Genomic DNA, 57,671 nt, shown 5'->3' with positions numbered 1-57,671 from the left:
GCCCCCATCTGCTCGACCTGGGGTGCGGCCCCGGCTCCCTGGCCGCCCGGCTCGCCGCCCGCTTTCCGGACGCCGAGATCGTCGCCGCCGACATGGACCCCCTGCTGCTGGAACTGGGGCGGACGCACCACGCCGACGCCGCTCGCTACGTCGACACCGTCATCGGTGAGGAGGGCTGGAACCGGGCCCTCGGACTGGAACGTCCCCTGGACGCCGCCGTCTCGACGACCGCGCTGCACTACCTGCCCGAGCCCGCGCTGCTGCGCACCTACCGCTCTCTGGCGTCCCTGCTGCGCCCCGGCGGTGTCCTCGTGAACGGGGACCACTTCCCGCCGGACGCGCCGGAGTGCTCGGCCCTCACCGCCCACGTGGGCCGTCGCCGGTCGGAGCGTACGGGCAGCCGCACGCGGGAGGACTGGCGGTCCTGGTGGGACGACGCGGCCCGGGACCCCGAACTGGCCGACCTGTTCGACGAACGCGGGCGGCGCCGGGCGGCCCGCACCGTGAGCGGGGGCGACGCGAGGGTGACGGCGCACCGTCACTCCGAACTGCTGCGCCGGGCGGGCTTCGCCCATGTCGTACCGGTCTGGCGGTTCGGTGACAGCGCCGTGCTGGTGGCGGTCATGGACGGCGCGCCCGGAGTCCGGGCTCCCGCCGGGACGTGAGCCCGCGGGGGAGGGAACCGCTCGTGCCGCGCCCGTGGTGCCGTCCGCGGCGCGCGAGGAGAAGCCCGTGCGCCCCCGTCCGGCCGCGCGGAGAACCGTACGAGCGGCTGATCTCCGGACGTGAGTACCTGCGCTGTCATGGATCGATGCCCGCATCATCCCGATAAGATCCGTTTTATGATCGGCTCAGGAAGGCTCCGGCGCCGCCATCGTCCGAAGGGTGGCCGGCGGGAGGTCGTGCTGCTGTCACCGGTGGTCGTCACCGTCCTCATCGCCGGCCTGGCGTTCTCCACTCCCAGGGAGATCGCCTTCAGCCGCCTGCTGCCCGCGGCACCCGCCCTCGCCGCCGCGCTGTGGCCCGTGCTCCCGACGGTCCTGCTGGGCACGTTCTGCCTGCTGATCATGATCGGCCTCAGCTTCGTCCACTCCGATCTGGGGACGCCGTACACGGCCGCCGCGATCGTGGCCGTCACCTTGACGGCCGCGTACGCGAGCCATCTGCGACTCCAGCGGGAGGAGACGCTCTTCCAGGTCCGGCTCGTCGCCGACGCGGCCCAGAAGGTGCTGCTGCGGCCGCTGCCGCACCGGGTCCAGGACGTCGAGATCGAGTCGCTGTACCTGGCGGCCCAGGAGCAGGCCCGGATCGGAGGCGACTTCTACGAGGCCGCCGACACGCCGTACGGGGTCCGGCTGCTCATCGGCGACGTGCGGGGCAAGGGCCTGTCGGCGGTGGGGGTCGCCTCCGCGGTGATCAACTGCTTCCGGGAGAACGCGTACGACCAGCCCGACCTCAAGGCCCTCATCCATCGGCTCCAGACCACCATGTCCCGCTACAGCGCCGCGGTCCCCGCCGACGACCAGGCGGAGCACTTCGCCACCGTCCTGATCGCCGAGATCCCGCACGGCGGCGGGCACGTCAGCATCCTCAACTGCGGGCATCCGCCCCCGGTGTTCGTGCGCGGCGGGGAGATCCACGTTCTCGAGCCCACCCTCGCCTCGACCCCCCTCAATCTCTCGGCACTCCTGGGAGACCACTACCATGTGGACACCGTCGCCTTCGTCCCCGGCGACCGACTGCTGCTCTACACCGACGGCGTGACGGAGACCCGCGACCGGGCCGGCGCGTTCTTCCCGCTGGCGGACTGGGCGCGGCGGTACAACCAGGCGCCGCCCCGCGAGCTGCTGGACCGGCTGCACGCGGACCTGCTCCACTACGCGGGCGGAAGGCTCGAGGACGACATCGCGGCCCTCGCTGTGCGCCGGCGGGCGGAGGCCTGACCGGGGACCAGGGCTGCCGCGGCGGCACATACGCGTTGCGAAGCCCCCTCGGGGCGTGAGCCGCCCACCACGCGGTACCCCGCCGAACACCCCGAGGACCGCGGGGTCTGCGCGGGGCGCCCGGCCGGCGAGCCGCGTGGAAGGATGTCGACCGTGACCGGATCGCCTTCCTGATCCTGTCGCCGAGGGCACGCCTCGGAACCACGGCCCGGGGCCGCGTGCCGCCGTGCTCGCGCACCTCGTCGCTCACGGTGATCCGGCCTTCGCACGTGCCGAAGCGGCCACGCGCCCGTCGACCAGCTCCTCCAGCCCTACGGTTCACAGGGCAGCCGATGACGAGCCGCACGGCACCACCGGACCGTCTCCCTTCAACATGCGGACCTTCAACGGGAGATGAGAACCGGGGGCCTCTGTTATGGTGCGCCGATGCCAACGATCAAACAGTTCCAAGTCACCTTCGACTGCGCGGAACCCGAGCGCGTCGCTCGTTTCTGGTGTGAGGTTCTGGGGTATGTCACGCCTCCGCCCCCGAAGGGGTTCGCCACGTGGGACGACTTCCATCGCTCGCGGCCGGCTGAGGAACGAGGCGCGTGGTTCGCGTGCAGTGATCCCTCGGGTGTGGGACCGCGACTGTACTTTCAGCGCGTTCCCGAAGGCAAGGTCGTCAAGAACAGGGTGCACCTCGACGTGCGGGTCGGCACCGGGCTCGTGGGCGAGGAGCGCCTCGCCACGCTCGAGGCCGAGTGCGCGCGACTGGTCGCGCTCGGCGCGGTACACGTGCAAACGCTGTACGCCGATGACGACAACGAGTCGTGCATCCTGATGCAGGACATCGAGGGCAACGAGTTCTGCCTCGACTGAGCGTCCTTCGGCCCCGGCTCCCGGACGGCCTTCCCGCCGCGCGTACGGGAACGGGGCCGGCGCACTCGCGCCGCCACGTCGGGGAAGCGGGGCGAGCACCCCTGCCGTCGGCATCCGGACACCCTCACCCACACCGACGAGGGCATCCGGGCAGCCACCGCCGTACGCTCCCGCACCCTCGGGACCGGCGCGCCGCTCCTCTCCCGGTACGTGGAGACCGGAGGCGCGGGCGCGCCGACGGACGAAGGCGTCCAGGACCACCGCGCGGTACACTCCGCCGTCAGTCGAAGACGTCCAGGAGGTCCGTCCAGGAACCCGCGTCGTCGGCGGGGCGGGACCGCATCGGGATCGGATGCGGGTAGGTCTCCGCCGCGGCTCTCGCGCGGACGACGTCGGGCCCGCCGCACGCCGCGACCGCGAAGGAACCGAAGACCTCGGCGAACGCGGCCGGGTCGCGGATCTCCATGCCGAACGCCCGGCCGTCCCGCAGCGGCACCCACACCACCCGTTCCGACCGCGGCCATTCCGGCACCGGCCGGTCGTCCGCGGTCGACCGCCCCTCCAGCCACAGCCGCGCCACGTGCAGCAGGTTCACCTCCTCCATCGGCAACCGCTTGCGCCGCACCCGCAGTTCACGCGTCGTCAGCTCCATGCGCTGGTTCTTCCGCGGGTACCAGACGGCACCGATCCCGCACGGCACCCACAGCAGGATCCCGATCAACGGCCAGGCCAGAGCGTCGCCCCAGGACCGGAGCAGCCCGCCGTCCAGCAGGTACAGGACCCCGAAGACCAGAACCCACTTCGCCGTCATCCGCCAGAACCCGCTGCCCTGCCGGTACAGGACCCGTCGCTTCCCCGCCATCACCATGCCCGTACGCTATCCGCCGCCCCGCGGCTCACCGTGGGCGCCCTTCGCCGCTCCCCGGCAGGCCTCGTCCCGGTCCGCCCGCCGCTCCGACGTCACCCGCCACGGCGGGCCGGGGAAGAGCACGCGCCCGCCGTCGTCCGGTACGACCATGGTCTCGACCGCGTTCCGCCTGCTCCTGCCGGACACGGACGAGCGGGGCGAGGAGCCGGTAGGTGAAGGCCGGTTCGTACTTCGGCCCCTCCCGTCGCCCACGGGCGACTCCGTGGCGCGGGCGGGTTCCGCGACCGACCCGCCCGGATGCCGGAGCGACAGCCCGCGGGAGGCAGGACGGGACACGGCCGCGCGGGCCTGTCCGGTCTTCACCCGGTCCCTCACCCACGACGCCGTTCCGCGCGGAGCACCACGAGGTGGGGGAGGCGTTCCGGCGGGCGGTTCCCCCTGCTCCGCCACGGCCGCGGGGCGGCGGTCGGCGCCGGTCGCACGGCCGCACCCCGTGAACACGGCCCGTGCACCGGGCGTGCGCGGGCCTTCAGGAACCTGCGTGGGCCTTCAGGAACCGGAGACGCGGTGGCGTCCGGAGTCGCCCCGCTCCGGTGTCCGCGGCCGTGCCTCGGGGGAGCGGACGTCGGCCAGGGTGGTGGCCAAGGCCTGCCAGATGTGGGTCGCCAGGTCGAGGTTCCCGGACTCCGTCGCCTGCCGCCCGAGCCGTTGCAGGGCGGCGACGCCCTCGTCGGCGCGGCCCGCCAGGATCATCAGCCGGCCGTCGAGGACCGACAGCCGTACCCGGTCACGGTAGGAGAGGCGCAGGTCCTCCTCGGCGAGCAGGGTCCCGCTGAGGGCCCGGGCGTCGTCCAGCCGGCCCTGATGAAAGGCGAGGTGGGCCTGGAGCGCCCGCAACTCCTGGAGCTGCAGAGGGGTGCCGATCAGGTGGAGGACGGAGGCGGCCTCGTCCAGCCAGCGCTCGGCGGCGGCCACGCCGGGCGGTGACATCTGCAGCGCGGCGGCGGTGGCGGCGGCCCGCAGCCGGGTCCACAGGGTCAGGTCGTCCTTGCCCTTCAGCAGGCCCAGGGCGGTGTCCAGCCTGGCCCGGGCGGTCGCGTCGTCCCCCTGGCGGTTGCTGACCACGGCGGCCGTCCACAACGCCTCGGCCGCCTGGGCGGAGGTGGCCACCGGCAGCAGGTCCCGCTCCAGTTCGGCGACGTGCCGGCCGGCCGTCTCCAGTCTGCCGAGTTCCGTCTCGATGCTGATCAGCACCATCAGGGCGGCCAGGGTGTCGGGCACGCCCAGTTCCGCGGCGCGGGCGACGGACAGCGCCTCCACGGCGGCCGGTTCGGCCGTGCACATGTCGCCCAGGGCGCGTGTGCAGCGGGCGTACCGGACGCGCGACCTGGCCCGGAGTTCCGGTGCCTCCAACAGGTCGCTCAGCTCGATGAGTTCCAGCAGCCGCGTGCGCTCCAGCTCGTAGTCGCCGTCGTGTCCGGCGGCGCGGCTCAGCAGCCACAGGGCCTGCCAGCGGGCGGCGGGATCCTCGCCCGCGTCCTCCTCGACCGCGCGGCTGAGGGCCGCCGTGTCGTCCGCTCCGGGCGGCGCCGAGGCCACGGCGGCCAGTACCCCGGTCAGGGACCTGCCGTCCGGAGGGCCGGCCAGGGCGGACGTGTCGACGCCGAGCCGGTGGGCGAGGTAGGACACGGCGCGCTCGGTGGGACGCCGGTCACCGGACTCCAGACGTGACAGGTATCCCGTCGACATGCCTTCGCCGACGAGGCCGGCCTGACTCAGGCCCCGTGCCAGCCGGAGCCGCTTCAACCGGCGGCCGAAATGCGGCTGTTCGAGCATCTCCCCCTCTTGTTCCGTGACGCGGCCAACAGGTGTCGTGGCCCCCGCCTGCCCGGTCGGGCGCGTGGGTCGTCGCCACTCTATGAAGCCCGACAAGGGGCTACAAGCCGTTAAGCGCAGGTCAACTGGCCCTTGCGGAGGGGCGATCGGCGCCGCGGGAAGTGTTTGGATCGAGCTTCGCACTGCCCGAAAGCGGCCCGATCGCAGGAGAGTTGCCAGGTTGCCGAGGTCGCCTGGCAAACCCTTGCCACACGGGTTGCCGACCCTTAACATCGAAGGCGCCCCCTCGATGCGATCCCGTCTTCGTCATGTGGAGGTCTTCGTGCCGCGCAGCTCCCGACCGGGTCCCCCGCGCAGGCCGGGCGTACGGCCCGCCGGCCCGCCCGGTGGCCCTCCGGCAGGATCGGACACCGAGATCGAGTGGCCGTGACAACGTTATCCACGGCAGTCGGGTGCCGGCCGCCCCGGCGCCGCCGCCTCTGCTCACCCTGACCGACCCGGGAGTCCGGCGCCCCTCCGCCGGCCGACCCGGGGCGACGCGGACACCGGCACCGGCCATCGACGAGGTGGCACGCGCCGTCACCGGACGCCCGTCGACACCCAGGCACGGCGCACCGGTCCGCTCCGCGTCCGCTCACCCTTCCCGGCCCCACGCGCAGGAAGAAGGACGGTACGTCCGTGGCGACCACGAGTTTCCCCGACGCCTCACCCCGCAAGAACAAGAAAGCCGCCGCTGCGGCCGCCCCCGCCCGCCGTGCCCCGACCGGAGACGGCGCGCCGGGCGGCGCGGCCCCGGCGGATTCTTGCAGAGCCCACGTGTCCCCCGGGGACCTGGTCGTCACGGCCGCGGACCCCGAATTCGCCCGCCCCTTCGGACTCGGCGCCGACGACATATGCGGGTACGGCCTGCTCGACCTTCTCCGCTCACCCGTTCCCGCACGGCTGAGAGAAAGGTTCACCGCGCTTTCCTCGGGGAGCGTCCGGCGATTTCGGGAAAGGGTGACGGGCAGGGACGGCACCGGCCGGGATTTCCAGGCGGAAATCACCGGAGTCGCCGTCAGGAAACCTTCGGGGGACACGGCCGGCTTCATCGTCTTTCTGCGCCGGTCCGAAGGCGCGGTTTCCGCCGGACCCGTGCTCGACGCCCTCGACGCGCAGGTCCTGGAAGGTGTGGCGGGTGGTGAGTCCACAATGCAGCTGGCCTCCCGTCTCTATCTGAGCCGTCAGGGAATCGAGTACCGCGTCGGGCAGATGCTGCGGCGCTTCGACGTGTCCAACCGCCCCGCCCTGGTGGCGCGGGCGCACGCGCTCGGCATGTTCGCCGCGGGCCAGTGGCCCCCGCGCGTCCTCCCGGAACGCGTGCGGTAGCACGGGAGAGGACTCCTCGGGCCCGCGCGGCGGTTGTGGCGGTGACGCACCGCCACAACCGCCCTCGCGCGGACCCGGCCCCGGGAACCGGTGCCGGCGTCACGCCGCGGAGGGCTGCCACGCCTCCTGGAACCGGCGGCGGGCCCGGAACAGACGGGAGCGGACGGTGCCCACGGGCAGGGCGAGCACCTCGGCCATCTCCTCCTCGTTGAGCCCGTAGGCGCGCAGGGTGAGGACCTGCCGGTGCGCCCGGGACAGACGCTCCAGCACGTCGCTGATGTGCACCGCGTCCAGGGGGTTCGCCTCCTGCCGCGACTCCACCTCGACACAGCGGCGTTCCTCGCCGTAGCGCTTGGCGGTGCGGACGGCCTCGCGGACCGTCACCGAGCGCACCCAGCCGTAGAACGCCGCCGGTTCGCGCAGGGAACCCAGGCCGCGGTAGACGGCGAGCAGCGCCTCCTGCGTGGCGTCGGCACCGTCGTCGTGGGTGATGGACCTGCAGATGCGCGCGACGTAGGGCGTGATGCCGGTCAGCAGGCGGTTCATCGCGTGCTCGTCGCCCGCCTGGGCTCGGGGGAGCAGTGCCAGGGGGGAGGGGAGTTCGCTGACGGTGGTCATGTCGGGCAGCGCTTCCTTACGGCAGCCGGGCGGGGACGGGAAGGGCACAGGGGCCGTGGTCAGCCGGTGGCGGCGAGGGCGTCCCCGGGCTCCGCCGCGGTCGTGAAGCCGAGGAGCCCGGTACGCACGTCGTCGCGGAACGCCCGCATGAAGGACGGGCTGTAACAGGCGGTGGAGTGCGGGAACTCGATGGAGAGCCGACCCTCGAAGGAGACCACGCACGCCATGACGGGGCTGCGCCCCGCCTGCGGGAAGTAGTGCTCGCGGGCCGGCACCAGACGCACGTCGACCGCCCGCAGTCCGCTCGGCAGCCGCGGGCCGGGGACGACGCCCATGTTGGTGGCGATCACCGTGGCCAGTTGCAGAGCGGGGTTGCGCGGGATCTCCGGCGTGATGCGCATCTCGTGGAAGTGGTCGCCGCGGGAGAGGAAGTCGCTCAGGCGGGCGTGCACGGCACGGGCCAGCTCCAGCGGCTCGGACGCCTCGGACACCTCCAGGGTCTGCAGGTGGGTGGTGACCGCGGGCACCGGGACGGAGGCGGGCAGCGGAGGGGACAGCCGGGAGCGCAGGTCGACGGGGGAGAGGCAGCCGAGGGTGCGGGATCCGCCGCCGTCCAGGCGCCGCCGGGCCGTGGCCAGCAGTACCGCGGCGACCAGGGCGTGCACGGAGACGCCCGAGCCGCGCGCCGCCCGGCGCAGCCGCGAGGTGAGGTCCGCGTCCAGGGTCAGCCTGCGAACCTCGATGTGCCCGTCCGCGCCGGCGCCTTCGCCGGTGACGGCGTCGTACGGCACCAGCTCGACCGGATGCCGCCGGAGCTGTTCGAGACGGCCGTCGAGGTACTTCGCCGTGTCGGCGGCGTCGGCCTCGGGCAGCAGCCGGCTGACGGGCTCGGGCCAGCGCGGGAGGCCCGGACCGGCGGCCCCGGCGGCGGGCTCCCCGTCGACCAGCGCCCGGTAGCGGTCCCACAGCGCGTTGTGCAGCGCGATGCTGCTGTGGCCGTCGGTGACGGTGTGGTCCACCACCAGCAGGAACAGGTGGTTCTCACCGTCCGGCGCGCTGACCAGGACGGCACGGCTCAGCGGGCCCCCGACCGGGAGGGGCCTGTTCAGCTCCGCCGCGTAGGCCTCCTCCGCGTCACCGGTCCGGGCGACCAGCCGCGGCCGCTCGTCCTCACCGAGGACGCGCAGCACGTGACCCGCCCCGTCCCGCTCGATGCGGGACCGCAGCGGCGGGTTCGCCTCCGTCAGGGCGTCGAACGCGGCCGACAGCGCCGCGACGTCCACGGCTCCGCGCAAGGAGCAGGACAGGAAGGCCCTGCTCCTCTGGCCCACGTAGAGCGTCTCGACCGGACACAGCGCACGGTGCATGCCGTCAGCCTTCTTTCCGTCGTCCATTTCGGGTCCACGGCCCGCAATCGGTTTGTCGCCGCGGCTTTCCGCGGGGCGGCAGGGGCTTTTCGAGAGTGCACGGCGGAACACCGCCGAATCCAGCGGAGCGCACACAGCGGCGCGAAGTCGCGTGTTTTCCCTAAAAGTTGAGCCGGGGCGCGCACTCCCCGGCCGTGCGTTCTCCAGGGAAACCCCTGAATCGGCGTCCCGGGAGCCCGGATTCCTTGACCCGGCCGGTTCCGGTGCACCACCGTGCTGTGCCGTGAAACCGGGACGGGCGGCGTGCTTCCCCGCCCCGGCGTGCGGCCTCCTTTCCGCCCCGTGGGCCGGCCCGGCGCGTACCCCCACGCGAGGGCGGCGCGGAGTGGTGGCCGCACCCGTCCGATCCGGCCGGGCCTTCGCCGTCCGGGACATTACGGCTTGCCACGTGAGGGTTGTGCTATGTCACTCCAGGAGGACGAACGTCGACCGCTGTCCGGAGCCCAGGAGGGCCTCTGGTACGCCGGGCGGCTCGCACCGGACGGTGCCGCGTACAACACGGCGGAGGCGGTGGAGATCCACGGCCCCCTCGACACCGCCCTGTTCGAGACCGCGCTGCGGCGCACCGTCGGCGAGGCCGACACCTTCGCCCTGCGTTTCGCCGACACCGGTGACGGACCGCGCTGCCACCTCGCCCCGGACGCGGACGACTGGCCCCTGCACCGGGTCGACGTCAGCGGCGCCGCCGATCCGGAAGCCGCCGCGTGGGCCCACGTCCGCGCCGATCTCGCGGTCCCCGTGGACCTGGACAAGGGCCCGCTGTTCGCCCACACCCTGCTGACCCTGGCCCCCGACCGGTTCCTCTGGCTGCTGAGGGCCCATCACCTCCTGCTCGACGGCTACAGCTACAAGCTCCTCGGGCGGCGCCTGGCCGAGACGTACAACGCCCTGGCCGAGGGGCGCGAGCCGGATTCCTGCGGCTTCGCGCCGGTGAGCCGGCTCCAGGCGGAGGAGGCGGCCTACCGTGCCTCCGAGCGGTACGCCCGCGACCGCGACCACTGGGCGCGCCGCCTGGCCGGCCTGCCGGAGCCCGCCCGCCTCACCTCCCGTACGGCCGCCCCCACCGCGCCCTTCCTGCGCCGCACCGCCGAACTGACGCCCGCCGAGACCGGTGCCCTCGACACCGCCGCGGCCCGCCTCGGCGTCCGCCGCACCGACCTGCTGACCGCCGCCACCGCCGCCTACCTGCACCGCATGACCGGCGCCGGGGACCTGGTGCTGGGCCTGGCCACCATGAGCCGGCTCGGCGGCGCCGCCCTGCGCACCCCCGGCACCGCCTCCGACGTCCTCCCGCTGCGCGTGACCGCCGCCCCCGACACACCCCTCGCCGAGCTGGCCCGGACCGTCGCCGGTGAACTGGAGGCCCTGCGCCGCCACCAGCGCTACCGGGGCGAGTTCCTCCGCCGCGACCTGGGCCTGCTGGGCACCGGACGCCGGCTGTACGGGCCGGTCCTCAACATCGTCCCGTTCGACGAGTCCCCGGTCTTCGGCGGGCACCCCACCACCTGGCACCACCTGTCCGGCGGAGCCGTCGACGACCTCCAGATCTCGGTGCGTCCCGGCACCCGCCCCGGCGGACTGTGGCTGGCCCTCGACGCCAACCCCGCCCTGTACGAGGAGGACGAACTCGCCCTGCACCGCGACCGGTTCCGCACACTGCTGCGCCGACTGGCCGAGACGGAGCCGACGACGCCGCTGGGCGATCTGGACCTCCTGCTGCCGGGCGAACACCCCCGCGACACCCCCGTCCACACCTGTCCGGTCGAGCGGACCCTCACGGAACTGTTCGAGGAGCGGGCGGCCGCCGGGCCCGAACGGACCGCCGTCACCTGCGGGGACGAACGGCTCACGTACGCCGAACTCAACGCCGAGGCCAACCGCCTGGCCCGGCTGCTGACCGAACACGGCGCCGGCCCCGGCCGGACGGTGGCGCTGGCCCTGGAGCGCGGCGTGCGGCTGCTGCCCACCCTGCTGGCCGTCCTCAAGACCGGCGCCGCCTACCTGCCCCTGGACCCCGGCCACCCGGCCGAGCGGCTGCGGCTGGTCGTCGAGGACGCGGCCCCCGTCGTCCTCGTCACCGAGCGCGCCCACGCCCACCTCGCCCCGGACACCCTCCCCGCCGTCCTGCTGGACGACCCGGAGGTCGCCGCGGACCTCGCCCGCCGCCCCGCCGCCGACCTGGGCGACGCCGACCGGAACGGGCCGGTGAGCCCGTCCGACACCGCGTACGTCATCCACACATCCGGCTCCACCGGCCGCCCCAAGGGCGTGCCCGTCCCGCACGCGAACGTCGTACGGCTCTTCGCCGCCGCGTCCGCGCACTTCGACTTCCGCGCCGACGACGTGTGGACGCTGTTCCACTCCTACGCCTTCGACTTCTCCGTGTGGGAGATCTGGGGCGCCCTGCTGCACGGCGGCCGGATCGTCGTCGTGCCGTACGCCGTCAGCCGCTCGCCGCGCGAGTTCCGGGAGCTGCTGCACCGCGAGGGCGTGACCGTCCTCAACCAGACGCCGTCCGCCTTCGAGCAGCTGATCGACGCCGACCTGGAACGGGGCGGGGACACCGGGGCGCTGCGCTACGTCGTCCTCGGCGGCGAGGCCCTGCGCCCCGCGCGGCTGCGCCCCTGGGCCGACCGGCACGGCCTGGACCGCCCGGCGCTGGTGAACATGTACGGCATCACCGAGACCACCGTGCACGTCACCCACCACCGCCTCACCCGCGCCGACCTGGACGACCCGCGCCGCGGCAGTGTCATCGGCACCCCGCTCGCCGACCTCCGCGTCCACCTGCTGGACGCCGCGGGCCGCCCGGTGCCGCCCGGCGCGACCGGCGAGATGTACGTCTCCGGTGCCGGCGTCGCCGCCGGATACCTGAACCGGCCCGAACTGACCGCCGAGCGCTTCCTCGACGACCCCCACGGCCCGCCCGGCACCCGCATGTACCGTTCGGGCGACCTGGCCCGGCGCCGCCCCGACGGCACGCTCGACTACGTCGGCCGCGCCGACGCCCAGGTGCAGCTGCGCGGCTTCCGCGTCGAACCCGGCGAGATCGAGGCCGTCCTCGCCGCCCATCCGGGCGTCGCCCGCGCCGCCGTCGTGCCCCGCCGCGCCGACAGCGGCGCCCTGCACCTCGTCGCCTACACCGTCCCCGCGGGCGACGGACCCGTGGACCCCGCCGCACTGCGCGCCCACGCCGCCGCCCACCTGCCCGAGCACATGGTCCCGGCCGCCTGCGTCCCGGTGGACACGCTGCCGCTGACCGCGAACGGCAAGCTCGACGTGCAGGCCCTGCCCGACCCCGACTTCACCGCCGCCGCGTCCGGCACCCGCCCCGCGACACCGCGACAGGCCCTGGTGTGCGCCCTGTTCGAGGACGTCCTGAAACTGCCGCGGGACACGGTGGGCACCGACGCCGGCTTCTTCGACCTGGGCGGCGACTCCCTCCTCGCCACCCGCCTGCTCGCCCGCCTGCGGCACGCCACCGGCGCCGAGATCCCCCTCACCGCCCTGTTCGAGACGCCGACCCCGGCCGCCCTCGCCGAGCGGCTCGACGTACGGGCGGACGACACCCCGCCCCGGCCGGCCCTCGGCGGCGCCGCACGCCCGCGGCGGGTGCCCCTGTCCTTCGCCCAGGAACGCATGTGGTTCCTGAACCGGCTCGACGAGGGAGCGGCCACCTACAACATCCCGCTCCTCGTCCCGGCCGGCGCCGGCCTCGACACCGAGGCGCTCCGGTCGGCCCTCGGCGACCTGGCCGACCGCCACGAGATCCTTCGGACCGTGATCGCCGAACACGACGGCGTCCCCCACCAGCGCGTCCTGCCGCCGGGGGAGCTGCGCCCGGTCCTGCGGCACGTCGACTGCCCCGCCGCGGAGACCGCCGCCCACGTCACCGCCGCGCTGCGGCACCGCTTCGACCTCACCGCCGAAAGCCCCCTCACCGCCTGGCTGCTGGGCACCGGCAGCGAGCGGGTGCTGCTGTTCGTCCTGCACCACAGCGCGGCCGACGGCTGGTCCCTCGGCCCCTTCGCCACCGACCTGAGCACCGCCTACGCGGCCCGCCGGGCCGGCCGGGCACCCGCGTGGACCCCGCTGCCGGCGCAGTACGCCGACTACGCGCTGTGGCAGCGCGCCCTGCTGGCCCCCGCACCGGACGGCCCCGGCCGGCTGGAGCGGCTCACCGCCCACTGGCGCACCGCGCTGGACGGCCTGCCCGAGGAGTGCACCCTGCCCGGCGACCGGCCGCGTCCCACCGCACCGCGCGGCGGCGGCGCCCACGTCGAGGCCACCGTCGACGCCACCCTGCACCGCGCCCTGCTGCGCCTCGCCGACCGCGAGGGCGCCAGCCTGTTCATGGTGCTGCACGCCGCCGTCAGCGCCCTGCTCACCCGCTGCGGCGCCGGCGAGGACATCGTCCTCGGCACCCCCGTCGCCGGCCGCACCGAACCCGCGCTGGATCCCCTGATCGGCCTGATCAGCAACACCCTGGTGCTGCGCGCCGACACCTCCGGCGACCCCGCCTTCCGGGACCTCCTCGCCCGGCTGCGCACCGCCGACCTGGCCGCCCTCGACCACCAGGACCTGCCCCTCGACCGGCTGGTGGACGACCTCAACCCGCCCCGCACACCCGGCCGGCACCCCCTGTTCCAGGTGATGCTGGCCCTGCAGAACAACGCGCCCGCCGTCCTCGAACTGGACTCCGTCCGAACAGAGTTGCGGCCCACCGCCACCGGAACCGCCAAGTTCGACCTCTTCGTGGACGTCCTGGAACGCCACACCCCCGAGGGCACCCCCGACGGCCTGACCCTGCACGTCGAGTACGCCACCGACCTCTACGACGCCGGCACCGCCGAGGCGTTCACCCACGCCCTGCGCGAGACCCTGCGCACGGTGGGCGCCGACCCCGAAGTCCGCGTCGCGGAACTGCCCGCGCCCCCCGGCCGCACCCCCGCCCCGGCCGGGACCGACCCCGTGGAACTGGAGCACGCGGCCCTCGCCGTGCCCGGTGTCCGCGACGCCCGCGCCCTGCCCGGCACCGACGGCACCCCACCCCGCCTGTACGTGGTGCCGGGGCGGGCGGACGCCGCCGAACGCGTCGAGGAGGCCCTGGACCGCGCCGGCCACGCCACCGTCCGCGTCACGGCGGTCAACGTGCTGCCGCGCGCGCAGGACGGCACCGTCGACACCGCGGCGCTGCGCGCCCTGCCCGCCGTCGACCGCACCGCGGTCAGGACCTGGCGGGAGCACCTGACCGCCCTCCCCGGCGTCACCACCGCCGAGGTGACGGCGGAGGACACCCCCGAGGAGCTGGACCGCCGCCACACCGGCCTGCCCGACCGCACCACGCGACCCGCCCCCGCCCCCGCCGGCCGCGCCTCCGCGGTCCCCGCGCTCAGCGAGGGCCCCGCCCTGACCGAGCCGTCCGTGCAGAGCTGGGCCGAGGCCCTGCGCCGCGCCGCCGCACGGGACCGGGGCGACATCGTCCACGTCCACGCCGACGGCGGTGAACACCGGCGCACCTACGCCTCCCTGATCCCCGAGGCCTCCCGCGTCCTCGCCGGCCTGCGCCGGGCGGGCCTGCGCCCGGGCGACCGGGTCATCCTCCAGTGCGACGCCACCGAGGACTTCATCGCCGTGCTGTGGGGCTGCGTCCTCGGCGGCTTCGTCGCCGTCCCGCTGACCGTCCCCGTCTCCTACGACACCCCCTCGGCGGCGCTGACCAAGCTGGAGGGCATCTGGCGGATGCTCGGCCGGCCCCAGGTCGTGTGCTCCGCCGGCCGGGAGGCCGGGCTGCGCGCCCTCGCCGCCCGGCAGGCCTGGCCCGGCCTGCGGCTCACCACGGCCGACGCGCTGCGCGAGGCGCCCGAGGACCACGACTGGCACCCCGCCGCGCCGGACGACCTCCTGCTGCTGCTCATGACGTCCGGCAGCACCGGTCTGCCCAAGGCGGTACGGCTCACCCACCGCAACGTGCTGACCCGCTCCGCCGCCACCGAGCAGCTGAACGGCCTCGGCGCGGACGACGTCTCCCTGAACTGGATCCCGCTCGACCACGTCACCGGCGTGGTCATGTTCCACCTGCGGGACGTGTACCTGGGCTGCCGCCAGATCCACGCCCCCACCTCCTGGATCCTCGAGGACCCGCTGCGCTGGATGGACCTCGCCGACCGGCACCGGGTCACCGTCACCTGGGCACCCAACTTCGCCTTCGGACTCCTCGCCGAGCAGTCCCACCGCTTCACCGGCCGCACCTGGGACCTGTCACCGATGCGGCTGGCGATGAACGCCGGCGAGGTCGTCGTCGCCCAGGCCGCCCGCCGCTTCCTGCACGCGCTGAAGCCGTTCGGCCTGCCGCAGCACGTGATGCACCCCGGCTGGGGCATGTCCGAGACCTGCTCCGTGGTCACCGACGCCGTCCTGCCCGGCGAACCCGACGCCACCGAGGGCGCCTTCGTCAGCTGCGGCCGGCCCTACCCGGGGTTCGCCATGCGGATCGTCGACGAGCACGGCACCCTCCTGAAGGAGGACGAGGCCGGCCGGCTCCAGGTCCGCGGCACCTCCGTGACCGGCGGCTACCACGACAACCCGGCGGCCAATGCGGAGGCGTTCACCGGGGACGGCTGGTTCGACACCGGCGACCTGGCGTTCCTGCGGGACGGCGAGCTGTACATCACCGGCCGCGCCAAGGACGTCATCATCGTCAACGGCGTCAACCACTACAGCCACGAGATCGAGGCCTGCGTCGAGGAACTGCCGTACGTGGAGCGGAGTTTCACCGCCGCGGTCGCGGTGCGCACCGACCCGTCGTCACCCACCGACGAACTGGCCCTGTTCCTCCACCTCACCCCCGAGGCCGCCGCCGAACCGGCCGGCGCCCTCCGCGAGATCGCCGGCAAGGTCACCCGGGAGATCGGCGTCAGCCCCTCCTTCCTGATCCCGGTCGCGCGGGACGCCGTGCCCAAGACCGAGATCGGCAAGATCCAGCGCACCAAGCTGCGCAAGGGCTTCGAGGCGGGCGACTTCGACGACGAGGTCCGCCGGACCCAGATGCTGCTGGGCACCGCCACGACCGTCCCCGACTGGTTCCTGCGACCGGTGTGGCAGCGGACGGAACACCCCGGAACCCCCGCGACGACGCCCGGCCGGCACACCCTCGTCCTGACGGGCGGCGACCCCCGGACCGGGGAGCTCGCGGAACGGCTCGCCGACGCGCTGCGGTCCGCCGGCGGCCTGTGCACGGTGGTCGGCGAGGGAACGTCGTACGCCCGGCTCGATGCCGCGCACTACCGTGTGCGGCCCGCCGAGGAAGCCGACTACGGCGTACTGCTGGAGCGGCTGGAGCACGACCGGCGGCCGGTCGACGCCGTCCTCCACCTCGACGGGCCGCACGGCACGGAGGATCCGCAGACGGCACCGGACGACACGACCGGCGCGGAGCGACTGCTCGCGTTCGCCCGCGCCCTCACCACCCGGCCCGGACGGCGGCGCCCCGTCGACCTCGTCCACGTGACGGCGGGCGCCCAGGCCGTGCGCCCCGGCGACCGGCCCTCCCCGGCCCACGCCATGGCGGGCGCGCTCCTCAAGTCACTGGCCGAGGAATCCGGCCGGCTGCGCGTCACCCACCTCGACCTCGCACCGGACGAGGACGCGGACCCCCTGCCCGTCCTGTCGGCCGAGGCGACGGTCACCGCGGACGGCGCGGAGGTGGCGTACCGCGAGGGGCACCGGTACGTACGCCGTCTCGCCCCCCTGCCCGGCACCCCGTCCCGCGTCGAGCCGTCCGCGGACGACGGCTTCACCCTGCTCACCGGCGGACTGGGCGGCGTCGGCGCCGAGATCGCGGCGCACCTGCTCCGCACCCCGGGCACCCGGCTGCTGATCGTGGGTCGCACTCCGGAGTCCGAGGCCGCCGTTTCGGCGCTGTCGGGCGAGCCGGGCGAGGTCCGCTACGCCCGCGCCGACGTCACCGACGAACGCCAGGTGCGGGCCGCGGTGGAGGCCGCCGCCGAGGCGTGGGGCGTGCCCCTGCGGTCGGTGCTGCACCTGGCCGGCACGTTCGTGGAACGGCCCGTGGGGGAGCTGGACGCCGCCACCTGGCGCCGGGCGCTCCGGGCGAAGGCGCGCGGCGCGTGGACGCTGCACCGGCTCACCGCCGACCACCCGGTCGGCTCCTTCGTCACCTTCTCCTCGGTGAACGGCTTCTTCGGCGGCGCCATGAACGCCGCCTACGCCGCCGCCAACGCCTACCTGGACGCCCTCGCCGGCTACCGCCGCAGCCTCGGCCTGCCCGCGCAGTCCCTGGCCTGGAGCATGTGGCGCGAGCGCGGCATGAGCCGCGGCTACGGCCTCACCGCGCTCACCGAGGCCCGCGGCTACCGGCTGCTCGACGTCCCCGCCGCGCTGCGCTCCTTCGACCTGGCCCGCTCCCTGGACGAGCCGCACCTGCTGATCGGCGCCGACCGCACCGCCCCCTGGGTCCGCAGCCACGTCGTGGCCCCCGTGCGGCAGGTGCGGCGCCTGGCCGCGCGCGTCGGCCTGGAGGACGGCATCGACCTGGGCGCCCTGTACCGCGCGGCGGCCGACGGCGCCCGCGCGGCCGGCCTGTCCGACGCGTGGACACTGCGCTCGGCGGGCACCACCGCCCGCCCGGACGAGACCGGGACGGGAGAGGACCCGCGGCGGCTGGAGCACCGGATCGCCGAGGTGTGGTGCGGCGTCCTGGGCCGCGACCGGGTGGGCCGGGACGAGAACTTCTTCGACCTGGGCGGCAACTCCCTGCTCCTGGTCACCGCCCGGACCGCCGTCAACCGGGCCTTCGGCACCGACGTGTCGGTGGTCGACCTGTTCGCGCACCCCACCGTCCGGGACCTCGCCCGCCACCTGTCGGAACGCGGCGCCGCCCCGGCGGCGGACGCCGGACCGTCACCCCGGCCGGAGGCCGGCGGCGGTCTGGACCACGCCAAGGAGAAGGCACAGCGCCAGCGCGCCGCCCGCGCGCGCCGCGCCGCACGCCACGGGAAGGACCGGGACCGTGCGTGAACCCGCCGGGCCGGGCCGGCCCTACGACATCACCGAGCCGGGAGAGGACGAGGCACAGGCCGTGCACGACACCAGCACACCCCACGACGAGGACCTCCCCGCCGTCGCCGTCATCGGCATGGCGGGCCGCTTCCCCGGCGCCGACGACCTCGACGCCTTCTGGGAGAACCTCGCGGCCGGCCGGGAGGCGATCCGGCCCGTCACCGACGAGGAGTTCCTCGCCGCGGGCGGCGACCCGCGCGACCTGGACGACCCGGCACTGATCCGGATGGCGTCGGTCGTCGAGGGCATCGACCGCTTCGACTCCGGCTTCTTCGGCTACAGCCCCGCCGAGGCCGCCGTCGTCGACCCGCAGCAGCGGCTGCTGCTGGAGACGGCCTACCACGCCCTGGAGGACGCCGGCTGCCTCGGCGCGGACCGTACGGGCGAGGCGTTCGGCGTGTACGCGGGCGCCGGCGACAGCCGCTACTACCCGGCCCACGTGTACCCGCGCTTCGCCGGGCAGCCCGGCTCGGTGGCGCTCGTCCACGCCGCCACCGCCAACTCCCTGGGCACCCTCGCCACCCGCGTCTCCTACGAACTGGGCCTCACCGGCCCGAGCGTGTCGCTCCAGACGGCCTGCTCCACCGCGCTGGTCGCCGTGCACACCGCCTGCCAGGACCTGCTGGACCACCGCTGCGACACCGCGCTCGCCGCCGCCGTCTCCCTCAACCTCTCCGCCGTCCTGGGCTACCGCCACGTGCCCGACGGGCCGTTCTCCCCCGACGGCCACTGCCGCGCCTTCGCCGCGGACGCCGCCGGCACCTCCTCCGGCGACGGCGTGGGAGCCGTCGTGCTCAAACGGCTGGAGGACGCCCTCGCCGACGGCGACCGCGTCCGCGCCGTCATCCGCGGCAGCGCCGTCAACAACGACGGCCGCCGCAAGGTCGGCTTCAGCGCGCCCAGCGCCGCCGGACAGACCGAGGTCGTCCTCGCCGCCCAGGCCCAGGCGGAGGTCGACGCCGGCACGATCGGCCTGATCGAGGCGCACGGCACCGCCACGAAACTCGGCGACCCGATCGAGGTGTCCGCCCTCACGGAGGCCTTCCGGCACAGCACGCGGCGGACCGGATTCTGCGCGCTCGGCTCGGTCAAGACCAACATCGGCCACCTCGGCGCCGCCGCCGGCATCGCCGGACTCATCAAGGCGGTCCTGGCCCTGGAACACCGGCGGATCCCGCCGAGCCTGCACTTCGACCGCCCCAACCCGCTCATCGACTTCGACACGAGCCCCTTCCGCGTGCCCACCGCCCTGGAGGACTGGCCCGCGGAAGGCCACCCCCGCCGCGCCGCCGTCAGCGCCTTCGGCATCGGCGGCACCAACGCCCACGTCGTCCTGGAGGAGGCCCCGCCCGCCGCCCCCGCCGCGCCCCGCCCGCCCGAGGACGGCCGCCGCCTGGTGCTGCCCCTGTCCGCCCGCACCGCGGGCGCCCTGTGCGGCCAGGCCGAGGCGCTCGCCCGGCACCTCGAACGCCGGCCCGAGCTGCGCCTGGACGACGTCGCGCACTCCCTGCGCACCGACCGGCCCGCGCTGCGCCACCGGCTCACCGTCACGGCGGCCTCCCGCGAGGAGGCCCTCGAAGCGCTGCGTACCGCCGCCCCCGCCACCCCGCCGCTCCCCGACGACCCGGCCCGCGTGGCGTTCCTGCTGCCCGGCGGCGGCACCCAGTACCCCGGCATGGGCGCGGAGCTGTACCGCGACCACACCGTCTACCGCGACACCGTCGACGAGTGCGCCCGCATCCTGCGGCCCGTCCTCGGCACCGACCCGCGCACCGCCCTCTTCGAGGAGCGGCGGCCCGACGACACCTCCGCCTTCCTCGGGCTCGTGGTCACCGAGTACGCCCTGGCCCGCACCCTCATGGAGTCGGGCGTGCGCCCCGACGCGCTGATCGGCCACTCGCTCGGCGAGTACACGGCAGCCTGCCTGGCCGGCGTCATCGACCTCGAGGACATGCTGCCCCTGGTCACCGAACGCATCCGGCTGATCAGCGCCGCCGGCGGGGCCACCGTCGGCGTCGCCGCCCCGGCGGAGGAGATCCGGCCGCTGCTCGACGACGACCTGTCCCTGGCCGCCGTCAACGGCCCCCAGGCATGCACCGTCGCCGGACACCTCGACGCCGTCACCCGCTTCGAAGCCGAGCTCACCCGCCGGAGCGTGCCGTTCCGCCGCCTGCGCATCCCCGTCGCGGCCCACTCCCACGTCCTGGACCCCGTCCTGCCGGCCTACGAGGCCCACCTGCGCCGGGTCACCCTGCGCCCGCCGCGCATCCCGTACGTCACCAACGTCACCGGCACCTGGGTCACCGACGCCCAGGCCACCTCCGTACGCCACTGGATCGACCACACCCGCGCCACCGTGCGGTTCGCCGACGGCATCACCGCCCTGTGGGACCGTCTGCGCCCGGTCCTGGTGGAGATCGGGCCGGGCGACACCCTGACCAAGCTCGCCACCGGCCGCCTCGCCGACGAGGCACCGGTGACCGTGACCACCATGCGGCACGCCAAGGCCGAGGCGTCCGACGGGTTCGTCCTCGCCGAGGCGCTGGGACGGCTGTGGAGCGCGGGCGTGGACAGCGCCCTGCCCCCGGTGCCGGGCGCGCCCCGGAGGGCGCCGCTGCCCCCGTACGCCTTCGAACGCCGGCGCCACTGGATCGACGCCCCCGGCGCCCGCACCGGCCCCGCCGCCTCCGACGACACCCCGGCCGCGGCGGACCCCGGCCCCGGCCTCGCCCCGCGGCCCCGGCTGACGACCGGGCACGTACCGCCGCGCACCGCACGCGAACAGGCGGTGACCCGGCTCTGGGAGGAGACCCTGGGCATCGGCGGCATCGGCCTGCACGACAACTTCTTCGACCTCGGCGGCGACTCCATGCGCGCCGTGCTGCTGGCGGGCCGGCTGCGCCAGGCCGGCGTCCTCGACGTCCCGGCGGCGACCCTGCTGGCCGCCCCCACGGTGGCCGGGGTCCTTGCCGCAGCCGACGAACCGGACGGGGGGACCGCCACGGGGGAGGCGCGGACCGCGCTGAGCCCGCTGCTGCCGCTGCGCGCCGAGGGCACCGCCACGCCCCTGTTCTGCGTCCACCCCGGCGCGGGCGTGGCCTGGCGCTACACGGGCCTGCTGCCGCACCTCGGCGGCGACCAGCCCGTCCACGGCATCCAGGCGGCCGGCCTCGACGGCACCACCCCGCCCGCCCCGGACGCCGCCGCCATGGTCGCCCACTACCTCGACCTGGTGCGCCGGGTGCAACCGCACGGCCCGTACCGGCTGCTGGGCTGGTCCTACGGCGGATTCGTCGCGCACGCCATGGCCTGCGCCCTCCAGCGCGACGGCGAGCGGGTCGAACTCCTGGCCATGCTCGACGCCCCCCAGCCGCACGGCACCGCTCACGACCCCGACGCGGCCGAACGCCAGGTGGCGGCCCTGCTGTCCCGGGTGGCCGGACTCCCCGCCGGCCCCGGCGCGGCGCCCCCGGACGTCGACACCGTCCTGGACCGGATCGACGCACGGGTCACGGCCGACCCGTCGAGTTCCCCCGTCACCCGCGCCGAGGCCGCCGCCATCGCCGCCGTCATGCGCAACAACCTGCGCATCGCGCCCCAGTTCACCCCCGGTGTCTTCCGGGGCGACGTGCTGTTCTTCAGCGCGGCCGAGGAGACGCCCACGGACTTCCCGGCCGACCTGGCGGTGCTGCCCGGCAAGGCCGACAGCTGGCGGCCCCACGTCGACGGCACGCTGCACGACCACCACGTGCCCTGCGGCCACTACGAGATGACCGAACCCGGACCGATCGCCCGCATCGGCGAGACGGTCGCCAAGGCCCTGCGCGGCCTCACCGGCTGAGCCGCCGTTCCCCCTACCCCTCCCGAGCACGCGTTGAGGAGAACCAGCGTGGAAGCGACCCAGGAACTCTACGAACTCGGCGACGCGCCCGAGATCGGCACCGCACCCCGGCGGATGTACGCCTCACTGATCCGCCGTGAACGCTACGGACAGCCCGTCGACGCCTTCCGGACCGAGGTGGTCGACGTGCCGCCCGTGGGCCGCGGACAGGTCCTGGTGAAGGTGATGGCCGCCGGCATCAACTACAACAACGTCTGGGCGGCGCTGGGGTCGCCGCTCGACGTGATCGCCGCCCGGCAGAAGGCGGGCGCCGCCGAGGACTTCCACATCGGCGGCTCCGACCTGTCCGGGATCGTGTGGGCGGTCGGCGAGGACGTGCGCGGGGTGGGGCTCGGCGACGAGGTCGTCGTCCTCGCCAACCGCTGGGACGAGAAGGCCGACGACATCCGCCTCGGCGGCGACCCCACCTGGTCCACCAGCCAGCGGGTGTGGGGGTACGAGGAGAACTACGGCTCCTTCGCCCAGTTCGCCGTCGTCGACGACTACATGTGCCACCCCAAACCCGCCCGGCTGTCCTGGGCGGAGGCCGCCTGCTACATGGCGACCGCGGCCACCGCCTACCGCCAGCTCTTCGGCTGGCCGCCGCACACGGTGCGCCCCGGCGACCCGGTGCTGATCTGGGGCGGCGCCGGCGGCCTCGGCTGCATCGCCATCCAGCTCGTCCGGCACGTCGGCGGCATCCCCGTCGCGGTCGTCTCCAGCGAGGAACGCGGCGAGTTCTGCCTCAAGCTGGGCGCCGAGGGCTTCATCGACCGGCGCCGGTTCGACCACTGGGGGCGGTTGCCGGACACCTCCGACGAGGCGGCGACGGGCCGCTGGCTGTCGGGGGCCCGCGCCTTCGGGCGGGCCTTCTGGGAGGTGCTCGGCGAGCGCCGCAGCCCGCGCATCGTGCTGGAGCACTCCGGCGCCGACACCGTCCCCACCTCCCTGTACCTGTGCGACAACGGCGGCATGGTCGTCCTGTGCGGCGGCACCACCGGCTACAACGGCGACGTCGACCTGCGGTTCCTGTGGATGCGGCAGAAGCGCCTGCAGGGCTCGCACGTCGCCACCGCCCGCGAGGCACGGGAGGTCACCCGGCTGATCGACCAGGGAATCATCGACCCGTGTCTGTCGCGCACCTTCGATTTCGACGAGATAGGACTCGCCCACCAGCTCATCCACGACAACCGGCACCCGGCGGGGAACATGGCCGCACGCGTGGGCGACCGGGGCTGAGGAACGGGACGGCGGTGCGCGGGTCCGGGTGATTCGCGCACCGCCGGAGGGGTACCTGCGGCGGGGTACGACGCACGTGTACTCACGGGAGGTACCCCATGGGCAAGCTGGGCGACATGATGAACAAGGCCAAGCAGATGGCCAAGGGCCACCCCGACCAGGCCGACAAGGGCGTCGCGGGCGCCGAGCGGGCGGTCGACCGGCGGACGGGCGACAAGTACGACGCCCGGACCGACAAGGCCGCCGACACGGTGCGGCGCTCCTACCGGGACGGCGGTACGTCGGAACGCTGACCCGGTACGAACGACTTCCCCCCTCCTCCGGACGATGCCCGGGGGAGGGGGGAAGCCCATGATCAGCCGCAGGCGCCGGCCGGCCCGGGCCCGCCGACCGCCGGCAGCGGACGCGGCGCGGCCACGTCACCGCCCGCCGCCGCGCGCGCTCACACCCGCAGCAGCTTCTTGACGATCTTCCCGGCGGGATTGCGCGGCACCTGCTCGATGAACTCCACCCGCCGCGGACGCTTGTACGGGGCGAGTAGCCCCGCGACGTGCGCGAGCAGCGCCACCGCGCCCGCTTCCGCGTCCGGCTCCAGGACCACGTACGCCAGCGGCACCTCGCCGTAGTCCTCGTCGGGCATCCCGACGACCGCCGCGTCCCGAACCGCCGGGTGGGTCATCAGGGCGCGCTCGATCTCCGAGGGGTAGACGTTCTGGCCCGCGCGGATGATCACGTCCTTCGTGCGGTCCACCAGGCTGATGCGGCCCTCGTCGTCCATGAAGCCGAGGTCGCCCGTCCTGATCCAGCCGTCGAGGGTGATCTCACGGGTGGCCTCCGGGTCGTTCCAGTAGCCCCGCATGACACCCGGTCCGCGCACCACGATCTCCCCGGTCTCGCCGGGCGGCAGCTCCCGGCCGCCCTCGTCCACCGCGCGGGCGGACATGCCCGGCACGACCCGCCCGCACGGGATACGGACGGTGACGTCCCCGGGGGCGGGGTGCTCGTCGGGGCCGAGCGTGACGAACGGGCCGCCCACCTCGGTCATGCCGTACACCTGCCGGAAGCCGCAGCCGAGCCGTTCGACCGCCTCCGCGTAGACGTCGAGCGGCATGGGCGCGGCCCCGTACAGGACCTCCCGCAAGGAGGACAGGTCGGCACGGTGGGACGCCCGGGCCTGCAGCATGAAGCGCAGCATCTGCGGCACCAGCCACATGTGCGTGGCGCGGTGCCGCTCCACCGCGGACAGCGCCCGCTGCGGGGTGAAGCCGGGCATCAGCACGACCGTCGCGCCGGCCGCCAGGTAGGTCAGCGACACGACCATGCTGCCGTGGTACAGCGGGCAGCAGTTGACCATGACGATGTCATCGGTGGGGCGGGCCATCACCAGCCAGCCCAGGGCGATGGCCCGGAACGACGCGCTGTCGACGGTGACGCCCTTGGCCTGCCCGGTGGTCGCCGAGGTGTGCAGCACGGCGACCGGGTCGGTGTCGGCGACGTCCGGCAGGTCCCGCCCGGCGGCCAGGGTGCCCAGCGCCGCGAAGGCGGGCTTGTCGAGGGCCAGCCGGATCCGCACCGACGCCGGCAGTTCGGCGTGCCGGTCCAGCAGCTCGGACTCACCGATGACCGCCACCGCGCCGACGCGCTCGACGATCCCGGCGACCTCGGGCTCGGCCAGGCTGTGGTTCAGCGGCACGAACAGCGCGCCGAGCCGGGCCAGCGCGAAGTAGCTCTCCAGGACCTCGATCCGGTCCTTGGAGAGCACGGCGACCCGGTCACCCCGCTCGATGCCCAGCTCGGCCAGCCCGCGCGCCAGTTCCAGCGTGCGGTCGTGGAACTCGGCCCAGGTGACGCTGCGTTCCTCGTCGACCAGCGCGGTCCCGCCGGGCCGGCACTGACGGTTGCGCTCCAGCAGCTGCGTCAGCCACATCACGCACCGCCGCTCGCACCGGCGGCCGCGCGCTCGGCCACGAAACGCTCGTAGTCGCCGATCGTGCGCAGATCCTCCATGTCCTGGGCGGTGATCTCCACGCCGAGCCGCTGCTCGACCAGGAGGACGAGGCGCACCAGGTCCCCGGAGTCGATGCCGCTGGCGGCCAGGTCGACGTCGTCGCCGACCTGGTCGGCGTACTCGGCCGTACCGGTGAGTTCGACCAGCAACTCCCTGATGGTGCTCATGGTTTCCCCTTTCGCCTCGGCGTGCCGGCCGCCGCGCGGTGTTACGACTGTCACCCCCTGAAGAGGCGGGTGCGGCCCGGTCCCACTCCCCGGGCCGGTCCGTGAGCTTTGTCACGCGCCCGAACCTTGTGCGGCGGGGATAGCGGGGCCGCCCGCCCGGCCTCTTACCGCAACGAAGCCACTCGCCCCGCGTGGGCGGTCCCGAGCCGAAGGAGTGATGCGCGTGCCCAGGCAGCCGGTACGGGTCCGGGCCCCGGGGCGGTGCCCGCAGCACGGCACCGCCGCGGCGGTCACCGGACGCCCGGGCGGTACCCGGTGAGCGCCCCGGCCACCGCCGCCGTCGCGGACGAGGACGAGCCGCTCGCCCGCTTCGACGCGTTCGTCGCCGGCGGCGGGACGATCGAACCGCGCGACTGGATGCCCGACGGATACCGCCGCATGCTGGTCCGCCAGATCGCCCAGCACGCCCACTCCGAGATCATCGGCATGCAGCCGGAGGGCGCCTGGCTCACCCGCGCCCCGTCCCTGCACCGCAAGTCGGTCCTCCTCGCCAAGGTCCAGGACGAGGCCGGTCACGGCCTGTACCTGTACTCCGCCGCCGAGACGCTCGGCGTGGACCGCGCCGACCTGCTGGACGCCCTGCACCACGGCCGGCAACGCGCCTCCGCCACCTTCAACCACCCCGCGCTGACCTGGGCGGACACCGGGGCCATCGCCTGGCTGACGGACGGCGCCGCCGTCATCAACCAGGCCCCCCTGTGCCGCACCTCCTACGGGCCGTACGCCCGGGCGATGCGCCGCGTCTGCCAGGAGGAGGCCTTCCACGTGCGGCAGGGCTACGACCTGATGCGCGCCCTGTGCGAAGGGACGCCACAGCAGAAGGAGATGGCGCAGGACGCGGTCGACCGCTGGTGGCTGCCGGCCGTGGCGCTGATGTTCGGGCCGCCCGACACCGAGGCGGGCGGCGCCGACGCGCGGACCGCCGCGCTGGGCGCCGCGGTCTCCCGCCGCGCGATCGCCTGGGGCATCAAGCGCCACACCAACGACGAACTGCGCCAGCGCTTCGTCGACACCTGCGTGCCCCAGGCCGAACGCCTCGGCCTGACGCTGCCCGACCCGGCGATCCGCTGGAACGAGGAACGCGGCCACTACGACTTCACCCCGGTCGACTGGGACACCTACCGCGAGGCACTGGGCGACGACACCCACTGGGCGCGGCAGCGGATCGCGCACCGCAGGGCCGCGCACGAGGACGGCGCCTGGGTCCGCCGGGCCGCCGCCGCGTACGCCGCCCGCACGGACGCGACGACAGGAGAGGACGCATGAGCGGATCACCGGAGGACGCGCCGGCGTCCTGGGAGGTCTTCCTGCGGACCCGCCGGGGCCTGGCCCACCAGCACGCGGGGTCGGTGCGCGCGGCCGGCCCGGACGCGGCGCTGGCCGCCGCCCGCGACCTGTACACGCGCCGGGGCGATCCCCTGTCGCTGTGGGTGGTCCGCTCCGACGCCGTGCACACGGTCTCCCCGGACGAACGCGACGCGTACTTCGCGGGCGCCCGCCACAAGCCGTACCGCCACACCGAGCACTACGCGCCGCTGACCGAGAAAGGCCCCGAAGGTGAGCACCACGAGTGACCTCCCGGCGGTACGCCCGGGCACCCCGCCGGGCGAAGGGCCGTCCACCGACCCCGGCCTGGCCCGGCACCTCCTGCGCCTGGGCGACGACGCCCTCGTCCTCGGGCAGCGCCTGTGCCAGTGGATCACCCGCGCGCCGACCGTCGACGAGGACCTGGCCCTGTCCAGCATCGCCCTCGACCTCATCGGCCACGCCCGCGCCCTGTTCACCCGGGCCGGACGGCTCGACGGAACCGGCCGCACCGAGGACGACCTCGCCTACGGCCGCTCGGAACGCGAGTTCACCAACACCCTGCTGACCGAACTCCCCAACGGGGACTTCGCGACGACCGTGGCCCGGCAGCTCGCCTACACCCACTACGCCGTCCTGTACTACGAGACGCTCGCGCACCACGCCGACCCCGAACTCGCCGCGTTCGGGGCGCGCGCCGCCAAGGAGGTCGCCTTCCACCGGCTGCACGCGGACCGCTGGACGGTGACCCTGGGACGCGGCACCGAGGAGAGCGCCCGCCGCATGCGGCACGGCCTGGAACGGGTGTGGCCGTACACCGGCGAACTCTTCGAGGAGGACGACGCGCTACGACGCCTGGCCGCCTCCGGCACCGTGCCCTCACCGGCACCTCTGCGCGAGACGTGGCTCGACCGGGTCACCGGCGTCGTCACCGGGGCGGGACTCACCGTGCCCACCCCCACCTGGTCGGCCACGGGAGGCCGCTCGGGCCTGCACACCGAGGAGTTCGGCCCCCTGATCGCCGAACTCCAGTCCGTGCGCCGGCAGTTCCCAGGGGGCACCTGGTGAGCGGGCCCGCACCGGCCACGGCCCGCCGCTCCGCCGAGGAGGTGCGCGAGCGGGTGGAGGCGCTCCCGGACCCGGAACTGCCGGTGATCGGCCTGGGCGACCTCGGCGTGGTGGGCTCCGTCGCGCCGGGCGCCGACGGCGTACTGGAGGTGGAGATCACCCCCACCTACCTGGGTTGCCCCGCACTGCCCGAGATCACCGCCGCCGTACGGGAGGTCCTGGCCGACTGCGGTCACCCCGAGGGCCGTGTCCGGCAGGTCCTGACACCGCCCTGGACGACGGACCGCGTCACCCCCGAGGGGCGGCGCAAGCTCGCCGCGCACGGCATCGCCCCGCCCGTGTCCCCGGCCCCCGCCGGCCCGGTCGCCGTCGAACCGGTCGCGGTGCCCTGCCCGCACTGCGGTTCACGGGCCACCCGGCCGCACAGCCTCTTCGGGCCCGCCCGCTGCCAGTCGGTGCTGTGGTGCACGGCGTGCCGCGAACCCTTCCCCCACCTGACCGCGCTGTGAGGCACACCGTGGACACCGCCACCCTCCCGCCCGCCGCCCCCGACGGAGCACCGGCCGGCCCGCCCCGCCGCACCGGCTGGCACCCGCTCGACGTCACCGAGGTCCGGCAGCTGACCGCCGACACGGTGGCCGTCACCCTGCACGTGCCCGCCGCGCTGCGCGACGTCTTCACCCACCACCCCGGCCGGCACGTCACCGTCCGCCACCGCTGGGCCGGCACCGCACTGCGCCGCAGCTACTCGCTCTGCCCGCCACCGCACGCCCCCGAGACGCTCCGCCTGGTGATCAAACGGTCCGGCCCCGGCGGCTTCGGCGAACACGCCACCACCCGGCTCGCACCCGGCGACCGCCTCGAACTCTCCCCGCCCACCGGGACCTTCGCCCTGCCGGAGCTGCCCGGAGCCCACCACGTCCTGCTCGCGGGCGGCACCGGCATCACCCCCCTGGCCCCGATGGCCGCCCACGCGCTGCGCCGGGACCCGGCCTGCCGCGTCAGCCTCGTCCACTCGGTCCGCACCTCCGCCGACGCCCTGCTGGCCGACGAGGTGGCCGAGCTGAAGGACGAGTTCGTCGACCGCCTCACCGTCCTGTACGTGCTGACCCGTGAGGACCCGGGGAGCGGGGGCGGCCCGCTCGCGCGGCGGCTGGACGCGGCCGGGCTGCGCCGCCTGCTGGCGGCCGTGGACGCCCGTCCCGGCCGGGACACCACGTTCGCCCTGTGCGGACCGCCCGGCCTCGTCGGCACCGCACGGCGGGTCCTGGCCGACGAGGGAGCCGATCCCTCGCTCGTACGCTGGGAACTGTTCACGTCCGACGACACGGCACCACGGCCACCGGAGACGACCGGACCGCCGCCGGAGACGGCCGGACCGGCACCGGAGACGGGGGAGGCCCGGGTCACCGCCCTGCTCGACGGGCGTCCCCGTGCCGCCACCGTCCTGCCGCACGACCCCGCCCTCCTCGACGCGTTGCTGCGCGCCCACCCCGACGTGCCGTACGCCTGCCGTGAGGGCGTGTGCGGCAGCTGCCGCGCGAAGGTCCTGTCCGGGCGGGTGACGGCGGACCGCCAGCACGCCCTGGACGAGCGGGACCGCGCCGCCGGCTACACCCTCGTCTGCCGGGCCCGGCCGCGCACCCCCGAGATCACCCTCGACTTCGACGCCTGACCCGTACGCCCGACAGCGAAGGAGACCCACGATGACCGCCACCGCCCGCCACGCGGGGAAGACCGCCCTGGTCACCGGAGGCAGCCGGGGCATCGGCAGAGCCATCAGCCGCCGTCTCGCCCGCGAGGGCGCCCTGGTGGCGGTCCACTACGGCCACGACCTGACGGCCGCCGAACGCACCGTCAAGGAGATCGAGGCCGACGGCGGCCGCGCCTTCCCCGTACACGCCGAACTCGGCGTCCCCGGCGACGCCGACACCCTGTGGTCCGCCTTCGACCGGGCCCTGGCGCAGCAGGACGCCCCGGAAGGACTGGACATCCTCGTCAACAACGCGGGCATCACCCTCCCGCGCCCGTTCGCCCAGGTGACCGAGGCCGACTACGACCGCGTCTTCGCGATCAACACCAAGGCGCCGTTCTTCATCATCCAGCGCGGACTGGACCGCCTGCGGGACGGCGGCAGGATCGTCAACATCTCCTCCGTCGCGACCCGCGTCGCCTTCCCGCCGATCGTCTCGTACACCATGACCAAGGCCGCCCTCGACTACCTCACCCTCTCCCTCGCCCAGGAACTGGGCCCCCGGGGCATCACCGTCAACGCCGTCGCACCCGGCTACACCGAGACGGAGATCAACCCCACCCTCGCCGTCCCGGAGATCCGCCGCCGCTACTCCGAGGCCTCCGCCTTCGGCCGGCTCGGCGACCCGGCGGACATCGCCGACGTCGTCTCCTTCGTCGCGAGCGACGACGCCCGCTGGGTGACCGGCCAGTGGATCGACGCCTCCGGCGGCGCCCACCTCGGTGTGTGACCCGTCCGCACCCCTAGGAGATGCGATGAACGACCGTACGTCCGCCCTCGACGAGCCGGTGACGGACGACGCCCTGACCCGGCCCTTCGAGGGCGCCAGCCCCTACGACACGTATGTGCGCGCGTCCGTGCTCCACTCGCTGCAGCACCCGCTCACCGAGGCCCCGGACGAGATGGGGTTCCTCGTCACCACCCAGGTGATGGAACTGTGGTTCACCCTGATCGTGCACGAGTGGCGCACCGCCCGGGTCGCCCTCGCCAAGGACGACCTGCCCGCGGCCATGGACGCGCTGGAGCGCAGCCGCCGCGCGCTGACCGCCCTGGGCGGCGCCTGGGCGCCCATCGCCGCGCTGACCCCCGCCCGGTTCAACGGATTCCGGGACGCGTTCGGAAAGGCGTCCGGCTTCCAGTCGGCGATGTACCGCCACATGGAGTTCCTCCTCGGTGACAAGTCCGCCGGGCTGCTGCGCGCCCACCGCGGCGACCCGGCCGTCCACGAGGCGCTCGCCGAGACCTACCGGGAGCCGTCCCTGTACGACGAGGTGCTGGCCCACCTCCACCGCCAGGGCCTGCCCGTCCCGCGCCACGTCCGCGAGCGGGACGTGACCGGCCCCTACACCGGCGACCCCGGGGTCGTGGAGGTCTGGCGGCACATCTACGCCGGACCGCGGCACCACCCCCACCAGGCGCTCGGCGAACTGCTCACCGACATCGCCGAACTCGTCACCCGCTGGCGGTTCGACCACGTCCTGGTGGTCCGCCGCGCCATGGGCGCCAGACCGGGCAGCGCAGGCTCCGCCGGACTGGCCTGGCTGGAGCAGCGGGCGGCCCGCCCGGTCTTCCCCGAACTGTGGGAGGCGCGCGGTGACGTCTAGGGAGATCTCCGCCTTCGCCGCCGAGGAGGAACGGCGGGTCCTGAGCCTGAAACCGGTACTGGCACCGGTGCACGGCCGCTACGGCGACCACCCCCACCAGTCCTACGACGCCTGGCCGTCCGACGACCCCGACGCCCCGCTGGTCGTCCTGCTGCACGGCGGCTACTGGCGCTACGACCGGATGCACCTCACCCCGTTCGCGGCCTACCTCTCCCGGCAGGGCTTCGACGTCCTGCTCCCCGGCTTCCGCCGGTCCGGCGGCGCGGGCGGCCACCCGGAGACCTTCGACGACGTCGCCCGCATCGTGGACACCCTGCCCCAGGGGCGGCCCTACGTCCTCGCGGGCCACTGCTCCGGCGGCCACCTGGCCCTGTGGTGCGCCGCCCGGGGACTGTTGCCGCCCGGCTCGCGCTGGCACACGCGCACCCTGCCGACGAGCGTGCTCGCCCTCGCGCCGATCACCGACCTCACCGCCACCCGCCGCGACGGCCTCAGCGACGACGCCGCCCTGCAACTCCTCGGCGGTGAGGAGCACTTCGACCGGCGGCTGCCCGAGGTCGACCCCCTCACCCTGCTGCGGGGCGCCGGCACCACCGGCGTTCCCACCGTGCTGCTGCACGGCGCCGCCGACGAGGAGGTCCCCCTCACCCAGTTCAGCGACTACGCGGCCGTGCACCGGGACCTCAGGACGGTCGTCCTGCCCGGCACCGGCCACTACACCCTCATCGAACCGGGAGCACCCGGCGCCCGCGCGGTCGCCGACACCCTCCGGGAGATGGCGGCCGCCTTCCCCCCGAAGGACCCCGGCCGCGCGGACGAGGAGGCCGCACACCGATGACCACCGCACTCTCCGCACCGGCCGAACTGCGCGAACGGGCCGCACGGCTCGACGCCGACGACCCCCTGGCCCCCCTCCGCGCGCGTTTCCTGCTCCCGCCGGACGTCGTCCACCTCGACGGCAACTCCCTGGGCCCGCTGCCCGCCGCCGTACCGGAGGCCCTCGACGACGTCGTACGGCGCCAGTGGGCCACCGGACTCATCGGCTCCTGGAACGCGGAAGGCTGGTGGGAGGCGCCCCTGCGGGTGGGGGACACCATCGGCGCGCTCATCGGGGCCGCGCCGGGGCAGACGGTCGCGGGCGACTCCACCAGCGTGCAGCTGTTCACCGCGCTCGACGCCGCGGCCGCGCTCCGCCCGGACCGCCCGCTGCTGGTCACCGACCCCGGGCACTTCCCCACCGACCGCTATCTGGCGGACGCGGTCGCCCGCCGCCGGGGCCTGGAGGTACGGCGGGTGCCGCCGGGAGACCTTCCGCGTTTCCTCGCCGCCGAGGGCCATCGGGTCGCCGTCGTCAGCTACGCGCCCGTCGACTTCCGCACCGGCGAGCTCCACGACATGCGGGCGCCGACCCGGGCCGCCCACGAGGCCGGCGCCCTCGCGCTGTGGGACCTGTGCCACGCGGCCGGCGCCCTGCCCCTGGACGTCGACGCCCTCGGCGTCGACCTGGCCGTCGGCTGCGGCTACAAGTTCCTCTCCGGCGGCCCCGGCGCCCCCGCCTTCCTGTACGTGGCGCACCGCCACCACGCCGACCTGGAGACGCCGTTGCCGGGCTGGACCGGTCACGCCGACCCGTTCGGCCTGGCCCGGGAGTACACCCCCGCCCCCGGCATCGCCCGTGCCCGCATCGGTACCCCGCCGATCCTGTCCCTGCTCGCCCTCGAGGCGGCCCTCACCGCCTTCGACGGGGTCGACCTGACCCGGGTCCGCGCCAAGAGCCTCTCCCTGACGGGCTTCTTCCTGCGCTGCGCGGACGAACTCCTGACACCCCTGGGCTTCACCTCGGTCACCCCGGCCGACCCCGCGCGCCGCGGCAGCCAGGTCACCCTCCGCCACCCCCATGCCCGCGGGCTGGTCGCCGCCCTCGCCGAGCACGGCGTCATCGCCGACATGCGCGCGCCCGACCTGCTGCGCTTCGGCGTCAACGCCCTCTACACCAGCCACCGGGACCTGCTCACCGCCGCCCTCCGCCTGCGGGACCTCACCCGGGACGCCGCCTACGACCCCGCGCCGCCGGCCGCGGGGCCGGTGACCTGAGGGACCCGCGGCCGGCCCGCCCACCGCGACCCGTGCTCGGCGCACCCCGGTCGGACTCGCGACGTCAGCCGGTGGCCGTGCCGCCTGGCTCGACGCCGGCCAGGGCTTCGGCGGCTCGTTCCCGGTGGGTGCGGAAACGGCGCAGGTACGACCGCGCCATGGGGCCCGGCGGGACGCCCCGGGCGAAGGCGCGCATGTTGCGTTCGCCCGTGTTGTAGCCGAGGGCGAGGAGCTCGTCGCGGGTGTAACGGCGTACGTGCCGCCTCGGAAGGCTCCGGTCGAGGTCCTTCAGGTGCAGGGCGGCCGAGCGAACGGCGAAGGCCGGGTCGTCGCGCAGGTCCTGCCACCGCCCCGACAGGTTGTGGGCCCGCCGGACCCGCTCGAACGTCGCCCGGTGCATGTTGGCCAGGCCGAAGGACGCCCCGGGCTTCCACCACTGCCACAACCGCTCCAGCAGGGGATGGTGCGGCTTGTACGCCTCGTTGTGGAGCACGGTCATCACGAGCAGGGGCGAGACCCCGGCCTCCCGGGCACTGCGCACCACTACCGCCGCGTAGTCGGCCGGCTCGTAGCCGCCGGGGCGCAGCGGCGGCGTCCGGACGCCCTCGTGCTCCGCTCCTCCGGACCCCTGCCGCGTTGCCGCCACCGGTCGTTCGGTCATCGTCGATCACCCCTCCACTGTCCTGAGGCGCACATGCCCCCGAGTCCCTGCCCCAATCCGGACGCCCGGAGCCCCTCGGCTCACAGCAGCAGGGGCAGGGCGACGAGGGCCGCCCCGCTCGCGCCGAGGGCCGCCAGCAGCGAGCCGGGCCAGTCGCCGGACCGGGCGTAGGTGAGCAGCCCGGCCAGCAGTCCCGCCACCACCGAGGCCAGGAGGATGAGGGCCCACCGCAACGACAGCCGGTCCGGCGTGGGCGGGGACGGTTCGGACATACGGCTCTCCTGCCGCTGTGTCAGGACGGGACGGGGCGGCCCTCTCCCATGGACCACCGCGCGCCGGCCCGGTCCCGGTGCGGCCCATCCCGCGCCCCACCCGGCCGTGCCCGGCGCCACCGGCACCTCACGAATGATGACCACCGTACCCATCTGAGCACTATCAGAGAAGGCTGTTGATACGGCATCACGGACCGTGCAGGGGCACGAAAGAGCACTCACCGCCTTTCGTGCGCCCCGGCGTGCGCCCACCCCGCCCTTCGTGCTCCCCGAAGCAGCGCCCGTACCGCTGACCACGAGGACCCTGTGACCTAGTCTCCAGGGCATGACTGGTCCCGCATCGGACCCACCCGTGGACACCGACGACGCCCTCCGGGGCTCCACCGCCCAGATCGTGGCCCGCCTGGGCTGTCAGATCGTCGAGGGCGCCAAGCACCGCGACCGGCACCTGACCGTCGACGCCGTCGTGCAGGAGTTCGGCGTCACCCGCTCGATGGCCCGCGAGGCCCTGCAGACCCTGCACCAGAAGGGCCTACTCACCCTCCAGCCCCGCATCGGGGCCACCGTCCAGCCACTGGAGCGCTGGGACCTCCTGGACGCCGACGTGATCGCCTGGCGCCTGGAAGTCGCCCCCGACAGCCAGATGCGGTCCCTGACGGAACTGCGCGAGGTCATCGAACCCCGCGCGGCCCGGCTGGCGGCGCAGAACAGATCCGCGGAGATCTGCCACGACCTCACCGGCCACGCCCGCACCCTGCTCGCCCTCAGCCGGGAACCCGACTTCGAACGGCCGCGGGAGGGTGCCGAGGTCCGCCAGCGGTTCCGGGACGTCGACGCCGCCTTCCACCGCACCCTGCTCGCCGGCTCCCGCAACGAGCTGTTCCTGCACCTCTCCCACCCCGTCACCATGGCCCTCAACCACCGTATCGACCGGGACTGGGCCGGCGGCCGCCCGGGGGAGCGGGCCGCCTCGGCACGGGCCCTGACCGGCTCCGACACCGTGCAGAGCTATCCCGTACGGCCGCTGCCGATCGCCATGTGGCTGCACATGGGGCTCGCCTACGCCGTCGACCAGGGACGGGCCACGGCCGCCGAGGCGTTCGCGGAAGCCATTCTCGCCGAGATCCGCGGCGGGCGGCTCCAGGACCCCGCCGTCCTCGACCGGCTACGGGAGGGACTGGCGCAGTTCGACCCGCGCGGACTGCCCGCCGCGTACCGCGAGGGTTTCCGGGACGCCCTCACCGCGCTGGTCCGCACCCGGCGCGCCCCCGTCGTCGTGATGGGGGTCAGCGGCTGCGGCAAGACCACCGTCGGCGAGTACCTGGCGGAGTCGCTGCGGGCACCGTTCGAGGAGGGCGACCGGCTCCACCCGCGACGCAACGTGGAGGCCATGAAGGCCGGTACGCCCCTCGACGACAGCATGCGCAGCCCGTGGCTGGCCGCCGTCGCCGAACGGATGAAGGGCGCGGGACCGGAGGAAGGACTGGTGATCACCTGCTCGTCCCTGCGCCGGATCTACCGCGAACTGCTGCGCGTGGCCCGCCCCGACGCCTTCTTCGTGCACCTGGAGCTCGACCGGGAAGAGGCCGCCGCCCGGGTCAGGGGCAGGCAGGGACACTTCATGCCGGCCTCGCTGGTGGACTCGCAGTTCGAAGACCTGGAGCCGCTCCAGGACGACGAGGCCGGCATGACCGTCGACGCGACACTGCCGGTGGAGCGGATCGTGGCGGAGGCACAGACGGCACTGGCCGGCCATGCGCGAAGACGGGCGGCCGAGGAGCTTTGAGCGCACGGCATCCACGACCGCGACTGCGAAGAGGGGACCACGCCATGAGGATCGTGTCGGCCGAGGTGATCGTCACCAGCCCGGGACGCAACTTCGTCACCCTACGCCTCACCACCGAGGACGGTGTCACCGGTCTCGGCGACGCCACGCTCAACGGCCGTGAACTGGCCGTCCAGTCGTACCTGGAGAACCACGTCGTCCCTCTCCTCCTCGGGAGCGACGCCACCCGCATCGAGGACACCTGGCAGTACCTGTACCGGGGCGCGTACTGGCGGCGCGGGCCCGTCACCATGGCAGCCGTCGCAGCCGTCGACACCGCCCTGTGGGACATCAAGGCCAAGTGCGCCGGCATGCCGCTCTACCAGCTCCTGGGCGGGGCGTCCCGCACCGGCGCCCTGGCCTACGGCCACGCCTCGGGCCGCGACATCCCCGAACTCCTCGACTCCGTGCGGGCCCACCTGGAGCAGGGCTACCGCGCCATCCGCGTCCAGAGCGGCATCCCCGGCCTGGGCCCGGTGTACGGGGTCGCCGCCGGCACGGACGGCACGGACCGCTACGACTACGAGCCCGCCCGCCGCGCGGCAGCCGGCGGCATCCCCCTCCCGGTGACCGAGACCTGGGACACCAGGGCCTACCTGCGGCACATCCCGGCCGTCTTCGAGGCCGTCCGGGCGGAGTTCGGCCCCGAACTGCCGCTGCTGCACGACGGCCACCACCGCATGACCCCCATCCAGGCCGCCCGGCTCGGCAAGGCACTGGAACCCTACGACTTGTTCTGGCTGGAGGACGCCACCCCCGCCGAGGACCAGGCGGCCCTGCGCCTGATCCGGCAGCACACCACCACCCCGCTGGCCATCGGCGAGGTCTTCAACTCGGTGTACGACTACACCACCCTGCTCAGCGAGCGCCTGATCGACTACGTGCGCTCCGCCGTCACCCACACCGGCGGCATCACCGCGATGCGCAAACTCCTCGACCTCGCCGACGTGTTCGGCATCAAGTCCGGCATGCACGGCCCCACCGACATCTCACCCGTCGGCATGGCCGCCGCCCTGCACCTGGACCTGGCGATCCACAACTTCGGCATCCAGGAGTACATGCGGCACTCCGACCGCACCCTGGAGGTCTTCCGCACGTCCTTCACCTTCAAGGACGGCCTCCTGCACCCCTCCGACACCCCCGGCCTCGGCGTCGACCTCGACACGGAGGCGGCGGCCCACCACCCCTACGAACCGGCCTACCTCCCCGTCAACCGCCTGACGGACGGCACGATGCACGACTGGTGAGCCTGAACCGCGCCGCGCGGACCCGGCCGGGGCCGGACCGGCCGGCCCCGGGACCGTGTCCACCGATCCGATGACGACCGCACCGCCACCCGGCGGCCCGACAGCCGCCGGGCGGGCATCGCGGGGCGACGGACAGGACAGACCGGGGCGCGAACCCCGAGGGCCGTGGCGGCGGCGAGGACGAGCGGCCGGGCTCCGGCCCTCCTCCTCAGCCCAGTCGCTCGGCCAGCCCGACGATGACGCCCTCCGGGCCGCGGACGTAGCAGAGCAGATGACTGTCCTCGAACCGGGCGATCTCACCGACCAGTTCGGCACCGTGGGGGCGGAGGCGGGCAACGGTGTCCTCGATGTCGTCGACGGCGAACATGACGCGGTGCGTGCCCAGGACGTTGTGCGGCCGGTCGCGCGGCCCGGCGCCGATCACCGCGGGGCTGCGGTACTTCGCCAGCTCGAGCCGGCTGTGACCGTCCGGGGTCCGGAGCATCGCGATGTCACAGCGGACGCCGTCGAGTCCGGTGCACCGGTCGGCGAAGAGACCCTCGACCTGCGTCCTGCCCTCCAGCTCCATGCCGAGTTCCACGAAGAACGCGATGGCGGCGTCCATGTCCTCGACGACGATGCCGACGTTGTCCATCCGCTGGATCGCCATGCCGGCTCCTCCTTCTTCCTCGTGCGGCCGGTGGCGGCCGCCGATGTCCCCGGGGCGGAGCCGGTGGCGCGTTCTCGGCCTCTTCGGACCACCGAACCCCGAAGAACCCGGATCGCGCCTTCGCACCACTACAGCAGACCCGCGAGCCGGGCACCACCGAGCCGCCCGGACCTCCGTCGAGGAACGTCACCCGCGGCCGCCGCGCCCGGCAGAGCTCCCTCACCGTTCCGTGTCCACCGGGCGACAGCGCGGGGACCCGTTGCCGGAGGACCGGCAGCGGGTCCGTGCGACGCATGGTGGAGCCCACGTCGTACGCCCACGACCTCGCCGGGCAAGCCCGCCCCACCGCTCGACGCGCTCGCGAGCCCGGAGGGGGCCGGCGCTCGGACCGCACCGTGCACCTGGCCGTCCCTTCGGAACTGCTGTGCGTCCGCGTCATGCTCGCCCCCGCTCCACTCGTTGCCGAGGGCGTCCGGCTCTGGCCGCGGTCGGGTTCCTGCCGATCGGCCGGTAGCGCCGGTGATTCGGCCCCAGGCGGCGAAGCGGACAGCGTCGTGGCCGGTCAGCCGGTGGGCACGAGCCGGGCAGTGGTCGCCAGTGCCGCGGAGAACTGGTCCGTGACCCGCCCCAGGGCCTCGGCGGCGCCCGGCGCGACGACCGTCGCCCCGTCGTCGTCGACGGTGATGTCCCGGTCCAGGGTGAACCAGCCGGGGACCACGTGCAGCGCGCCCATGGAGCTGAGCACGGGACGCAACGCGTAGTCGATGGCCAGCACATGGGCCGTGCTGCCCCCGGTGGCCAGCGGAAACACCGTCTTGCCCGTCAGGGCGTACTGCGGGAGCAGGTCCAGCAGGGATTTCAGCAGGCCCGAGTAGGCGGCCTTGTACACGGGCGTGCCGATCACCACACCGTCCGCCTGCTCGAACAGGGCGGTGGCGGCGGTGATCGCCGGATGCCGGACGTCGGCGCCCAGGAGCGCCTCCGCCGGGAGGGTGCGTACGTCGAGCGGCGTCACGTCGTGCCCGTGGAGCCGCAGTCGGTCGTCGAGGTGGCGCAGCAGTCGCGCGGTGCGTGAGCTGGGGGAGGGGCTTCCGGAGACGGACAGGACGGAGGCCATGGACGGACCCTTCGTGATCGGGATGCGGGTGGGGGCGTGGGGCCGGGGGTACGCCGGTGGCGGCCCGGCGTTCACCAGGAGCTCGACTCCACCGAGACCACCGGCACCAGCCCGTTGCGCAGCGTCTCCAGGAAGGCGACGGTCTCCGCGGCCACCGAGCGGTGGTTCACGTCGTTGAGGACGTCGTGGTGGGCGCCGTGGACCACCGAGAGACGGGCCCGGGCCTGGGACTCGGCCGTCCGGGTGAGGGCGTCGTGGTCCGCGAGCCGGTCGGCGTCGCCGACGAGGAACAGGACCGGGACGGGCAGCTCGGCACCGTAGGCGGCGGTGAGCAGGGCGTCGGGGACCGCGTCGCCGAGCGAACCCCGCCGGACCCGGGAGTCGTCGCTCAGCGTGCCCCTGTGCGTGGGGCAGGAGGTGCGTATGTCGAGTTCCTCGTCCCACGAGCCGACCGTGGAGGACGCGGAACCCGGAAGGCCGGCGAGGACGGCGGCGTCCGCCACCCGCCCGGATCCGCCCCGGCCGAGGAGCGCTGCCAGCGCGACGGCGCCCGTGTCCGCTCCGACGAGCACCACGGGCCCGACGGCACCGCCGTCGGCCGCCGTGCCGTCGACGGCGTCGGCCAGCGCGGCCCCGAAACGGCCGAATGCCGCGTCGGTGTCGAACGCGCCGATGTCCGGGGCGTCGATCACCCGGACCCGGTACGCGTCGGCGGCGAGCCGTCCGGCGAACCGCCCGTAGGTCGCGCGGGTCTCACCCCGCCCCGGCACCACGACGATCGTTCCGCGGGTGCGCAGGCCCTCGGGGGCGTGGTGGTCGGTGTACTCGGTCATCTCGGGCTCCTGTGCGTGTCGGCGGTGGTGACGTCCCCGGCGCGGTCGCCCGGCCGGGGTCCCTCGGCGGTCGGGACGGACCGGTTCAGCCGTTCTCCGCACGGCGCTCGAGGGTGTGGCGGTTGACCGGGACCGGCAGGCCCAGGTTGCCGCGGAGGGTGTCGGCCTCGTACTCGGTGCGGAACAGGTCCCGCTTCCGCAGGATCGGCACCACGCCGTCGACGAAGAGGTCGAGTTCGTCCTGGGTGCGGAAGGCGAGGTTGATGCCGTCGAAGGCGCCGGCGTCGAACCACCGCTCGATCGTGTCGGCCACGGTCTCCGGCGCCCCGACGAAGGGGGAGGGACGGAACTCGGCCACGGACTGCGCGACCTGGCGCAGGGTCAGCTTCTCTTCACGTGCCCGCTCGATGATCTTCGCGGCGTTCGTGCGGCCCCCCTTCTCGGCGAGACGGGCGACGTCCGGGAACGGGGCGTCCAGATCGTGCACGCTGAAGTCGTAGGCCCCGAAGGAGCGCCCGAGCAGCGCCAGGTGACGGTCGAAGTCGTTGTCCTCCTCGAAGATCTCCCGCTCACGGTGCCGGGCCGCCTCGTCGGTGGCGGCGACGACCGGACCACCGTGGATGAAGATCTTGATGTGGTCGGGGTCCCGGCCGTACGCGGCGGTCCGCTTCTTGAGGTCGGCGTAGTACTCCCGGGCCTGCTCCAGCGATCCGCCCGGCGCGTAGACGCCTTCGGCGACGCGCGCCGCGAGATCGCGCCCCTCCTCGGACACACCCGCCTGGAAGACGACCGGCTGGCCCTGCGGGGAACGCGAGATGTTCAACGGGCCCGCGACCTTGAAGTGCTCGCCCTCGTGGTTCAGTTCGTGCAGCCTGGACGGGTCGAGGAAGACGTTGCGGGCCACGTCCGCGGGGAAGGCGTCGTCCTCGTAGGAGTCCCACAGCCCGCGGGCGACCTCCACGAACTCCAGGGCCCGGCCGTACCGGGTGGCGTAGTCGAGGTGCTCGTCCAGGCCGAAGTTGCGGGAGGTGCCGGTGTCGAAGCTGGTGACGACGTTCCAGCCGGCCCGGCCGCCGCTGATGAGGTCCAGAGAGGCGAAGCGGCGGGCGAGGTTGAAGGGCGAGTTGTACGTCGAACTCGCCGTGCCCACCAGGCCGATGTGCCGGGTGTGGGTGGCGACCGCCGACAGCAGGGTCAGCGGCTCCAGCCGGTTGAGGTAGTGCGACGGGTAGGTGGCGTTGATGAACTGGCTGTCGACGATGAACAGCGCGTCGAACAGGGCGTGTTCGGCGGCCTGGGCCTGCCGGATGTAGTAGTCGATGTCGATGCTGGCGTTCTTCGCGACGCGGGGGTCCTTCCACAGGCCGTGCTGGCCGGGGCCGCCGACGCCGTAGGGGTGCAGGGCGAGATGGATCTTGCGGGGCATGGTTCTTCCTGTCCGTGCGGAGGGTGGGCGGGACGGTGGTTCAGGCGTGCAGCAGGGCGCGCAGCGCCGCACGCTCGGACCGGTCGGCGGGGGCACCGCGCAGGGTCGGGGCGGAGCCGACGAGCAGCCGTGTGTAGGGGTGCTCGGGCCGGCTGACGACGTCGCGTGCGGTGCCGGTCTCGACCAGCTCGCCCCGGTACAGCACGGCGATGCGGTCGGCGGTCCCCGCGACGGACCCGAGGTCGTGGGAGATGAACACGAGGGCCACGCCGGTGGCGCGCAGTTCCTTGAGGATCTCCAGGACCTGGACGCGGTTGGCCGAGTCCAGGGCGCTCACCGGCTCGTCGAGGATGACCAGCCGCGGTTCGGTGACCAGGGCGCGGGCCACCGCGATCCGCTGGCGCTGCCCGCCGGAGAGCTCGCCCGGCAGCCGGCCGAGCAGCTCCTCGGACAACCGCACGCGGGGCAGGAACGCGCGTACCCGCGCCACCGCCTCGTCACGGGGCACGCCGCGCACGAGCAGCGGCTCGGTCAGCGACGCCTCGACGGTGAGGTCCGGGTCGAGGCTGCGCAGCGGGTCCTGGAAGACGTACTGGACCACTCCGCGGCGGCGCAGGTCACGCCACTGGCGGGGGCCGTGGGCGGTGACGTCCTCACCGTCGACGATCACCGATCCGGCGGAGGGGCGTACCAGCCCGAGCACGGTGCGGGCGAGGGTGGATTTGCCCGACCCCGTCTCGCCGATGAGGCCGACGGTCTCGCCCGGGGCGACGCTCAGCGAGACGCCGTGCAGGGCGCGGCGGCGTCGGCGGCGCGCGCCGTAGTGGACCTCCAGGCCGGTGACTTCGAGGACGGGGCGGGTGCCGGTGTGCGGCCTTCCGGTGGTCACGCTTCCCCCTTCGGCGCCAGGAACTTCTCCAGTCCGTACTGCTCGTGCTCGCTGATCAGCAGCCGGGTGTAGTCGTGCCGCGGGGCGTCCAGCACCGCGCGGGTCGGGCCCTGCTCGACCACCTCGCCCCGCCGCAGCACCAGGACCTCGTCGCACGACCGGGCCACGACGGCCAGGTCGTGGGAGACGACGACGAGGGCGAGCCCGGCCCGTTCGCGCAGGTCGGCCAGGAGGTCGAGGATCTCCGCCTGTACGGTGACGTCCAGCGCGGTGGTGGCCTCGTCGGCGATGAGGATCCGCGGGTCCGCGGCGATCGCGGCCGCGATCAGCACGCGCTGCAGCATGCCGCCGGAGAGCTCGAAGGGGTACTGGTCGTGCACCAGTTCCACGTCCCGCAGGTGCACCGCGCGCAGCAGGCCGAGAACCCGTTCCCGTGCCTCGCGGCGCCCGAGTCCCTTCTTGACCCGGAGGACCTCCGCGATCTGCCGGCCGATCCGCAGCGACGGGTTGAGGTAGGACGCCGGGTCCTGGAACACCGCGCTGATCGTCGACCCGCGCAGCGCCGTCCACCGCGGGGGCGTGAGGGCGGTGAGGTCGGTGCCGTCGATCTCGATCGAACCGCCGGTGACCTCGAAGCGGGCCGGCAGGATGCCCAGGGCGGCCCGGCACGTGAGGGTCTTGCCGCTGCCGGACTCGCCGACGATGCCGACCACCTTGCCGGGGGTGAGGTCGAAGCTCACGCCGTGCACGATCTCCCGGCCGTCACCGCGGTCACCGATGCGCACGTCGCGCAGGGAGAGCAACGGCGGGGACGGGTCCTGTGCGGGCCCGGACGCGCCGGACTCCCCGGCCCGGGTGAGGAGCTTCTCGGAAACCGTCGTCATCACGCACCTCCTGCGGGAGCGGGGTCGGTTCGGCCGGCGCGGGCTCCCCGGCCCGCGGCCGGCGCGCGTCCCGCCTCGCCGGACACGTCGCGGATGGCGTCCGCGAGCAGGTTGCCGGCCCAGACGGTGACCGTGATCAGCAGCGCGGGGGTCAGCGGGGCCCACGGCCGGTGGCTCAGGTAGCCGAGGTCGGAGGCGAGGAGCCCGCCCCAGGTCGGTTCCGGGGGCTGTACGCCGATGCCGAGGAAGGTCAGGCTGGAGACGATGACGAAGCCGACGCCCACGGTCTGGGCGAACGCCACGGCGATCGGCGGGAGCACCTTGACCCACACGTGGCGGCGCACCACCCAGCCGACGGACGCGCCGGAGATCAGCGCCGCCTCGACGTACTGCGAGCGGGCCACCGCCAGCGTGGCGGCCCGGGACACCCGGTAGAACAGGGGCGACACCAGTACGCCCGTCACGAGCATCGCCTGCGTCAGCCCGTTGCCGAGCAGGGCGATCACGGCGACGGCGAACAGCAGGAACGGCAGGGCCACCAGGGTGTCGGCCAGGCGCAGGGTGATCCACTCGAAGACCCGGCCCAGGTACACCGACAGGATCCCGGGGACCGCCCCCACGACCAGTGCCGTGAGCGCGACTTCGAGCGCGCCCAGCACACTGACCCGGGAGCCGTCGAGCAGCCGGCTCAGGACGTCCCGGCCGAGGTGGTCGGTGCCCAGCCAGTGGCCGGCGGACGCGGCGGCGAGGGTGTTGTCGCTGGTGGCCAGCGGATCCTGCGGGGCGAGCAGCGGACCGAGGACCGCCAGCAGCGCGACCACGGTCAGGATCGCGACGGCGATGCGGCCGGAGGTGAGGGAGAGGACGCGGCGCACCATGGTTCACACCCCCCGCTGCGAGGCCGGCGTGACGCGCGCCAGCACCAGGTTGACGACGAGGTTGAAGGCGACGACCAGGGCGATGGACACGACCAGGACGCCCTGCACGGCCGGTACGTCGCCGGCCTGTGCGGAGTCGTTGGCGAACCGGCCGAAGCCCTGCAGGCCGAAGATCCACTCGGTCACCACGGAGGCGCCGACCAGGGCCGGGAACTTCAGGCCCAGGGTCGCCAGCGTCGGGCCGAGGCCGTTGCGCAGGACGTGGACGAAGAAGATCCGGTGGGGGCTCAGTCCTCGTACCACCGCGCCCGTCACGTAGTTCTCCCGGTAGGCGGCGACCAGGCCGGAGCGGAGCTGACGGGCCACGTCGGCGATGACGTCGAAGCTCAGCGCCAGCGCCGGAAGCGTGATGTGCGCGAGCCACGGCCCCAGCCCCTGCTCCGCCGGGACGTACCCGGCGGAGGGGAACAGGTTCAGCTGGACGGCGAGGACGGCGACGAGCACGATGCCGACCACGAAGGCGGGCATCACCGAGACCACCGTGACGAACCCGGTGACGGCGCGGTCGACCCAGGTGGTGCGGCGCAGCGCCGCCAGCGTGCCGAGCGCGAAGCCCACGACCACGCCGATGAGCAGCGCGAACGTCGCGACGGACAGGCTCACTCCCAGCCCGAGGCCGATGAGGGTGGAGATGTCCGCGCCGTTGGTCCAGCTGGTTCCCAGCTCCCCGCGCAGGACACCGCCGAGCCAGTCCCCGTACTGGACCAGGAAGGGCCGGTCCAGGCCCCACTGCGCCTCGATCCTGGCGACGGCCTCGGGGGTCGCCTCCTCGCCGAGCTGGATACGGGCCGGGCTGAGGCCGCTCAGCGACCGCAGCGCGAACGTCACGAACGTCGCCACCAGGAAGACGGGCACGAAGACCGCGACCGACCGGGCGAGCGTGACCAGGACGCGGCCCAGCGCGTGCCGTGCCCTTCTCGCGGCGAACCCACCGCGCGGGACGGTCTCCGCCCGCACCTCGGTCGCCGTCATGAGGCCGCTCCCTTCCCGCCGATGGTCACGCCGGTCCAGTCGATGTGGGCGGGGATCTCCGGCAGGCCGGAGACCGACTTGCTCTTGGCGATCAGGTTGGGCGAGGAGTACGTGAACACCAGCGCCTTGCTCTCCAGGCCGGCCCGTGTCGCCGCCCGGAGCACCTCCGGGTACTCGGGCGCGTCCAGCGGGGTCCGGCGCACCTCGGCGACGGCCTCCTCGAAGCCGTCCGGCTGGTAGGGGGAGCTGAGGTTCAGCGGGCCGTCGGGGCCGAAGTGGGCGGTGAGGGTCTGTACCGCCGAGTCCCGGCCGGTGGTGCCGTAGAGGGAGAACGTGAGGTCCTTGGCGAAGAAGGGCGTGGCCCAGTTCTTGTCCACCTTGATGTCGACGGTGATGCCCACCTTCGCGAGCTGCGACTGGACGATCTCCGCCTGGGGGTCCTCCGCCGGGATGACCAGGTCGAGCTTGATGTCACCGGGCCCGTAACCCGCCTCGGCGAGGAGCTTCCTCGACTTTTCCGGGTCGTAGGGGTGGGCGTCCTCGGACCGCGGGTCGTAGGCCACATAGCCCTTCGGGAAGGGCTGGTCGGTCACCTCGCCGTAACCGAAGGTCAGTTTGTCGACGAATTCCCGCCGGTCGACCGCGTGCCGTACGGCGTCGACGACCTTGTCGTCGTCGAACGGCGCCTTGTTGACGTTCAGGCTGAGGTTGGAGGCGTTGAACCCGGGCTGGACGAAGACGTCGAGGCCCGCCTTCTTCGCCGCGTCCGCCTGACTCGGTTCGATGTCGGCGAAGTTGTACACACCGGTCCGCAAGCCGGAGACGACCGTGGAGGCGTCGGGCGCCGAGGTCAGCTCCACCTGGTCGATGTGGATGTTCTCCGCGTCCCAGTAGTCGGGGTTCTTCCTCAGGACCGCCTTGGTCCCCGGAACGAGCTGTGTCACGGTGAACGGGCCGGCCCCGACCGGGTTCTGGTCCAGTTTCCCGGGCGAGGCGGCCGCCTTGGGGCTGGCGATCTGCAGGACCCGCTGGCCGAGCAACTGGGGTATCTGGTAGTCGACTTGGTTGAGATGGACGATGGCGTCCAGGCCCTTGGCCTCCACCGACTCGATCGAGGTCAGGTCGCCGAAGAGCGCCGAGTTCTTCTGCTTCTGGGCCCGTTCGACGGCGGCCTTCACGGCGGCGGCGTTCACGGGTTCCCCGTCGCTGAACTTCAGGCCGGGGCGCAGACGGAAGGTGACTTGGTCGCCCCTGTCGTTGTACTCCCAGCTCTCGGCCAGGTCCGGGACGGCCTTGCCGGTGGTGTCGGTTCGGGTCAACGAGGCGTACACGAGGGAGAGTTCGCGGAACTGTGCGCCGCTGCCCGAGACCACCGGGTCCCAGTGGGCGGGGAAGTAGGTCGAGGTCCACTTCAGGGTCGCGGCACCGTTCGCGGAGGCCGCGTCACCGCCGCACGCGCTGAGGGCGGGGACGAGCACGGCGGCGAGGGCGGCGCCGAGTGCGGTGGCACGCATGCGGCCGGATCGGCGGTGCGGTCCGGGGCGTCGGGTCGTGAGTCGTCCGGGCATCTCGTTCTCTCTGTGACGGTGCCGGCTCCCCGCGGCCGGACGGCCGCGGGCGGGAGCGGGGCAGGGAAGGGTGGCGCCACCGCGCCCGGCGCCGGCTCAGGACGTGCCGGGGCATGCCGAGACGGACTCGGCACCCATGACGTCGACGGGCCCGCGGAGGCGGACCGCCCGAGGGGCGGGGGGCGGGAAACGCGAAGGAAGGGGAGGGCGCGAAGGGCGGACGCGGCTCGGCCGAGCGGCGGACGGCCGGAACCGACGGAGGTCGTCAGGCGCCGGGGGACCGCGGAGGGCGGCCGGTCAGCGACAGAGGGCGCTGCAGGTGCGCCGCAGGTCCACGTAGCGGCACACCACGCCGGGGTGCGTCGTGAGCATGTGCCACATCCTGAAGGCGGTCGCGAGCGTCTGTCAATGGACACCTACAGGTGTCTCATTCGGCGGGACAGGCACCTGACCGCAGATCAGAGACCTTGTCGCGGGCCGGCCGGAGGGCCAGGGCGGGTCGCCGGGTGCGTCGCCGCCTCCTCAGGGTGCAGCCACAGCGGGCCGTTCCCGGTCTCGACCCGGACCGCCCCGGGCGGCGGCCACGGACCGTCCGCCAGCAGCCGCGACTCCGGCCCGGTCAGGCTTCCGTAGCGCCGCAGCGCCTCGTCCGGAGCCAGCGGGGCCGGCATCACATCCCACGCCGGTGACGGACACAGCTCCCGTACGGCATCGGCGTACGCCTCGTAGGGACGCCACCCCGGAACCACGCGGTGGCCGCCCGGCGCCCGGACGAGCACGGTCGGCAACGCGTACCGCCGGCCGCCGTCGGGGGTCTCCTTCGCGGCCCCCGGATGCGGCGAACCGCCGGGCGTGGAAAGGGCCTCGGGGACCGGACGGCGCGCCTCGCGGTGGTCGGCGCGCACCCGCTCCCGTACGGCGTCGGACGACGCGTCGACGGACAGCCGCGCCAGGTCCAGTCCCGGTGTGCCCCGTACCGCGGACAGGGCCAGTGCGGGAGTGTCGGCCGGTTCGCCCAGGACGAAGACGGTCTCCCGCAGTCTGCGCAGCACCCGGTCGGCCACCTCGGCGCCCTGCGGTTCCGCCGCCTTGGCGACGAGCGAGGCCGGCCAGGAACTCGCCGCCACCCGGCTCAGCCGGGGCGCCCGCGGAGCGCCGGTGTACCGGCAGACCTCGTCGACGTAGCCCTCGTACCAGGCGGTCTCCGCCGCCGGGTCGGGCGGCGGGTCGTCGTCCTCGTCGAAGAGGACGCAGAAGACGCGGCGCAGGCGCACCCGCCCGGACAGGGCCGCGCGCAGCCGGCGGAACACGGGCTCCGAGCCCCACGCCCAAGGGCACAGCGGATCGGTGTACTCCACCACCTCCACCAGGGCGTCGCCCGGCTCCGCCGTCACGCGGCTCCCTTCCGCGGCACGTCACCGGCGCCCATGGACAGCAGCGAGGCCACGGTCACCCCGCCCAGGACGGCGGCGGCGTCCGCCTCGATCCGGCGCCACACATCGGGCAGCGCCGCCGCGGCGCCGGGATAGTCGAGCGTGGCCAGGGACTCGCCGCGCAGGGTGAGCAACTCCCCGTCGACGACACGGGAGATGTCCAGCAGCGTGATGTCCTCGGCGGGCCGGCCGAGCCAGTAGCCGCCCTCGCAGCCGCGTTGGCTGCGGACCAGTCCGCCCTTGCGCAGCTCGCCCACGACGGACTTCAGGAAGCGGAACGGGATCCGCTGGGAGGAGGCGATGGCCTCGCACGTCAGCGGCCGGGCGGGTTCACGGGCGAGCTCCAGAAGGGCCCGCGTGGCGTAGTCCGCCTTCGCGGAGATATGCATGGCGCCCATGATGCCGGAGTTCATCCTCCCGGAGGGTGTCCGAACCCGCTTCCGTCGCCTGTTGCGGGAACATTGCCGCAGGTGAACAGCAATGGACACCTCTTGACATCTTTTTCGGCGCCCTTCTAGCGTCCCCGGCATGAGCGAGCCGTTGACAGCCCCGGGTGAGGGCTTCCATCCCCATCTCCACGACGCCCCCGGGCGGTCGGCCGCCCCGCTGCGGACCCGCCTGCACCATGTGCGTGCCGACTCCCTCGACGGTGACACGGCGCAGACCGGCGGCATGCGCAGGTTCGCCGCCGTGAGCGGGCGGACGGTGGGCTCCGAGAAGCTGTGGATGGGCCAGACCCACGTCGCTCCCGCGACCTCCTCCTCCGACCACCACCACGGGGCGTCGGAGACCGCGATCTACGTGGTCAGCGGCCACCCCGAGTTCGTCTTCCTGGACGACTCGGGCGACCGCGCCGAGGAGGTGCGGCTGCGCACGTCCCCGGGTGACTACATCTTCGTCCCCCCGTTCGTCCCGCACCGTGAGGAGAACCCCGATCCCGCCGAGGAGGCGGTGGTGGTCATCGCCCGCAGCACGCAGGAGGCGATCGTGGTGAACCTGCCCCGGCTGTACGCGCTCGCGGCCGAGGAGGTCTGACCGGCACCGGTGTGCCCCGGAGGCGGGCGGACGGGCCGGCCTCCGGGGCACCGCGGTTCAGGTCCGGCGGATCACGGAGTCACCGTCGGGCCGGGGAACCGTCAGGGCACGAGCCTCAGCAGCCGGTTCGGCGAACCCGAGCCGGGGCCGGTCACCTTGCCGGTGGTCGCGCCGTTCACCAGGGCCGAGGCGACCTGGGCCGGGGTGGCGGAGGGATGGCCGGCCAGATGGACCGCCGCCGCTCCGGCGACGTGCGGGGTCGCCATCGAGGTGCCGGAGATGGTGTTGGTCGCGGTGTCACCGGTGTGCCAGCCGGCCGTGATCGAGGAGCCCGGGGCGAAGACGTCCAGCACGGAGCCGTAGTTGGAGTAGCTCGCCCTGGCGTCCGTACGGGTCGTGGCGCCCACGGTGATCGCCTCGGTGACCCGGGCGGGGGAGTAGGAGGAGGCGTTGGCGCCGCTGTTGCCCGCGGCGACCGCGTACGTGACGCCGCTCGCTATGGAGTTGCGCACCGCCGTGTCCAGGGTGGTGGACGCGCCGCCGCCGAGCGACAGGTTGGCGACCGAGGGGCCGGAGTGGTTCGCGGTCACCCAGTCGATGCCGGCGATGACCCCGGCGGTGGTCCCGGACCCGTTGTCGTCCAGCACCCGTACGGCGACGATCTTCGCCTTCTTGGCCACTCCGTAGGTGGATCCGGCGATGGTGGTGGCCACATGGGTGCCGTGACCGTTGCCGTCGGCGGCGGCGGTGTCACCGTCCACGGCGTCGTAACCGTACGCGGCACGACCGCTGATCTGCTGGTGGGTGATGCGCACGCCGGTATCGATGACGTAGGCCGTGACACCGCTTCCCGCGCTGTCCGGGTAGGTGTAGGTACCGGAGAGCGGGAGCGAGGCCTGGTCGATGCGGTCCAGTCCCCACGGCGCGTTGGACTGCGTGGTGTCGGCGACGCTCACCCGCTGGTTCTGCTCGACGGAGGCGACCGCAGGGTCGGCGGCCAGGCGGCCGGCCTCGGTGGCGGAGAGGACGGCGGTGTAGCCGTTCAGCGCGCTGCCGAACGTCTTCCGCACGCTGCCGCCGTACCGCTCGACCAGGTCCCGGCCCGCGGCCGAGGAGGCCTTGAACCCGGCGGCCTTCTTCAGCGTCACGATGTAACTGTCCTTGACCGCGGTGGGGGAGCCGGCGGCGAGCACCGTCCCCTCGGCAGGGGCGGCCTGGACGGGGGTCGAGGTGAGCCCGCCGGCCAGGGCGGCCGTCGCGACACCGGCGATCATCGCGAACCGTGTTCTCTTGCTGCGCAGTCGTGCCATGACGAGGGGTTCCTCCTCCGGGCGGCGTGCCCGGGTGGGGCACGCGTCTGTGGGGGCGGGTGCGCGTGATCGCACACCCTTGCCGGGAGTGTTGCGTTCCGCTCCCGGCCCGCAAGCAAGGTTCGTCGCCGAATCCCGTACAGGACAAGGGAGTTGATCACCTGGCAACAAACTCGCCATGAGCACGACATGTGGCGGGGCGTCGGGACGCGAGCGGACCGGGAGAAGGGCCGGGTGAACGCTCCCGGCCATCGGACACAGGCCCTCGCGCGCCGTGGTGATGTACCACTGCCACGCGTCGGTCGACTCCCGCAGCCGAGCGGTGGGCTCATCCCGGAGCACCCGGCACGGCCCACCGCCCTCCGCGAGCCGCTCGGTCACGGCGGTGGCCTGCTACGAGGTGGGGGCGACACCGGTGTCGAAAGCCGGTACGGCTCGCGGCGACTGCACGCCCGCCGAGCACGAGGCCGCCCTCGCGGCCCGACCACCACACCGACGGTGCCCGTCGGAACGGTGCCGGTGGACGGGCCTCAGTGACGGCGCATCAGAGGTTGCTGCCCTCCCCGCCGGGCGTGCCTGAAAGCCGGCGCCACCGTCGCGGACACTCCGACGGCTCCACCGGACTCAGGACACTCCGGCGGGCTCTGCGGAACCCGGTACGGCGCAAACCGTCCACGGTGACGCATCTGCTCACGCACGGCTGCCGCACACCCGCTCCAGGAGCCGCGTGTCCTCGCGGCTGCGCGGGTCCGCCGCAGGGGGGATGCGTGCCAGGTCGACGCCTGTCGGCTCCGGTCCGTCCGTCCTCCGGCCGGGTGGGGGTGAATCCGCCGGCGGCAGTGGTCCACGCCCACGCGGTTCCTTTCCACGAAGTGGAGAGCGGAGGCGGGGGACGGTGGGGTGCGCACGCGAACTGATTATGATCTTGGCCATGTTTGTGCAGAGCTCTGACAAGACCCTTTCCCGTAAGCAGAGGCTTCAGGAGAAGCAGCGCCGCCAGCTGGCGGTGGTCGATACCGTGGACAAGGCCGAGGCGAAGGTCCGCAAGGCGGAGGTCGAACTGGCCGGGGCTGTCGCCGAGGCTGTGCAGGTGTTCGGCGACGAGCAGTCCGCGTCCGAGGGGCTCGACATGCCGGTCGAGGCGATCCGGCGCTTTCTCGGCATGGTGCAGGACCAAGCGACCGGTGCTGATGACGTCGCCGGCGCATCCTGAGTCCGGTCCGCCGCGGGGCCGGCCACGTGCGTGGCCTCGGTCGCCCCGGAGGGCGGCCGCAGGCCGCCGTGAGGGTGTGAAACCGGCGGCCTCGCGCCGTCGGTCCCCCTCCGCTGCCGCCTGCTGACCACCGGCGCCTCCCTCGACGAAGCCACCGCGGCCCGGTCCGCGAGGGTGCGTACCTGCGGGGCGAAGGGCACGTACGACCGGCCCGCGCCCGCCGCCGAGCGGGTGCTACCGCGCGTGCTCCCCGGCGGCGGAGTGGCGCCGGGCCCCTCTGGCCTCGGCGGTGAGCCGGGCGGCGGCACCGTCTCGAGGACCGTGAGCGTGGTCGGCTCGAGCACGGGTCCGGGGCAGGCCGTTGCGGCCGTGCCGATGGAGGCGGGCCGGCCCACGACCGTCAGGACGGTGCTGAAGCGTCCCCTCTGGCCGTGAACGGACCGGCCGGCCCGTCGCCGAAGCCTTGCGGGTCCGGCTACCGGCAGGGCCGCGAGAGAAGGTACTGCCGCCGTACCCCCTCAAGGGGCACGGACCCAGGGCGGCCCGTGCCCCCCTTTTTTCTCCCTGCCGGTACCGGCCCGGCAGGCACCACGGTGACCTGCGGCGCAAGGTTTCTCGCAAGGTTTCCCGAAGGCCGGCCGCACACCATTGCCGACGTGTCCAGAGCCACACGGTCCACCACCTGGACAAGACAGCCGGCGTGCGTATCGCGGTCAGCCGGCACCTTGAACCGGGAGCCGCGAGAGAACGGGGGGGAGCCATGGATCCGCGATATGAGAAGTTCTGCCTGACCGATCCGGTGTTCTACGAGACTCTGGACGTCCGCACGGTGGAAGACGGCGAGTACCCGATACACCGCCGGGAGCTGCCCGAGGGCTGGCGCAGGACCGCGATCGAGGGCTGGTGGTCCTACGCCCCTGTGGGCGCGAAGCTGCCGTCGCAGGGCTGGAAGATCCACGTCTCCGCGATGCCGGAGAACGCAGCCGACGTGGCGACGATGGTGTACGACTACTGCCTCGAGCGCGGTCTGGCCTTCAAAATCACCGTAGGGCCGCGGGAGTTCCTCATGAAGAACTCCAAGTACGCCGAACGCGCCGGCAGCGGAAAACTGGCCACGATCTACCCGGTGGACGACAACGTCCTGCGCCGCAGCCTCGAGGAACTCGGCGGCAAGCTCGACGGCCGGCAGGGACCGTACATTCTCAGCGACCTGCGCTGGCAGGAAGGGCCCCTGTACGTACGGTACGGCGCCTTCCTGTACCGCCCTTTTGTCGACGGGACAGGGGCAGTGCGCCCGGGAATCGAGGACCCGGACGGCAACCTCGTCCCCGATCCGCGCGGCCCGGTCTTCACAACCCCCGAGTGGGTCACGCTCCCCGGATTTCTCCAGCCCGAGCTGGAGCGGCGCAGCCGGCTCACGGTCGACACCTTCCCCTACAAGATCACGCGAGCAGTGCACTTCTCCAACGGAGGCGGTGTCTACGAGGCCGAGGACCCGGCCACCGGGAAACGGCTGATCATCAAGGAAGCCCGGTTGCACGCAGGCCTGGACGCGGCTCTCCAGGACGCCGTGACCCGGCTGCGCGCCGAACGGGACATTCTGCGCCGCCTCGCCGGCCTGCCCTGCGTACCGGCGCTGATCGACTACCTCTCGTTGGGCGAGAACGAATACCTGGTGGAAGAGTTCATCGACGGAACTCCCCTGAACACCTGCTATGCCCAACGCAATCCACTCATGGGGGGTGAGCGGCCCCCGGACGCTTTCACGGACTACGCCACGTGGTGCCGGCAGGTGGGGCAGGCCGTCGAAAAGGCGCTGGAGGGCATCCACGAGCGAGGCGTCGTCTACGGGGACCTCCACCCCTTCAACGTTCTGGTCCGGGAAAGCGCTGAGGGCCCCCGCGTCACCCTCGTCGACTTCGAGGTCAGCTGGCTGGAGAAGACGCCCAGGCGCCTGACCCTGGGCCATCCCGGGTTCGGCGCGCCACCCGACCGAACAGGTTTCGACGCCGATCACTACGCGCTGGCCGCGCTCCGTCTGGCACTGTTCGTCCCCCTCACCACCCTGATACGCCTGGATCCGGGCAAGGCCCGCCAACTGGCCGCCCTGATCACGGACGCGTTCGGCATACCACCGACGCACTTCGACGCTGACGTGGCCCTCCTCGGCCGCGGGCGCTCCACGGCGGGCACTTCCCACGCGCACACGCCGGTCGGGATCGACCTGGACGAAGCCGCCTGGCCGGCGAGGCGGGACGCGCTGGCCGCGGCGATCACGGCGAGCGCCACACCGGAACGGGACGACCGCCTGTACCCCGGTGACGTCGAGCAGTTCCATGGGCATGGAGGGCTGGGCTTCGCCCACGGCGCGGCGGGTGTGCTTTGGGCACTGCGGTGCGCTGGTGTTCAGGACCATGTGCAGGGAGTTGGATGGCTGGTCCGTCAGGTGCAGCGTTCCAAGGACATGCTTGCTCCTGGCTTCTACGATGGCGCGCACGGCATCGCGTACGCGCTGTGGGTGCTGGGCCGTCGGGACGAAGCCGTGGAGTTGCTGGAACACTGTCTGGATCTGCCGTGTGAACGTCTGGACAGTAGTCTGTACGCCGGGCTCTCGGGTATCGGCCTGAACCTGCTGGCTTTCGCCGAGTACTGCGGTGACGGCAAGTACCGTGCCCGTGCCGAGCGTGTCGCCGGCATCGTACAGAAGCGCATCGCGGCCCGGACGCGCCACCGGCCGGCTTCGGCACCTCCAGCGCCCGCGGGCCTCATGCGGGGTGCTTCCGGTCCCGCGTTGCTCTTCATCCGTATGTTCGAGGCCACCGGGTCCCATGAGTACCTGGACGCGGCCGCCACCGCGCTCAGGCTGGACCTGGAGCGCTGCGTGACCGACACGAAAGGGGCCCTGCAGGTCGACGACGGCTGGCGCGTGCTGCCGTATCTCCATACCGGCAGCGTCGGTATCGCGTTCGTCCTGCGCCGCTACCTCGAACACCGTCAGGACCCGCACTTCACAAAGAGCCTGCGCGCGATCGAGAAAGCAGCCCGGTCCCGCTTCTACGTCTTCTCCGGCCTCTTCGACGGTCGTGCGGGCATGGTCCTGTTCCACGCGACCGCGGTGCCGGCCTCCCCGAACCACACCGCTGAACAGGTGAGGGGACTCAACTGGCACGCACTGCAATGGAAAGGGCACACCGCCTTCCCCGGAAACCAGATCCTGCGCCTGTCCATGGACCTGGCGTCCGGAAACGCCGGGGTGCTGCTGGCCCTGGCCGCCGCCCACGGCGTCAGGCACCGTGACCGGTTGGCCAACCTCCCCTTCCTGACGTGATCACACACTGAAGCTTCCCGGGCTGGAACACCACTCCGGGACAACCCCGCCCCCTGACGGAAGGGGGCACGACACAGGAGGAACAGCATGAGCATCTACGACCTGCAGGGTCTCGCCCCCGCCGAGACGGATTCCACCATCCTGGCGAGCAACGTGAGCTGGTGGTCGTGCGGCGACAACCGCCCCAGCGACCTCTCTTTCTTCGCCTGCGGCTGACATGACAGCAGCACGGTGACATGAGCCAGGGAAGGGGCGCGGCTCACAGGCCCTGTGGGCCGTGCCTCTTCCCCCTTGCCGCGTCACCTCCATGCCCCGGGCGCACAGCCCGGGCACACAGCGCTCACACACACTCCGCCATCACTCACCGCCACCGGGACGGGGCTTTTTCATGACGCACGACGTCTACGCGTCTCTCCCTCGCTTTCTCGCCCGTTACCGCACCCGGAGCACGCTGGCCGTCCTGCTCATCACCGTGAACGCCGCCGTGGCGCTCCTGCCCCCGTTCCTCGCACAGCGCCTCATCGACGCAGGCGCTCTGGGCGGGGACCTCACTCGCGTGTACGCGCTGGGGACGGCTCTGTTCCTCACCGGTGTGGTGGCCGCCGGCATCGCGCTCTGCGAACGCTGGACGGTGGCCCGGCTCGCCGAAGACATCACGGCCCGCATCCGAGGCGACCTCTTCAGCCACCTCCAGAACCAGTCCGCGGCCTTCTTCAGCGGTGCACGCGCGGGAGCCATCGTCTCGCGGCTCCACGGTGACGTGGAGGGCGTGCACGACCTGGTCGCCCGTACCCTGCGCATGGCCGTCTCGTCACTGGTCACCCTCGTGCTCACCGCTCTTGCCCTCGTGGTCCTGGACTGGCGTGCCGCCCTGGCCGCCGCTGCCCTGATCCCCGCGGTCTACGCCATAACCGCGCGCGCCGGGACCGTACTGCGCGGCATCGCCCGGACCCAGCTGGCCGCCACGGCGGACCTCGACTCACTGGCCGCCGAGCGGCTGAGCGCGGGCGGTGCGGAGACGGTCCGGCTCCTCGGCGCGGGCCCGCGCGAGGCAGAGCGGTTCCGTCACGCGGTCACGGCCCTGCGGGACACGATGGTGCGCGGCTCCCTGGTCGACGCCCGCATGGGCGCCGCCCTGACACTCCTGACCACCTCCGCCACAGCTGCGGTGTACGTCGCGGCGGGGGCTTCGATCGCCGGGGGAGGGATGACGGTGGGCACCGTCGTCGCCCTGGTGGGACTGCTCACCGCCCTGTACGGGCCCCTCACCGCTCTCCCGGCCTGCCGTCTCGACGTGGTCAAAGGCATGGTCAGCTTTGACCGGATAAGCGAGATCATGTGCTTCGCCCCGGCGATCACCGATCGTCCGGGGGCGCGCCCGGTCAGAGGCCGGCGGATCTCCTTCGCCGGCGTGGCGTTCGCCTATCCTCCGCGGGAGACCACGACCCCCCGGTCACTGCGCCCCGCTTCCACGTACCAGGGGGACGCCCCTGCGGCCTCCTGCCGCCCCGTGCTCCGGCACGTCACCTTCACCGTCGAGCCGGGGACGACGGTGGGGATCGTCGGGAGCACGGGAGCGGGAAAGTCCACCCTCACCCGGTTACTGACCCGGTGCTGGGAACCCACCGCGGGGCGCATCGAGGTGGGGGGCGACGACATCCGCGACCTCGCGCTGGACGGCTTACGCGCACGTATGGGGGTGGTCACCCAGGACCCCGTCCTCTTCCACGGTTCCCTCCGGGACAACCTGCTCATGGCCCGGCCGGACGCCTCGGACCGTCACCTCCTCTCCGCCTGCGCGACAGCTCAGATCCGGCATCTCGTGGACCGGCTGCCGGACGGACTGGACACTGTGCTGGGTGATCGCGGTGTACGGCTCTCCGGAGGGGAACGCCAGCGTCTCGCCATCGCCCGGATGCTGCTCAAGGAGCCGGACATCGTCGTCCTGGACGAAGCGACGTCACACCTGGACAACACCACTGAGCACGCGCTGCACACGGCCCTCCAGCCCTTCCTCCGCGATCGGACCTGCCTGATCATCGCCCACCGGCTCGCCACCGTCCGGCACGCCGACCTGATCGTCGTGCTCGATGACGGCAGGGTCGCCGAACAGGGCACACATGAGCAACTCGTCCTTCTCGAAGGCCTCTACAGCCGGCTCCTCAGCCTGGCTCAGGACAGGGGGACAGCCGCATACGCCCCAGCACCGCTTTCCGTGCAGACGCAGACGCCGTCCCCGCGGACCCGGCACAGGCCGTGAGGGCAACGGTCCTGCGGTGCGTGTCAGGGCATCCCCAGGATGCGTCCGTCCCTGGTGTGAACGCCAGGGGCTCTCCGTAGAAGCTCCGTGCACCGCCTTGCGGAACCCGGACACCGTCGCGGCCCCCGCTCCGGCGGGGGCCGCAACGGTGTGCCGGCCGCGCCAGGAGCGGGACGGCCTTTGGGACCGGCCACGGGCTGGCGAGAGCCCCAGCACCTCCGCGGTCCCCTCGAAACGGCCTCGGCCGGCATCGAGGGGCCCGGACGCACTGCTGCGGCCCGGACACTTCTCCTTCTTCTCCTGCGCGGCCTGCGCGACAGAGGCATCGTAACGCTCCCGCTGGCCGTCGACGCCGAGACGACCCGGGGTATCGAGCGCCCCGACGGCCTGCGGATGCCCGGTGGGGCACTGTCACGCCGGCCGACCGGGCGGGACGACCGGGCGGGACGACCTTCGGCTCGATCACGGTGGGGGCATCCACGGACAGCGCGCCCGCGCCGTGCAAGGGGCACCGCTACCCGAGTGGCCATCGACTTCCCCCGTTATCTTCTTCGCGGTCCTGCAAGAGGGCCGCTGGCCTCCGGGCCCGGCATGACTGTTGCCCCCTGTCGAACGGATGACCTGGGGGGTG

General features: G+C 73.6%; 45 protein-coding genes and 1 pseudogene (1 of these 46 running past the window's edge). 25 read left to right on the top strand and 21 right to left on the bottom strand.

What is annotated here, in order from left to right:
- The 3 genes from ACH5AO_RS13820 to ACH5AO_RS13810 form a co-directional block, all read left to right on the top strand.
- Positions 1–665: the 3' portion of a class I SAM-dependent methyltransferase gene (locus ACH5AO_RS13820; RefSeq protein WP_398924458.1), read on the top strand. It extends 136 nt beyond the left edge of the window; the window shows 665 of its 801 coding nt (coding positions 137–801); the start codon falls outside the window, past its left edge; the stop codon is at positions 663–665.
- Between the two features lie 177 nt (positions 666–842).
- Complete coding sequence (locus tag ACH5AO_RS13815; protein WP_398924457.1) at positions 843–1,943, top strand: PP2C family protein-serine/threonine phosphatase; 1,101 nt, start codon at positions 843–845, stop codon at positions 1,941–1,943.
- A 426-nt stretch (positions 1,944–2,369) separates the two neighbouring features.
- A complete protein-coding gene (locus ACH5AO_RS13810; protein ID WP_398924456.1) occupies positions 2,370–2,804 on the top strand; it encodes a VOC family protein in 435 nt (144 codons plus the stop codon).
- Positions 2,805–3,084: 280 nt separating this feature from the next.
- Here ACH5AO_RS13810 and ACH5AO_RS13805 read toward each other — a convergent pair whose 3' ends face one another.
- The 3 genes from ACH5AO_RS13805 to ACH5AO_RS13795 form a co-directional block, all read right to left on the bottom strand.
- On the bottom strand, positions 3,085–3,672 hold the full coding sequence (locus ACH5AO_RS13805; protein WP_398924455.1) for a hypothetical protein: 588 nt from the start codon (positions 3,670–3,672) through the stop codon (positions 3,085–3,087).
- A 9-nt stretch (positions 3,673–3,681) separates the two neighbouring features.
- Complete coding sequence (locus tag ACH5AO_RS13800; protein ID WP_398924454.1) at positions 3,682–3,858, bottom strand: hypothetical protein; 177 nt, start codon at positions 3,856–3,858, stop codon at positions 3,682–3,684.
- 363 nt (positions 3,859–4,221) lie between these two features.
- Positions 4,222–5,508, bottom strand: a complete 1,287-nt coding sequence (locus ACH5AO_RS13795; protein ID WP_398924453.1) for a helix-turn-helix domain-containing protein — start codon at positions 5,506–5,508, stop codon at positions 4,222–4,224.
- A gap of 678 nt (positions 5,509–6,186) precedes the next feature.
- Here ACH5AO_RS13795 and ACH5AO_RS13790 point away from each other — a divergent pair.
- Together ACH5AO_RS13790 and ACH5AO_RS13785 are read left to right on the top strand one after the other, a co-directional pair.
- Positions 6,187–6,600 (top strand): annotated as a pseudogene (locus ACH5AO_RS13790) (LuxR family transcriptional regulator); the annotation flags it as partial.
- 42 nt (positions 6,601–6,642) lie between these two features.
- A complete protein-coding gene (locus ACH5AO_RS13785) occupies positions 6,643–6,876 on the top strand; it encodes a LuxR C-terminal-related transcriptional regulator (RefSeq protein WP_398924715.1) in 234 nt (77 codons plus the stop codon).
- 99 nt (positions 6,877–6,975) lie between these two features.
- Here ACH5AO_RS13785 and ACH5AO_RS13780 read toward each other — a convergent pair whose 3' ends face one another.
- Complete coding sequence (locus tag ACH5AO_RS13780; protein ID WP_398924452.1) at positions 6,976–7,494, bottom strand: RNA polymerase sigma factor; 519 nt, start codon at positions 7,492–7,494, stop codon at positions 6,976–6,978.
- 59 nt (positions 7,495–7,553) lie between these two features.
- Positions 7,554–8,861 (bottom strand): condensation domain-containing protein, encoded by a 1,308-nt coding sequence (locus ACH5AO_RS13775; RefSeq protein WP_398924450.1) that lies wholly within the window; start codon positions 8,859–8,861, stop codon positions 7,554–7,556.
- Between the two features lie 462 nt (positions 8,862–9,323).
- Between ACH5AO_RS13775 and ACH5AO_RS13770 the strand changes: the two genes are divergently transcribed.
- The 4 genes from ACH5AO_RS13770 to ACH5AO_RS13755 all read left to right on the top strand — a co-directional run bounded on the left by ACH5AO_RS13770 (position 9,324) and on the right by ACH5AO_RS13755 (position 23,414).
- Positions 9,324–17,960: an amino acid adenylation domain-containing protein gene (locus tag ACH5AO_RS13770; RefSeq protein ID WP_398924449.1), complete on the top strand. Its 8,637-nt coding sequence runs from the start codon at positions 9,324–9,326 to the stop codon at positions 17,958–17,960.
- Positions 17,953–21,843: a type I polyketide synthase gene (locus ACH5AO_RS13765; RefSeq protein ID WP_398924448.1), complete on the top strand. Its 3,891-nt coding sequence runs from the start codon at positions 17,953–17,955 to the stop codon at positions 21,841–21,843. The genes ACH5AO_RS13770 and ACH5AO_RS13765 overlap by 8 nt, the downstream gene beginning before the upstream one ends.
- Before the next feature lie 48 nt (positions 21,844–21,891).
- Positions 21,892–23,121 (top strand): crotonyl-CoA carboxylase/reductase, encoded by a 1,230-nt coding sequence (gene ccrA, locus ACH5AO_RS13760; protein ID WP_398924447.1) that lies wholly within the window; start codon positions 21,892–21,894, stop codon positions 23,119–23,121.
- A 98-nt stretch (positions 23,122–23,219) separates the two neighbouring features.
- A complete protein-coding gene (locus tag ACH5AO_RS13755; protein ID WP_398924446.1) occupies positions 23,220–23,414 on the top strand; it encodes an antitoxin in 195 nt (64 codons plus the stop codon).
- 149 nt (positions 23,415–23,563) lie between these two features.
- On the opposite strand, the gene ACH5AO_RS13750 is transcribed toward ACH5AO_RS13755, so the two are convergent.
- Together ACH5AO_RS13750 and ACH5AO_RS13745 are read right to left on the bottom strand one after the other, a co-directional pair.
- A complete protein-coding gene (locus ACH5AO_RS13750; RefSeq protein WP_398924445.1) occupies positions 23,564–25,048 on the bottom strand; it encodes a class I adenylate-forming enzyme family protein in 1,485 nt (494 codons plus the stop codon).
- The gene (locus tag ACH5AO_RS13745; protein ID WP_030864696.1) at positions 25,048–25,296 is read right to left on the bottom strand and encodes an acyl carrier protein; all 249 of its coding nucleotides are present in this window, start codon (positions 25,294–25,296) and stop codon (positions 25,048–25,050) included. The genes ACH5AO_RS13750 and ACH5AO_RS13745 overlap by 1 nt, the downstream gene beginning before the upstream one ends.
- Before the next feature lie 315 nt (positions 25,297–25,611).
- On the opposite strand from ACH5AO_RS13745, the gene paaA reads away from it, so the two are divergent.
- From paaA to ACH5AO_RS13700, 9 genes are read left to right on the top strand one after another with little or no spacing between them, the layout of a single operon-like run.
- Complete coding sequence (paaA, locus tag ACH5AO_RS13740; protein ID WP_398924444.1) at positions 25,612–26,622, top strand: 1,2-phenylacetyl-CoA epoxidase subunit PaaA; 1,011 nt, start codon at positions 25,612–25,614, stop codon at positions 26,620–26,622.
- Entirely contained in the window at positions 26,619–26,930 is a 312-nt protein-coding gene (gene paaB / locus ACH5AO_RS13735) for a 1,2-phenylacetyl-CoA epoxidase subunit PaaB (protein ID WP_398924443.1), read from the top strand. The genes paaA and paaB overlap by 4 nt, the downstream gene beginning before the upstream one ends.
- 58 nt (positions 26,931–26,988) lie before the next feature.
- Positions 26,989–27,729: a 1,2-phenylacetyl-CoA epoxidase subunit PaaC gene (paaC, locus tag ACH5AO_RS13730; protein ID WP_398924714.1), complete on the top strand. Its 741-nt coding sequence runs from the start codon at positions 26,989–26,991 to the stop codon at positions 27,727–27,729.
- Positions 27,726–28,238 carry a 1,2-phenylacetyl-CoA epoxidase subunit PaaD gene (gene paaD / locus ACH5AO_RS13725; RefSeq protein ID WP_398924442.1) on the top strand — a complete coding sequence of 171 codons (513 nt, stop codon included), beginning with the start codon at positions 27,726–27,728 and terminating at the stop codon, positions 28,236–28,238. Before paaC ends, paaD begins: the two co-directional genes overlap by 4 nt.
- Positions 28,239–28,246: 8 nt before the next feature.
- Positions 28,247–29,404, top strand: coding sequence for a 2Fe-2S iron-sulfur cluster-binding protein (locus tag ACH5AO_RS13720; protein ID WP_398924441.1), 1,158 nt, complete (start codon positions 28,247–28,249; stop codon positions 29,402–29,404).
- A gap of 31 nt (positions 29,405–29,435) precedes the next feature.
- Positions 29,436–30,212 carry an SDR family oxidoreductase gene (locus tag ACH5AO_RS13715; RefSeq protein ID WP_030864678.1) on the top strand — a complete coding sequence of 259 codons (777 nt, stop codon included), beginning with the start codon at positions 29,436–29,438 and terminating at the stop codon, positions 30,210–30,212.
- A 25-nt stretch (positions 30,213–30,237) separates the two neighbouring features.
- Positions 30,238–31,086, top strand: coding sequence for a tryptophan 2,3-dioxygenase (locus tag ACH5AO_RS13710; protein ID WP_398924440.1), 849 nt, complete (start codon positions 30,238–30,240; stop codon positions 31,084–31,086).
- Positions 31,076–31,924, top strand: a complete 849-nt coding sequence (locus tag ACH5AO_RS13705) for an alpha/beta hydrolase family protein (protein ID WP_398924439.1) — start codon at positions 31,076–31,078, stop codon at positions 31,922–31,924. Before ACH5AO_RS13710 ends, ACH5AO_RS13705 begins: the two co-directional genes overlap by 11 nt.
- The gene (locus ACH5AO_RS13700) at positions 31,921–33,180 is read left to right on the top strand and encodes a kynureninase (RefSeq protein WP_398924438.1); all 1,260 of its coding nucleotides are present in this window, start codon (positions 31,921–31,923) and stop codon (positions 33,178–33,180) included. The genes ACH5AO_RS13705 and ACH5AO_RS13700 overlap by 4 nt, the downstream gene beginning before the upstream one ends.
- A 64-nt stretch (positions 33,181–33,244) precedes the next feature.
- On the opposite strand, the gene ACH5AO_RS13695 is transcribed toward ACH5AO_RS13700, so the two are convergent.
- Positions 33,245–33,841, bottom strand: coding sequence for a lytic transglycosylase domain-containing protein (locus ACH5AO_RS13695; RefSeq protein WP_398924437.1), 597 nt, complete (start codon positions 33,839–33,841; stop codon positions 33,245–33,247).
- A gap of 80 nt (positions 33,842–33,921) precedes the next feature.
- On the bottom strand, positions 33,922–34,113 hold the full coding sequence (locus ACH5AO_RS13690) for a hypothetical protein (RefSeq protein ID WP_030864663.1): 192 nt from the start codon (positions 34,111–34,113) through the stop codon (positions 33,922–33,924).
- Positions 34,114–34,438: 325 nt separating this feature from the next.
- On the opposite strand from ACH5AO_RS13690, the gene ACH5AO_RS13685 reads away from it, so the two are divergent.
- Positions 34,439–35,899, top strand: a complete 1,461-nt coding sequence (locus tag ACH5AO_RS13685; RefSeq protein ID WP_398924436.1) for a gluconokinase, GntK/IdnK-type — start codon at positions 34,439–34,441, stop codon at positions 35,897–35,899.
- 44 nt (positions 35,900–35,943) lie between these two features.
- Positions 35,944–37,185 carry a D-mannonate dehydratase ManD gene (gene manD / locus ACH5AO_RS13680; protein WP_398924435.1) on the top strand — a complete coding sequence of 414 codons (1,242 nt, stop codon included), beginning with the start codon at positions 35,944–35,946 and terminating at the stop codon, positions 37,183–37,185.
- A gap of 208 nt (positions 37,186–37,393) precedes the next feature.
- On the opposite strand, the gene ACH5AO_RS13675 is transcribed toward manD, so the two are convergent.
- From ACH5AO_RS13675 to ACH5AO_RS13625, 11 genes are all read right to left on the bottom strand, one after another.
- Positions 37,394–37,834, bottom strand: coding sequence for a VOC family protein (locus tag ACH5AO_RS13675; RefSeq protein ID WP_398924434.1), 441 nt, complete (start codon positions 37,832–37,834; stop codon positions 37,394–37,396).
- 562 nt (positions 37,835–38,396) lie between these two features.
- Positions 38,397–38,951 carry an NADPH-dependent FMN reductase gene (gene ssuE, locus ACH5AO_RS13670; protein ID WP_398924433.1) on the bottom strand — a complete coding sequence of 185 codons (555 nt, stop codon included), beginning with the start codon at positions 38,949–38,951 and terminating at the stop codon, positions 38,397–38,399.
- Positions 38,952–39,022: 71 nt separating this feature from the next.
- Positions 39,023–39,784 (bottom strand): alpha/beta hydrolase, encoded by a 762-nt coding sequence (locus ACH5AO_RS13665; RefSeq protein WP_398924432.1) that lies wholly within the window; start codon positions 39,782–39,784, stop codon positions 39,023–39,025.
- 85 nt (positions 39,785–39,869) lie between these two features.
- Complete coding sequence (locus ACH5AO_RS13660) at positions 39,870–41,210, bottom strand: LLM class flavin-dependent oxidoreductase (protein ID WP_398924431.1); 1,341 nt, start codon at positions 41,208–41,210, stop codon at positions 39,870–39,872.
- Between the two features lie 40 nt (positions 41,211–41,250).
- On the bottom strand, positions 41,251–42,099 hold the full coding sequence (locus ACH5AO_RS13655; protein ID WP_398924430.1) for an ABC transporter ATP-binding protein: 849 nt from the start codon (positions 42,097–42,099) through the stop codon (positions 41,251–41,253).
- A complete protein-coding gene (locus ACH5AO_RS13650; protein ID WP_398924429.1) occupies positions 42,096–42,983 on the bottom strand; it encodes an ABC transporter ATP-binding protein in 888 nt (295 codons plus the stop codon). Before ACH5AO_RS13650 ends, ACH5AO_RS13655 begins: the two co-directional genes overlap by 4 nt.
- Positions 42,983–43,861, bottom strand: a complete 879-nt coding sequence (locus tag ACH5AO_RS13645) for an ABC transporter permease (RefSeq protein ID WP_398924428.1) — start codon at positions 43,859–43,861, stop codon at positions 42,983–42,985. The genes ACH5AO_RS13650 and ACH5AO_RS13645 overlap by 1 nt, the downstream gene beginning before the upstream one ends.
- Before the next feature lie 3 nt (positions 43,862–43,864).
- Positions 43,865–44,893 (bottom strand): ABC transporter permease, encoded by a 1,029-nt coding sequence (locus ACH5AO_RS13640; protein ID WP_398924427.1) that lies wholly within the window; start codon positions 44,891–44,893, stop codon positions 43,865–43,867.
- Positions 44,890–46,461: an ABC transporter substrate-binding protein gene (locus tag ACH5AO_RS13635; protein ID WP_398924426.1), complete on the bottom strand. Its 1,572-nt coding sequence runs from the start codon at positions 46,459–46,461 to the stop codon at positions 44,890–44,892. Before ACH5AO_RS13635 ends, ACH5AO_RS13640 begins: the two co-directional genes overlap by 4 nt.
- Positions 46,462–46,919: 458 nt before the next feature.
- Positions 46,920–47,855 (bottom strand): DsbA family protein, encoded by a 936-nt coding sequence (locus ACH5AO_RS13630; RefSeq protein WP_398924425.1) that lies wholly within the window; start codon positions 47,853–47,855, stop codon positions 46,920–46,922.
- Positions 47,852–48,283 (bottom strand): RrF2 family transcriptional regulator, encoded by a 432-nt coding sequence (locus ACH5AO_RS13625; protein WP_398924713.1) that lies wholly within the window; start codon positions 48,281–48,283, stop codon positions 47,852–47,854. The genes ACH5AO_RS13630 and ACH5AO_RS13625 overlap by 4 nt, the downstream gene beginning before the upstream one ends.
- Positions 48,284–48,422: 139 nt before the next feature.
- On the opposite strand from ACH5AO_RS13625, the gene ACH5AO_RS13620 reads away from it, so the two are divergent.
- The gene (locus ACH5AO_RS13620; RefSeq protein WP_398924424.1) at positions 48,423–48,929 is read left to right on the top strand and encodes a cupin domain-containing protein; all 507 of its coding nucleotides are present in this window, start codon (positions 48,423–48,425) and stop codon (positions 48,927–48,929) included.
- A 101-nt stretch (positions 48,930–49,030) separates the two neighbouring features.
- Here ACH5AO_RS13620 and ACH5AO_RS13615 read toward each other — a convergent pair whose 3' ends face one another.
- Positions 49,031–50,239 carry a S8 family peptidase gene (locus ACH5AO_RS13615; RefSeq protein WP_398924423.1) on the bottom strand — a complete coding sequence of 403 codons (1,209 nt, stop codon included), beginning with the start codon at positions 50,237–50,239 and terminating at the stop codon, positions 49,031–49,033.
- A 931-nt stretch (positions 50,240–51,170) separates the two neighbouring features.
- Between ACH5AO_RS13615 and ACH5AO_RS13610 the strand changes: the two genes are divergently transcribed.
- The 4 genes from ACH5AO_RS13610 (at position 51,171) to ACH5AO_RS13595 (ending at position 57,040) form a co-directional block, all read left to right on the top strand.
- Positions 51,171–51,452, top strand: a complete 282-nt coding sequence (locus ACH5AO_RS13610; protein WP_398924422.1) for a hypothetical protein — start codon at positions 51,171–51,173, stop codon at positions 51,450–51,452.
- Between the two features lie 700 nt (positions 51,453–52,152).
- Complete coding sequence (lanKC, locus tag ACH5AO_RS13605; RefSeq protein WP_398924421.1) at positions 52,153–54,780, top strand: class III lanthionine synthetase LanKC; 2,628 nt, start codon at positions 52,153–52,155, stop codon at positions 54,778–54,780.
- Positions 54,781–54,867: 87 nt separating this feature from the next.
- On the top strand, positions 54,868–54,996 hold the full coding sequence (locus ACH5AO_RS13600; RefSeq protein WP_398924420.1) for a SapB/AmfS family lanthipeptide: 129 nt from the start codon (positions 54,868–54,870) through the stop codon (positions 54,994–54,996).
- Between the two features lie 172 nt (positions 54,997–55,168).
- Positions 55,169–57,040 (top strand): ABC transporter ATP-binding protein, encoded by a 1,872-nt coding sequence (locus ACH5AO_RS13595; RefSeq protein WP_398924419.1) that lies wholly within the window; start codon positions 55,169–55,171, stop codon positions 57,038–57,040.
- The last annotated feature ends 631 nt before the right edge of the window (positions 57,041–57,671 follow it).

Source organism: Streptomyces sp. NPDC018964, assembly GCF_044390325.1.
Lineage (GTDB): Bacteria > Actinomycetota > Actinomycetes > Streptomycetales > Streptomycetaceae > Streptomyces.
This window is presented reverse-complemented; position numbering and strand designations above follow the sequence as displayed.

Excerpts from the sequence above, each read along its gene's own strand:
- ACH5AO_RS13815 (WP_398924457.1), top strand. The coding sequence starts at position 843 with ATGATCGGCTCAGGAAGGCTCCGGCGCCGCCATCGTCCGAAGGGTGGC.
- ACH5AO_RS13810 (WP_398924456.1), top strand. The coding sequence starts at position 2,370 with ATGCCAACGATCAAACAGTTCCAAGTCACCTTCGACTGCGCGGAACCC.
- ACH5AO_RS13805 (WP_398924455.1), bottom strand. The coding sequence starts at position 3,672 with ATGGTGATGGCGGGGAAGCGACGGGTCCTGTACCGGCAGGGCAGCGGG.
- ACH5AO_RS13795 (WP_398924453.1), bottom strand. The coding sequence starts at position 5,508 with ATGCTCGAACAGCCGCATTTCGGCCGCCGGTTGAAGCGGCTCCGGCTG.
- ACH5AO_RS13780 (WP_398924452.1), bottom strand. The coding sequence starts at position 7,494 with ATGACCACCGTCAGCGAACTCCCCTCCCCCCTGGCACTGCTCCCCCGA.
- ACH5AO_RS13775 (WP_398924450.1), bottom strand. The coding sequence starts at position 8,861 with ATGCACCGTGCGCTGTGTCCGGTCGAGACGCTCTACGTGGGCCAGAGG.
- ACH5AO_RS13770 (WP_398924449.1), top strand. The coding sequence starts at position 9,324 with ATGTCACTCCAGGAGGACGAACGTCGACCGCTGTCCGGAGCCCAGGAG.
- ACH5AO_RS13755 (WP_398924446.1), top strand. The coding sequence starts at position 23,220 with ATGGGCAAGCTGGGCGACATGATGAACAAGGCCAAGCAGATGGCCAAG.
- ACH5AO_RS13750 (WP_398924445.1), bottom strand. The coding sequence starts at position 25,048 with ATGTGGCTGACGCAGCTGCTGGAGCGCAACCGTCAGTGCCGGCCCGGC.
- ACH5AO_RS13745 (WP_030864696.1), bottom strand. The coding sequence starts at position 25,296 with ATGAGCACCATCAGGGAGTTGCTGGTCGAACTCACCGGTACGGCCGAG.
- paaB (WP_398924443.1), top strand. The coding sequence starts at position 26,619 with ATGAGCGGATCACCGGAGGACGCGCCGGCGTCCTGGGAGGTCTTCCTG.
- ACH5AO_RS13715 (WP_030864678.1), top strand. The coding sequence starts at position 29,436 with ATGACCGCCACCGCCCGCCACGCGGGGAAGACCGCCCTGGTCACCGGA.
- ACH5AO_RS13710 (WP_398924440.1), top strand. The coding sequence starts at position 30,238 with ATGAACGACCGTACGTCCGCCCTCGACGAGCCGGTGACGGACGACGCC.
- ACH5AO_RS13700 (WP_398924438.1), top strand. The coding sequence starts at position 31,921 with ATGACCACCGCACTCTCCGCACCGGCCGAACTGCGCGAACGGGCCGCA.
- ACH5AO_RS13695 (WP_398924437.1), bottom strand. The coding sequence starts at position 33,841 with ATGACCGAACGACCGGTGGCGGCAACGCGGCAGGGGTCCGGAGGAGCG.
- ACH5AO_RS13690 (WP_030864663.1), bottom strand. The coding sequence starts at position 34,113 with ATGTCCGAACCGTCCCCGCCCACGCCGGACCGGCTGTCGTTGCGGTGG.
- ACH5AO_RS13685 (WP_398924436.1), top strand. The coding sequence starts at position 34,439 with ATGACTGGTCCCGCATCGGACCCACCCGTGGACACCGACGACGCCCTC.
- manD (WP_398924435.1), top strand. The coding sequence starts at position 35,944 with ATGAGGATCGTGTCGGCCGAGGTGATCGTCACCAGCCCGGGACGCAAC.
- ACH5AO_RS13675 (WP_398924434.1), bottom strand. The coding sequence starts at position 37,834 with ATGGCGATCCAGCGGATGGACAACGTCGGCATCGTCGTCGAGGACATG.
- ssuE (WP_398924433.1), bottom strand. The coding sequence starts at position 38,951 with ATGGCCTCCGTCCTGTCCGTCTCCGGAAGCCCCTCCCCCAGCTCACGC.
- ACH5AO_RS13665 (WP_398924432.1), bottom strand. The coding sequence starts at position 39,784 with ATGACCGAGTACACCGACCACCACGCCCCCGAGGGCCTGCGCACCCGC.
- ACH5AO_RS13660 (WP_398924431.1), bottom strand. The coding sequence starts at position 41,210 with ATGCCCCGCAAGATCCATCTCGCCCTGCACCCCTACGGCGTCGGCGGC.
- ACH5AO_RS13650 (WP_398924429.1), bottom strand. The coding sequence starts at position 42,983 with ATGACGACGGTTTCCGAGAAGCTCCTCACCCGGGCCGGGGAGTCCGGC.
- ACH5AO_RS13645 (WP_398924428.1), bottom strand. The coding sequence starts at position 43,861 with ATGGTGCGCCGCGTCCTCTCCCTCACCTCCGGCCGCATCGCCGTCGCG.
- ACH5AO_RS13640 (WP_398924427.1), bottom strand. The coding sequence starts at position 44,893 with ATGACGGCGACCGAGGTGCGGGCGGAGACCGTCCCGCGCGGTGGGTTC.
- ACH5AO_RS13635 (WP_398924426.1), bottom strand. The coding sequence starts at position 46,461 with ATGCCCGGACGACTCACGACCCGACGCCCCGGACCGCACCGCCGATCC.
- ACH5AO_RS13625 (WP_398924713.1), bottom strand. The coding sequence starts at position 48,283 with ATGCATATCTCCGCGAAGGCGGACTACGCCACGCGGGCCCTTCTGGAG.
- ACH5AO_RS13620 (WP_398924424.1), top strand. The coding sequence starts at position 48,423 with ATGAGCGAGCCGTTGACAGCCCCGGGTGAGGGCTTCCATCCCCATCTC.
- ACH5AO_RS13615 (WP_398924423.1), bottom strand. The coding sequence starts at position 50,239 with ATGGCACGACTGCGCAGCAAGAGAACACGGTTCGCGATGATCGCCGGT.
- ACH5AO_RS13610 (WP_398924422.1), top strand. The coding sequence starts at position 51,171 with ATGTTTGTGCAGAGCTCTGACAAGACCCTTTCCCGTAAGCAGAGGCTT.
- ACH5AO_RS13600 (WP_398924420.1), top strand. The coding sequence starts at position 54,868 with ATGAGCATCTACGACCTGCAGGGTCTCGCCCCCGCCGAGACGGATTCC.
- ACH5AO_RS13595 (WP_398924419.1), top strand. The coding sequence starts at position 55,169 with ATGACGCACGACGTCTACGCGTCTCTCCCTCGCTTTCTCGCCCGTTAC.